Genomic DNA, 49,748 nt, shown 5'->3' with positions numbered 1-49,748 from the left:
CGCCACCTCATCCGCATCGTGTTCACCACCCTCAAGAACCCACCCAAGACCACCCAAGCAGCCCCCGGGACTTGCATCCCACTGGCCGCTTGACATAGGAGAAACGCATGACTTCCTGCAGCGACGGATGGAGTGACGCCGGCCTTCCGGCACTGGGCACGGCACCCAATGCGGATTTCTGGGTTGCCCTGGAACAGCCCGGCCCCTGGGGAGCCAAGGCGTTCACGGAGTCGCGACTGGATCCGGAGCTGGGCAGGCAGCTGGACACGGAGGTGACGCGGTCTGGTGGACGACTTGTCCTGGTCCGTGACCCGCTCTCCCATCCCGATGTGGAGGGCCCCCGAACGGTCTTCGTCGCGGGCGGTCCCGTCGGCGCACCCTGGCTCGGCCGTGCCGTCCTGGACAGTGCCCGCGATCTGCTGGAACTGCTGCAAGCCTGGCCGGACCTGCGCGCCGCAGCCACTCCCCCGTCGCCCCTGGAGCCCAGCGATCCGGTGCTGCTGGTGTGCACCAATGGCAAGCGGGATCGATGCTGTGCGGTCAAGGGGGCGCCGCTGGCCCGAACACTGGCGGAGCGTCATCCAGGTCGCGCCTGGGAGGCGACGCACCTGGGCGGGCACCGTTTTGCCACGACGGCGCTGGCACTCCCGTCGCGCCAGATGCTGGCCTTCGTCGACGAGGAACTCGCCGAGCGGGCACTGGACGGTCAGCTGCTGGCGCTGGACGAGCGGCACGACCGCGGCAGGTCAGACCTGCCGCAGTGGGCCAGAGTGGCTGATGCCTGGCTGCGCAGCCGCACCGGAGAGACCGACCCGGCGGCCATGGACTACCAGTCGGACGAGGCTGTCGTGCAGGCCAGCCATCGGGACGGCCGGAGCTGGCGACTGGTGGTGGAGAAGAAGTCCTCCGACGAGGTCCAGCTGCCCGAGAGCTGCGGCAAGCACGCCGTCCCGATCAGCTGGTGGCAGGTCTCCGAGGCCTGACGGAGACCCCGTCGCCTGCTGCCAGGTAACGGCGGGGGCCGAGTCCCGTCTCCAGGCCCGCGTCATGACCCGGGCCGCAGCGGTGAAGGTCAGAGCTTCTCGACCAGGCGCCAGACGGCGGCCGCGGACCGCGCGGCGACATCGTCGATGTTGCCCTTGAAGTCGCTGCCCGCCTGCGGGGTGCACAGGTCGCTGATCGAACGGACACACACGAAAGGCACCTTGGCCTGCCACGCAACCTGGGCGATGGCCGTCGACTCCATGTCGGCCGCCATGGCCTGGGGGAAACGCTTGCGCAGCATGTGCGCCAGGTCACCGGCGACGAAGGAGTTGCCGCTCACGATGTCGCCAATGTGCACGGTCCCATCGGTATGGTCATCGGCAACCAGCTCCAACAACCGCTCGTCGCCCGGGAAGGTGGCCGGCATCGACGGGATCTGGCCGTACTCATAACCGAAGGCGGTCGCATCGGCGTCGGCATAGCGGTAGGATCGGCCGACGATGATGTCGCCCACCCGCACGTCGGCTCCGAGCCCCCCGGCCGATCCCAAGGAGATCACGTAGTCGGGGCGCAGCTGCGAGATCGCCACGGCCGTGGCGGCCGCGGAGTTGACCAGGCCGATGCCGCAGGTGACCAGCGTGACCGTTGTGTCACCCTGCTCGGCACGCCAGACGCGTCCGGTCTCCACCTCGACGCTCTCCCGTCCGGCCAGCACGGGCGTGGTCTCCTCGGCCATGGCCGCCAGCAGCAAGACATGGGTCATGCCATCACCTGCTGCCACTCGTCACGCTTGGCCAGCATGGCGCGGGCGGCCTCCTGGGCACCCTCCAGGGTGTGGCTGGCTCCCCAGCCGCACTGAACCTCATTGGCGGCCGGAACCTCCGTCGCGGTCAGGACATCCTCCAGCGTGGCGGCGACGAGCTGCTCGATCTCCGAGATCTCGTGATCGCCGGAGGTGATCAGGTAGAAGCCGGTCTGGCAGCCCATCGGGGAGAAGTCCACGATGAAGTCCGCGTGATTGCGGAAGTTCTCGGCCATGGTGTGCTCCAGCGAGTGGATCACCGGCATCTCCAGGTGTTCCTTGTTCGGCTGGCAGAAGCGCACGTCGAACTTGGTCAGCACATCGCCCTGGGGCAGTTCCTTGCGGTCGGCCAGGCGGATGTAGGGCGCGGCGACCAGCGTGTGGTCCAGGTTGAAGCTCTCGACATTCATCTTCGGCATGTCCCAAGGCTACCGGCCGGCCAAGTCAGCAACTGGCGGCGCGGTCTCCCAGAGGTGGTCACTGGCGGGGCGCGTCACTGGGGCCCAGACCGCGCGTGGGTTTGAAAGCCTCGCGTGTGATCCAGGGCCTCGCGTGGGATCAAGGGCCCCTCAACCTCCCCGCGTGGGTTTGGAAGCCTCGCGTGTGCTCCTGCGCACGCGCGATGCCCAAAGCCACGCGGTCCCTCCGCGCGTGTGATCCAGGGCCTCGCGTGGGATCCGGGGCCCCTCAACCTCCCCGCGTGGGTTTGGAAGCCTCGCGTGTGCTCCTGCGCACGCGCGGTCACCAAAGCCACGCGACGCCCCGGCAAGACGCCCAAAGCCACGCGGGCGCCTGAAACCACGCGAGGTCTGTGTCCAGGCTGGGTTCCTCAAACCACGCGGCGCGCCCAAACCCACGCGGCCCCCTCCTCGCTCAGGGCACCGCCCCGGAACAGAAAATGCCCCGGGGACACTGAAGAAATCAGCATCCCCGGGGCAGCGCCCTGCAGTGGGATTCCCACCAGAGCAGACCCGGCCAGCACCACCCAGCCAGAGCCACCGATCAGGCAGCGCCACCGATCAGGCAGGCACCACGTTCACCAGCTTGGGAGCGCGGACGATGACGGTGCGCACGCCATTCTCGGTTGCCGCCACCACCTTCGGATGCTCCAAGGCCAGGGCCTTCAGCTCGTCCTCGGTGATGCTCGCTGGCACCTGCAGGGTGGCGCGCACCTTGCCCTTGATCTGCAGCACGCAGGTCACCTGGTCATCCACCAGCTTGGACTCGTCGGCCACCGGGAAGTCGGCGTAGGCCAGCGACTCGTCGTGTCCCAGACGCTTCCACAGCTCCTCGGCGATGTGCGGGGCCACCGGGGCCACCATCAGCACCAGGGCCTCGGCCGCCTCGCGGGGGACGGCGTCGAGCTTGGTCAGCGCATTGTTGAACTCGATCAGGCGGGCGATGCCGGTGTTGAAGCCCAGCGTCGCGTAATCCTTGCGGACGGCGTCGATGGTCTTGTGCATCGCCTTCTCGGTCTCGGCGTCGAGCGGCGCGTCCACCACGACGACATCACCGGTCTCCTCGTCGACGATGTTGCGCCACAGGCGCTGCAGGAAGCGCTGCGAACCAACCACGGCGCGGGTCTCCCACGGGCGACCCAGCTCCAGCGGACCCATGCTCATCTCGTAGACGCGCAGGGTGTCGGCGCCGTAGGCCTCGTACATCTCGTCGGGGCTGACGGCATTCTTGAGGCTCTTTCCCATCTTGCCGGCGCGACGCTCCACCTTCTCGCCCCGGTAGAAGTACTCGGTGGCCTTGCCCTCGCCGCGTTCCTCGATGTCCGCGGCCGGAACGTACACCCCACGCTCGTCGGTGTAGGCGTAGGCCTGGATCATGCCCTGCGCAAAGTACTTGCGGAAGGGCTCCTCCGAACTGACATGGCCCAGGTCGAACAGCACCTTGTGCCAGAAGCGGGCGTACAGCAGGTGCAGCACGGCGTGCTCGGCACCGCCAACGTACAGGTCCACACCGCCCGGATCCTTCGTCCCCTCGGCGGCTCCGGCCACGGCGGAGTGCTGCTTGCCCATCCAGTACTGCTCGACGGCCGGGTCCACGAAGGCCTGGTCATTGGCCGGGTCCAGGTAGCGCAGGTAGTACCAGCACGAGCCAGCCCACTGCGGCATGGTGTTGGTCTCGCGGCGGTACTGCTGGGGGCCGTCGCCGAGGTCCAGGGTGACGTTGACCCACTCGGCGGCACGCGCCAGCGGCGCCTCGGGGCGGGAGTCGCGGTCGTCGGGGTCGAAGGTGCGCGGCGAGTAGTCGTCCACCTCGGGCAGCTCCAGCGGCAGCATGCTCTCGGGCAGGGCGTGCGGCACGCCGTCAGTGTCGTAGACGATCGGGAAGGGCTCGCCCCAGTAGCGCTGGCGGCTGAACAGCCAGTCGCGCATGCGGTAGTTGACGGTGCCGACGCCCGCGCCATTGTCCTCCAGGAAGGCGATCATGGCGGCCTTCGACTCGGTGACCGTCATGCCGTTGAGGTCCAGGCCGTCCGTGGCCGAGTTGATCAGCACACCCTCGCCGGTGAAGGCCTTCCCGTCGGCGACGGTGCCCTCCCAGCCGGCCTGCGCCTTGCCGTCGCCGTCGACGGGGCTGATGACGTCGATGATGTCCAGATCGAAGGCCTGCGCGAATTCGAAGTCACGATCATCGCCCGACGGGACGGCCATGATGGCGCCGGTGCCGTAGCCCATCAGGACGTAGTCGGCGATGAAGACGGGCACCTTGGCGCCGTTGACGGGGTTGGTGGCCCAGGCGCCGGTGAAAACACCGGTCTTGGTCTTGTCGTCCATCTGTCGTTCGACGTCGGACTTGCGGCCAGCCTCGTACTGGTAGTCCTCGACGGCCTGCTTCGGCGACGCGGCGCCGCCGGTCCAGGCCTCGCGGGTGCCTTCCGGCCAGACAGCACCCTCACCCACGAGCGAGGCGACCAGCGGATGCTCGGGGGCCAGCACCATGAAGCTGGCGCCGAACAGGGTGTCCGGACGCGTGGTGAAGACCTCGATGTCCTCACCATTGGGGCCGGTGAAGTGCACTCGGGCACCGTGGCTCTTGCCAATCCAGTTGCGCTGCAGCGCCTTGATGTTCTCGGGCCACTCGACGCGGTCCAGATCCTCGGCCAGCCGGTCGGCGTAGGCCGTGATGCGCATCTTCCACTGTCGCAGGTTCGCCTTGAAGACGGGGAAGTTCCCCCGCTCCGAACGGCCTTCCGAGGTGACCTCCTCATTGGCCAGCACGGTGCCCAGACCGGGGGCCCAGTTCACGGGCGCCTCGTCGGCATAGGTCAGGCGGAAGCCATCCAGGTAGTCGCCCTGCTCCTTGGCGGACAGGTCCGCCCACTGGCGACCAGCGAAGTCACCGACCAGCTCGCGAGTGCCGGCCTCCAGCTCGTCGACCAGTTCACTGATGGGGCGGGCCTTGCCCAGACCACCATCGGCACGCACAGCCTCGGTGTCATACCAGGCATTGAAGATCTCGGTGAAGATCCACTGGGTCCACTTGTAGTAGTCCGGGTCGATCGTCTTGATGCTGCGACGGTCGTCGTGGTCCAGCCCCAGGCGGCGCAGCTGGCGCTTGTAGGTGACGATGTTCGCCTCGGTGGTGACCCGCGGGTGCGTGCCGGTCTCGATGGCGTACTGCTCGGCCGGCAGGCCAAAGGCGTCGTAGCCCATGGCGTGCAGCACATTCTTGCCCAGCATGCGGTTGAAGCGGCTGAACACGTCGGTGGCGATGTAACCCAGCGGGTGTCCCACGTGCAGCCCCGAACCCGACGGGTAGGGGAACATGTCGAGCACCAGCAGCTTCTCGCGACCCTCGGCCTTCTCGGGCTCGGCCCAGGGACCGGCCGGGTTCGGGGCATGGAAGGTGCCGTCCGCCTCCCAACGGTCCTGCCAGCTCGTTTCGATCTGGCCGGCCAGTTCGGCGGTGTAGCGGTGCTGCGGCTCGTTCATGGTGTCCTTCACGATCGTCGAAGTCGTCTCACGACGTACCCGACGAGGTTATCCCAGCCGCGAGAGGTGCGCCCGCCGGTCGGGCTTTCCATCGGCGAGGGCGGGCTCAACCGGCCGTGGCTGACTCGTCCAGCTCCAGAAGCAGGCGGCGCATCTGCCGAGGGTGCGTGAGCCGGATGACGGCGGGTCCTTCCGGGTCCGCCTCGTACTGGCGCATCCGGCGACGCTTGTTGTCGAAGCTGCGGAAGTACCACGCGATGATGGACTCCTTGGAGAAGGTCTGCCGCAGGGTCTCCACATTGCCATTGCACTGCGGCTCCCGGGTCACCACCCGACGGGCGGTCCGGCGTACCAGGCGCAGCAGGGTGATCCACCGTGGATAGTCGAGCGCGACAATCACCTGTGTGCGGGCCAGCACCAGGTCACGCCAGTGGCCATAGGCGGAGTCCAGGATCCAGTTCTCCCCCGACACCCGGTCCGCGGCCAGTTCGCGCTGTTCCGGGATCGGCCGCTGCTGCCAGCCCGGCAGCCAGCCGATCTCGTCGTCCACCAGGTGGACGGGGAGCCCCAACCGGGGCCCCAGCTGCTCTGCGGCAGTCGACTTGCCGCTGCCCGTCACCCCGTACAGCAGAACCCGATGGGCGTGGCGAAGGTCATCGGCGGTGGCTGCGGGCATGACAGGAGACTAGTGCCCCTGGCCGGAGCGCGGATGATCCCAGCAGCCAGCCGCTCTGGAACGGCCGGCGCAAGCGAGGGCCCGTCAGTTCTCCAAGGTGCAGGCGAGCTCTCCCAGCTCCGCCTTCAGCTGCAGCACCCGGGTGACGTGGTTGTCCAGCTTGCCGGCGAAGTCGGGATCGGAGGTGGCCCTGTCCACCACTCCCCCCACCATCTCGTCCAGGCTGGCCGGATCGGCGTCGATGACGATGTCCCCACCCGCCTCGATGAAGCGCACGCCGCGCTCCCCCGGCGGGACGTCCTTGACCGCCGCGGCAGCACCCAGGTCATCGCTGATGACCACCTTGCTCCAGCCGTGCTTTTCACGGAGCCCGTCTGTGATCACCTTGCTGCTGAAGACGGCCTGGTTGTCGGGGTCGATCTTCTCGTAGATGGTGGAGCTGATCATCACCGAGCTGGCGCCGGCGTCCATCGCGCCCAGGAAGGACTCCGCGTCGTCCAGGGTGGTGGTGGGGTCCTTGGCGACGCCGAAGTCCGTGTTGACCGTGGCCGTCCCCAGCCCCGGGTAGTGCTTGAGGCTCGACCCCACCTTGGCCTGGGCCAGACCCTTCACGACCGCGGAGGCATTGGTGGCGACGCTCTCCTGGTCATTGCCCAGATTGCGCTTCAGCTGCCCGATGGCTGCATTCTTCTGTTCCATGCCCTCGGGGACCACGTCGGCCACCGGGGCCAGGTTGTACGAAACGCCCGCGCTCTTCATCTGCTGGCCCCACCCCCGCCAAGCCTTGGTGAGCTCCGCGGGAGACATCTGGGCCTGCTCGGTGGCGGGTGGGATGGTTTCGAATCCGGGGCCGGCCAACCGCTGGACCTGCCCGCCCTCCTGGTCACTGGCCACCAGCACCGGGATCTGGCTGGGGCTGGCGGCCTGGATCTGCTCGGTGAGGGCCGCGGTCTCGTCATGGGGACGCAGGTCCCCGCCCAACAGGATCACCGATCCCACCTGGTGTTCCAGCAGGGCGGTTTCCACCTCGTCGACAGAACTGGACGTGGTGCCCACCATGAACAGCTGGCCGACCTTCTGCTCCAGATCCATCTCCTCGGCCATGGAACGACAGCTGGTTCCCTCCTTCACCGACGGCTTCGCCGCCGGGACACCCGTGGCGCCCTGCTCGGGCGACGATTCGCCAGACGAAGACGTTGCAGCCTGTGTGCCTCCGCTGGCCCCGGACTGGGCGGCGGGTGACTGCTCGCCGCCGGAGCCGCAGCCGGCCAGCAGGGCAAGGCAGGCGAGGGCAGCCAGGGAACTGGACCTGTTCATGCTCAGGCCTCCTTGCTGTCGTCGCGCTGTTCGAGGAGGCCCAGCAGGGCATTCTCCACGACTTCGGTGAGGGCCGGGTGGATCCAGTACTGGCTGCGGGCCATCTCCTCGATCCCCAGCCCGGTGCTCATGGCCTGGATCAGCGGCTGGATGAGCGTGGACGCCTGCGGGCCAATGATGTGGGCCCCCAGCAGGTGCTCGGCCTTCGGGTCGCTGAGCAGCTTCACGAAGTGGTCCTGGTCTTCCATCGCCCAGCCGTAGGCCACGTCGCCATACTTCTGCACCTTGGCCAGGTAGGGCCTTCCCTGCTCACGCAGCTCCTGCTCCGTGGCACCCACCGAGGCGATCTGGGGGTCGGTGAAGATGGCATGCGGCACGAAACGGTGGTCCGACGAGGCCAGTTCCCCCTGGCCCGTGATCTCGCACAGCAGGTTGTGCTGCACCACGCGGGCCTCGTGATTGGCAACGTGCTTGAGCTGGGAGGGCGAGCTGACGTCGCCGAGTGCCCAGATGTGCGGCTGGCTGGTGCGCTGGTGCTCGTCCACGACCACCAGGCCGTCCGCATCCACCTGCACTCCGGCCCGATCCAGGTCCAGCCCGTCGCCATTGGGGGTGCGGCCCAGCGCCACCAGCACCAGGTCTGCGTCGTAGCTGTACTCGATGCCATTGGGATCGGTGGCCACCACCACCACCTGGCCGTCCTGCCAGTCCAGGCGGGAGACCTGCTGGTTCAGCTTGAGGTTCACCCGACGCGAGATCACGTCGGTGAACCGCTCACTGATGGCCTCGTCCTCGCGGCGCAGCAGCACGCCGGACCGGTTGACCATGGTGACGTCGACGCCATAGGCGCTGAAGACGTGGGCGAACTCACTGGCGATGTAGCCGCCGCCCAGGATCACCATGGAACGGGGCAGTTCGGGCAGCCGCATCACCGTGTCAGAGGTGTGCACGCGGGTGGCCACCTCCGGGATGTGCATGCCGGGCACGTCGAGCAGCACGGCCCGGGAGCCAGCTGCCAGCACGAAGCGGTCCCCGCTGATGCGGACCGGCTCGTCCTCGCCCTGGAGGGCGATCTCCAGCACGTCCCGCTCGACGAAGCGGCCATTGCCGGTGAAGACCGTCACATTCTCGCTCTGTTCGCGCCAGGCCTTGCCACCCGCCGAGATCGGATCGATCCGGCCGAAGACACGATCCCGGATCTCCTCGTACCGAACGCCCTCGAGAGCGAGGTCCACACCGATCCTCGCGGCCTCCTGCGGGGAGACGGCATGATCCGCCGGCAGGACGAACATCTTGGTGGGGATGCACCCCACATTCAGACACGTGCCGCCATAGATGCCGCGTTCCACCATCGCCACACGAAGACCGTCGAACCGCTCGTCGACGAGCGTGTTGCCCGATCCGGAACCGATGATGACCAGGTCGAAATGCTCCATGGCCACAACGCTACCGGCGGGCCCTGACATTTCCGGTCAGCCGGGCCCGAACCATCAGCCCTCGGGCCCTGGTTGCCCCAGACAGTTGTCCCCCAGACAGGGGACACGAGCACGCTGCTTCCTGACCCGGATCTGAAAGCCCCACCCGAGCGTTCAACGTTAACTTGTGTTCACAGCGCCGGAGAGGGAGAGTGGTGTCAACGTCAAACATGACCAAGCGGTTCCGGGTCGGATGAATTCGGGGGGATTATCCGGCACGGGACCGCTGCTGTCTTCCGGGGCTCCGTCCCCGCTCTGGCTCGCAGTTGCCATATGACGAGCACGTCGGGTCTCAGGCCACCTCACCGTCGAGGTAGACCCACCGTCCGGCACGACGCACGAAGAAGCTGCGCTCCGTCAGCACCCCACGCGCTCCACCCTGCCTCCACCGAGCGGTGAACGAGACTTCACCCGCCTCATCATCCGGGCCGCCATCAACCACCTCGGTCACCACCAAGCCCTCCCACACCTGGGCGGCATCCGGCGTGGCATCGGCCGGCCGCTTGGCCGGATGCCAGGTACGCCACAGATGGTCGGCTGAACCCGGGTGCCGGTCCGCCAGCGCGAAGGCCGTGTACCGGGAGCGCATCAGGGCCTCGGCCGTGGCCGCCGGGTGGCCATCCAGCAGCGGGCCGCAGCACTCCCCCAGCACCTCACCCGAACCGCAGGGGCACTCGGACCGGTCCAGCCGGGTTCCCATCAGTGGCCGGTCGGACGCACGGCGCGGCGGGCCATCGGGACCGCCACCTGCACCGGGGCGACCTTTGCCAGCTGCCCCTGCAGCGCATTGAACAGTCCGTCGGTCACGCTCGGCGCGCGGCGGTCCAGGGCCTTGAAGGTGCTGGCAACCACCTGTGCGGGCGTACGACGCCGAGACAGCACCTTGTCATCACCGGCGGTGTCGAAGAAGGCCGTGTCCGTCGGGCCCGGGCAGATGGCCGTGACCCGCACCGGGGTGTCCCGGGTCTCCTGCCACAGCGCGTGGGTGAAACTCAGCACGAAGGCCTTGGTGGCGGCATAGACGGCCATCGTCGGGATCGGCTGGAAGGCCGCGGTACTGGCCACATTGATGATGGATCCCTTGCCGCGCTCCAGCATGCCCGGCAGGAAGAGTCGGCTCAGGTGCGCGACGGCCCCGCAGTTCAGGCTGATCTCGTCGTTGAGGCGGTCCACATCAGCCGTCGCCAGATCGCCGATCGTGCCGAAGCCCGCATTGTTCACCAGCACGTCCACCTGCACGCCGCGACGCTCCAGATCCGCCGCCAGGTCATTGCGGACGGACTCCTCGGACAGATCGGCCTGCAGCACCAGCGCGTCGACGGCATAGCGTTCACGCAGCTGGGCGGCAATCCTCTCCAGTTCCTCCACCCGACGGCTGACCAGGACGACGTCATGGCCCCGCTCGGCGAGGTGTTCGCAGAAAGCCTGACCCAGGCCCCCCGATGCTCCAGTCACGAGTGCATGCATGCGGCCAGCCTAGCCGGATCCGGTCACCACGAGTCCCCGTCGGGACGGCTCGAACGGGGCACCGCTGAAGGCCAGCGTTCAGGCCAGCGTCGACGTCAGCACCAGGGCCAGGACCAGCAGCACCACGCCAGCCACGAGGTTGGCCGCGGCCCAGCGTGGCCGGTGCTGCTGGACGGCGAGCGCCGCCCCGCCCAGACCGAGCAGCACGATGAGCACCATGAAGGCGAGCGGCCCCACCTCCCCCAGGGGTCTGGCCAGGGGCGCGACCACCGCACAGACCAGGGACATCAGGATGGTCAGCTGCGGCAGCCAGCGGCCGCCGCCGTGCGACGGGGACGTCTCGGGACCGGGTGCGGGCCGCGACATCAGATGCCCGCGTAGGAGTGCAGGCCGCTCACGAAGAGGTTGATGCCCACGAAGTTGAACCAGAAGCTGACCACACCGATGATCGCGATCACCGCGGCCCGGGTACCACGCCAGCCGGCCGTCGCCCGGGCATGCAGGTACATCGCGTAGATCACCCACGTCACCAGGCTCCATGTCTCCTTGGGGTCCCAACCCCAGAACCGACCCCAGGCGTACTCGGCCCAGATGGACCCGGCGGCAATCGTGAAGGTCCACACCGGGAAGGCGAAGGCATGCATCCGGTAGGCGAAGGTGTCCATCTGCTTGGCCGACGGCAGCTTGGCCAGGTAACCGGTGCGCTCCTTGCCGGACTGTTCGGCGCGGTGCTGGAAGAGGTAGATGATCGACGCCATGCCACCGACATTGAAGGCGGCACCCGCAATGGCAGCCGCGACGATGTGGATGATGAACCACACCGAGTGCAGCGCCGGCACCAGCGGGGCCACCGCGACGTGGAAGACGGTGGCGGCCAGTCCATTGCCAATGGCCAGCAGCAGCGTCATCGGCAGGCCGAGCCAGCGCATGTCGCGGGTCACCGCCAGCACCAGATAGGTGATGACGGCGAAGAGCAGGGCCGAGATCGTGAACTCGTACATGTTGCCCCAGGGAGCACGCTGCGCGGCAACGCCCCGCAGCACCACGCCCATGGCGTGTGCCAGGAAGGCGACGACGGTGAGGCCGAGACCCATCCGGCCGTACATGTCCACGCGAACCAAGGCCTTCTCGTGCTCGGGCGAGGGCTGCTCACCAGCGGCGAGGACGGGAAGCCCCCGCGCTGCCGCCCATTCCATGGAATGGGCCATGAAGGCGATCAGATAGACGACGGCAGCCGTCACGACGCCCAGTGCCGAGAGTTCCTCGATGCTCACTTCTTCTCCTTGGTGACATCATCCGCGGCGCCACTGGCAGCCACGGCAAGTTGGTCGACGTGCTCGTCGAGTCCCGTACGGGCATCGGCTCGGTCCAGTCCGGCAACCTCGAACTGGCGCGTGCCATCCTCGGACACCCGGCTGCGCACCCACAACCGTCGGGGACGCACGAACAGACTCAGGCTGATGCCCAGGATGGCGGCTGCCACCGAGCCGAAGGTCAGGGGCAGGCCGGGAGCGCGGCTGATCTGCACCTTGCTCCAGCGCGACCAGCCGTCGAAGACGACGCTGCCCTTGCCGTCGGGCAGGTCAAAGCCCTGCCCGGGTTCCAGCATGAAACGCACGATGTCGCCGTTCTCCTTGAACTGCGTCATGCCCGCGGTGTCCAGGGCGTAGATGTTCTCCGGCTTGCCGGTCTCCTGCTTCGGGGGGCCATACCAGGCATTGAGGAAGAGCTTGGGGTTGAAGGCGTCCGGGAAGATCGACTGCCCCATCATCCCCTCCTCGGGTGCCGTGGGCAGGAAGACGCCCTGCATGGCCAGCCGATCGGGGCGCGCGTCGGGGGCCTTGATGACACCCGACGAGGTGAAGTTGCCGTCCTGGGGCAGGAAGATGACGGGACCGGACCAGGCCGCCTTGCCCTCGCCGTCGGTGACGGTGACATGGGCCGCATAGCCGTGGCCGATCAGGTGGATCTTGTTGCCCTCGATCGTGACGGGGTGGTTGACGCGCACCGTCTCCTGCCGTGTCTGGTCCCCTTCGGTGACCTTGATCTTGGCCTGGAAGTCACGGGCCGCTCCGCGCTGCACCTGGCCGGTCTCGAACTTCACGATGAAACGCTCGAGGTCCATGGTGAACGGGGCCAGTGCGTCGGTGTCCACCCAGGCGCCGGCCCGGTATTCGTCGTACTGCGTGATCGAATTGCTGAAGCCCTGGCCTTCCACCATGATCGTGGACCCCTTGAAGCCCATCAGGTTGTTCCAGGCAACTCCCAGCAGCATGAAGACCAGACTGAGGTGGAAGAGCAGGTTGCCGAACTCACGCAGGTAGCCGCGTTCGGCGCTGATCCCCTGCGTGCCGTCCGGAAGCGTGGCGCGTTGGGTGCGGAAGTGGCGCTTGCGCAACCACGCGTCGGCACGGTCCAGGCCCTCGTCGACGCTTCCGGTGGCCGTCACGAGTCGATGCTCCGGGAGCCGGTCCAGACGCGACGGCATGCGCGGCGGCTGCCCCTTCACCGCACGCCAGTAGACGCCGATCCGGGGCACGATGCAGCCGATCAGGCTGACGAAGAGCAGCAGGTAGATGGCACTGAACCAGGGCGAGGTGTACACGTCGTACATACCCATCGGCTCATAGAAGCGGTCCAGCGCCGGATTGGCCTCGCGGAATTCGCTGACCTTCAAGGCGGACTGGCTGCGCTGCGGGATGAGCGAACCGGGGATGGCTCCGAGGGCGAGCAGGAAGAGCAGGGCCAGGGCTGTGCGCATGCTGGTCAGCTGGGTCCACACCCAGCGCAGCATCTCCACCGGCCGCAGTGCCTGCGGACGCTTCTCGCTCGTGCTCATCGATTCCTCTCGCAACTTCCCGGCACGGCAACCGTGCGCGGCATCCTCATCAGATCGGGGTGCCCCAGTTGACTGCCCACTGGCGCAGGACGCCCATGGCACTGTCCCACAGGCCGCTGACGAGCATCACGCCCACGAGCACCATGAGACCGCCACCGAGCCGCTGCACCAGGTTGTGGTGCTGCTTGACCCAGGTGATCGTGCCGGCCATTCGGGACATCGCCAGACCGGCCACGACGAACGGCAGCCCGAGACCCATCGCGTAGCAGAAGGCCAGGATCGCACCCCGCGTCTGGGACGCCTCGTTGAAGGACAGGCCGAGCACCACGCTCAGGGCCGGTCCGATGCAGGGGGTCCAGCCGACGCCGAAGACCATGCCCAGCAGGGGCGCGGCCAGCAGGCCCAGCCTCGGGAGCCGGTGCACCCGTAGATCTCGCTGACCGATCGGCACCAGCCCCATGAAGATGGCGCCGAGCAGGATGGTGAGCAGCCCAACGACAACATTGATGGCCCGCTGGTGCTGGATGAGCGATGCCCCGATGCCGCCGATCAGGGCGCCCGTCGCGACGAAGACCACGGCAAAACCCAGGACGAAGAGCACGGTTCCCAGCAACATCCGGCCGCGGCGGCTGCCCTCCTGCACCTCCGACGCGCTCAGACCGGTCGCGAAACTCAGGTAACCGGGCAGCAGTGGCAGCACGCACGGGGAGAAGAAACTGACGAGCCCCGCCAGAACCGCGACGGGAATCGCCAGCAGCATGCTGCCGCCCATCGCGTTCTCCACCCATCCGGTCTGCATCAGGGGCAGCCCCAATCCGCTCGGCTCCATCCGTGCCTACTTGCCGGCTGCGATGTCGTCGACAGTACCCACCAGCGTCGCGGTGGTGGTCTCGCCCAGCACGCGCGCCGCGATCAGGCCCGACGGGTCGATCACCAGGGTGCTGGGGATCGCCTTGGGCGGCAGGGCGCCGAACTTGAGCAGCAGTTCGCCCTTGGGATCGTGGATGTTGGGGAAGGTGATGCCGAAGCTGCGCACGAAGGCCTGCGCCTGCGCCACGTTCAGGTCACGCGTGTTGAGCCCGATGAACTGGGCCCTGCCCTTGGTCCGCTCGGCGGCCTTCACCAGGTGCGGCGCCTCGTGACGGCAGGGGGAACACCATGATCCCCACACATTGAGCACCACCACCTGGCCGGCGAAGTCGGCCAGCGAGAGCTGCTTGCCGTCGAGTGTCTTGCCGGACAGTTCCGGCACCGGCTTGCGGTCTGCCGGGGCGATGCGGGTGTAGGTGCCCGTTCCGGTGGCGAAGCCCTCCTCCTCGCTGGCTCCAGTGGAGTCATCGCTGCACGCGGCCAGTCCGAGCAGCGGCAGGCCGACGCCCAGCTGGAGCAGCCGTCGACGAGCCGGGTTGGGGCGTCCCCCAGATGTTGCCTGCGCCACGGTCACAGCGCCTTGCGGGCAGCGGCGGCCGCCTTGGGCAGTGCCTCGATGATCCGGTCCACCACATTCATGTCGTGCGCGGCCGAGAGGAACCAGCACTCATAGCCCGAGGGCGGCAGGTAGATGCCCTGGTCCAGCATGGAGTGGAAGAAGGCCGCGAAGGCCTCGCCGCTCTGTTCCTGGGCCTGCTCGTAGTTGGTCACCGGCCCCTCGGTGCCCAGGAAGACGCTGAACATGCTGTTCGCGGTGTTGATCGTGTGGGCAATCCCAAAGGTGGACAGCGCGGTGCCGACGGACTGCTGCAGCGCCGCGGAGACCTCATCGAGGTGGCTGTAGACCGCATCGGTGCACAGCTTCAGCGTGGTGGCACCCGCCACCGAAGCCACCGGGTTCCCGCTCAGGGTGCCGGCCTGGTAGACGCCGCCGACCGGCGACAGGTGCAGCATCAGCTCGGAACGCCCACCGAAGGCCGCCGTCGGGAAACCACCGCCCATCACCTTGCCGAAGGTCATCAGGTCAGGCTCCACGCCGTCCTTGCCGTACTGGCCACTGCGGGTGACCCGGAAGCCGGTCATCACCTCGTCGCTGACGAACAGGGCACCGTGCTCGTGGGCGATGCGCTTGAGGAAGGCGTTGAAGTGCTCGCCGTTCTCGACGCCCGGCTCGATCACGCCCATGTTGCCCGGCGCCGCCTCGGTGATGATGCAGGCGATCTGGTTGCCGTGCTCGGCGAAGATCTTCTCGACGGCCTTGCGGTCGTTGTACGGGGCCACCAGGGTGTCCTGGGCCACGACACCGGGGACGCCCGGGCTGGCGGGAATGGCGCGGCTGGCGGCATCGCCCAGGGTGGCGACGCCGGAGCCGGCGGCCACCAGCAGGGAATCGACATGGCCGTGGTAACAGCCGGCGAACTTGACGATCTTGTCGCGACCCGTGATGCCGCGGGCCAGGCGCAGCACGCTCATGGTGGCCTCGGTGCCGGAGTTCACCAGCCGCACCATCTCGATGGGGGTGCGTTCGACGATGAGGTCGGCCAACTCCACCTCGGCCTGGGTGGGAGCACCGAAGGAGGTGCCCCGGGCGGCGGTGGCCTGAACGGCATCCAGCACCTGCGGGTGGGCATGTCCGAGGATCATCGGGCCCCAGGAGCCCACCAGGTCAACGAGCTCGTTGCCGTCGGCATCGGTCACGAAGGCGCCCTTGGCACCGGTGATGAAGCGCGGGGTTCCACCAACCGCGCGGTAGGCGCGAACCGGGGAGTTCACCCCACCGGGAATGACCCTCTGGGCACGGTCGAAGAGCTCGTCGGAGGCAGGCACGGGTTGCATGTGGGCCAGCCTATGCGCCCGTCCGGCGGGATTCGAATCCCGTTCCGAGCGATGATCGGGATCGGTTGCCCTGGCGCCGTACCCTCAGCGGCGCTCGCGCTGTACCCTCAGCGGCACTGGCGCTGGGCCCATTCGAGGGCCCAGTAGGTGAGGGTGATGTCGGCGCCCGCGCGACGGATGGCCAGCAGGGTCTCGTCGATGGTGCGCTCACGGTCGAGCCAGCCGTTGGCGGCAGCCGCCTCGACCATCGAGTACTCGCCGGAGACGTTGTAGGCGGCCACTGGCACGTCCACGGAGTCGCGCACAACGCGCAGCACGTCCAGGTAGGGCAGAGCGGGCTTCACCATCACGATGTCGGCGCCCTGCTCGATGTCCGCGAAGACCTCACGCAATGACTCGCGCACATTGGCCGGGTCCTGCTGGTAGGTCTTGCGGTCCCCCTGCAGGGAACTGCCGACGGCCTCACGGAAGGGGCCGTAGAAGGCGCTGGCGTACTTGGCGCCGTAGGCCATGATGCCCACGTCCGAGTGGTCGGAGTCATCGAGTGCCTCGCGAATGGCGAGCACCTGGCCGTCCATCATACCGCTGGGCCCCACCATGTGGACACCGCACTCGGCATGGATCCGCGCCATCTCGGCGTACAGCAACACGGTCAGGTCATTGTTGACCACACCGTCGGGATTCAGGACGCCGCAGTGCCCATGGTCGGTGAACTCGTCCAGGCAGACATCGCTCATCACCAGCAGGCTGTCGCCCACCTCGGCGCGGACCGCCCGGATGGCGCGGTTCAGGATGCCCTCCTCGGCCAGCGCCTGGCTGCCGTTGGCGTCCTTGTCCTCCTCCTTCGGCACGCCGAAGAGCATGATCCCGGCCAGGCCCGCCTCGGCACACTCGACGGCCGTGCGCCTGATCCCGTCGAGGGTGTGCTGCACCACGCCGGGCATCGATCCGATCGGACGCGGCTCGCTGATCCCGTCGGCCACGAAGGCGGGCAGGATCAGCTGGCGCGCCTCCACGGAGTGCTCGCTCACCATGCCACGCATGGCCGGACTGGTACGCAGACGACGAGGGCGATTGATCATTGGACCAGTCTAGGCGTCCGCGACGGGTCAGGCGGACGTGGTGCTGCGACGACGGCGCCGCGTCTCACTGGGCTTGGTCACGGGACGCCCCTCGGCCAGCAGTTCGGCGCGACGCTTCAGGGCGAACTCGGCCAGGGCATCCACCAGTTCGATCGCACCCGGCTGGGGCGCCACGACGTCAACGCGCAGGCCGTGGTCGGCGCAACCCTGCGCGGTCTGCGGACCGATGGCCGCGATCACCGTGTGGTTGTGCGGCTTGCCAGCGATGCCCACCAGGTTGCGAACCGTCGACGAGGACGTGAAGACGGCCGCGTCGAACTTGCCGGTCTTGATCGCCTCACGGGTCTCGGCGGGTGGCGGAGCAGCCCGAACCGTGCGATAGGCCGTGATGTCGTCCACCTCCCAGCCCAGCTCGGTGAGGCCCTTGACCAGCACCTCGGTGGCGATGTCGGCGCGAGGCAGGAAGACCCGGTTGATCGGGTCCAGCACCTCGTCATAGGCGGGGAATTCGGCCGCCAGACCGGCGGCAGAGTGCTCCACCAGCGGCACCAGATCGGGCTTGATGCCCCAGGCCTTGAGCGCGTTCGCGGTGGCATTGCCCACTGCGGCGATCCGCAGGCCGCTGAAGGCACGCGCATCCAGGCCGTACTCTTCCAGACGCTCCCGCACGGCGCGGACGGCATTCACGGAGGTGAAGCAGACCCACTCGTAGCTGCCCTCGACCAGACCACGGATGGCCTTGTCCATCTGCTGCGGGGTGCGCGGCGGTTCGACGGAGATCGTCGGCACCTCGTCGGCGTGCGCTCCGTACATCTCCAGACGCGCCACCATCTCGCCCGCCTGGTCCTTGGTGCGCGGAACCAGCACCCGCCAGCCAAAGAGCGGCTTGCGCTCGAACCAGTCCAGTTCGTCGCGCGGACTCTCGGCCACGGCCGCTCCGACGATGACGTGCACCGAAGCCTCCGGATCCAGGGTGCGGGCCACTCGGGGGAGCTCGGAGAGCTTCACCTGGCGTGAGTGCTGCTGGGTGCTGCCGCCGGAGAAGGTGAGCAGCACCTGCTCGTCTGCGGTGCGGCCGGACTTGATGGCCTGCTCGTGGATCGAGCCCAGCTGCGAGGCATTGGCGTGCACCACCAGGGTGCCGTGGGCCGCCCACTGCTCCGGCATCTCGCTGGCCGGCTCGAGTCCCGGCCGACGCAAGGTACGGATGAGCTGAACCCCTCCCTCCAGGGAGATGCCCGCATACTCCGGCACCGCCGTCATCGACGAGATGCCCGGCACGATCTCGATGTCCAGACCCGCCTTGGCGCACTCCGCGGCCTCGCCCGAGACGCCGCCGTCCAGGAAGGGATCACCACTGACCAGACGCACCACGTCACGCCCACTCTCGGCGGCCTCGATGATGGCCTGCACGCGCGCCTCCACCGGTGCCGCGGGGGCATGTTCCGACGGGCCGAAGCTCAGCACGGGCGTGGCCGGGTCGATCTTGAGCACCGGATGGTTCAACATCTGGCGCAGGTCATCGTCGTTGACGAGCACCGCGCCCGCATCCTCCAGCGCCGAGATCGCGGCAACCGTCAGGAGATTGGGATCGCCGGGACCGGCGCCGACGAACAGCACCCGTCCGGGGATGGGGGCCAGGCCTGGCTCGCTCTCAGTGTTCACCGTGCTTCTTCACCTTCTGCTCATGGTCGAGCTGGATCTGCGGCAAGACCTCAGCGGCCAGCGCAGCGCCCAGCCCCTGGGCATCCGCGGCGGTTCCGGATCGCGTTGCCATGACGGTCAGCGGCCCCGTGCCAGCGGATGTGCTGGCCGAATCATTGGACGATTGTTGCCCAGCCACTGTACGAATGGTCAAATCGTCGCCGGTCACGACGCCGTGCGCTCCCACCGGGGCGAGGCAACCGGCCTCCAGCGTGGACAGGAAACTACGTTCGGCCGTGACGGCGGCGCGGGTGGCCGCGTGGTCCAACTCCGCCAGGGCGGTCAGCACCTCGTCGGATGCGTCGATGCGACACTCGACGCCGAGCGCCCCCTGTCCGGCGGCCGGGAGCATCACATCGGTGCCCAGCAGGCGTGCCGGAAGGTCCTGGATGCGGACATCCTGGCTCTGGGTGATGGGCGTGGTGACCTGCCTCGCCTCGAGCCGCCCCAGGCGCAGCAGGCCAGCGGCGGCCAGCAGGGTGGCATCCACGTCGCCGTGGCGCACCAGGTCCAGCCGGGTGTCCACATTGCCGCGGATCGGAACCACCTTGACGGTGATGCCGCGCTGGGCGGCCAGCGCCTCGACCTGTATGGCCCGCCGTGGCGAGCCAGTGCCCACCACGGTGCCGTCGCCCCACTGTTCGACGGGCAGTCCCACGAGCACGTCGCGGACGTCCTCCCGCGCGGGGATGGCTGCCACCACCAGTCCCGGAGCCTGTGCCACCGGCAGGTCCTTGAGGGAATGAACCGCCACGTCGATGCTGTGGTCCCGCAGACGATCCCGCACTGCCGTGGCGAAGATGCCGGTGCCACCGATCTCCGTCAGGCGCCGACGATCCACGTCGCCCAGGGTGTCGATGCCGATGACCTCACAGTCATGGCCGAGCGCGACGATCTGGGCAGCCACCCACTTGGCCTGGGCCACGGCCAGCGGCGAGCGGCGAGCTCCGATGCGGATCATGCGGTGGCCTCCTCCTGGTTGGGGTACAGCACGGTGGGGACGGTCGGCACGACGCCGTCCACCTGTTCGGAGACCGCACGTCGAGCTTCGGGCGGGCAGTCCTCGGGATCGCTGAGGGCAATCTCCCGCCCCTCCAGCGCGAACAGGGTGCGCAGCACTGCGGCATAGTCAACCGGATCGTCGCCACCCGAGAACTCGCGCACACGCACCGTCGGGGAGTGGATCAGCTTCTCCGCCACCCGGTTGAGCGCATTGTGGATCTGTGCCTCGGCCGCCTCGTCCAGCCCGGGCAGGCGACGACGCAGACGCTTCATCTCGCTGTCCACCACGCCGGTGGCCATCTGGCGCAGCGCCACGACGGTGGGAGTCACCGCCTGGGCGCGCTGCTTGGCGAGGAAGGCGGTCACTTCGGAGCCCACCAGAGCGCGGGCGGCCTCCACGTCGAGCTCGTCGTGCTCCTCTGACTGTTCCTTGAGGCTGGCCAGGTTCACCAGTCGAACACCCTTGCTCACCACGTCATCCGCCACATCCGGCGGCATGGCGAGGTCGATCACGACGCTCGGGACGGGGCCGTCGCCCAATGATTCGGCGCTGACCAGGCTGCCGGCGGCACCGGTGCAGGTGACCACGACGTCGTGTTCGGCCACGGCCTGGTCAAGGTCCTGCATGGGGATGGCTCGTCCACCCACCTCCGCCGCGAGGCGCTCGGCCTTGGCCAGGGTGCGGTTGGCACAGTCAACGCGGGCGCCCTGGCTGGCCAGGGTGCGGGCGGCGAGTCCGGCCATCGCGCCAGCTCCCACGACGAGGCAGGAGGATCCGGCCACCTCGAAGTCCCCTTCGAGCTGCTGCAGGGCCGCGGTGAGCACCGAACGGCCGGCCGCACCGATCGAGGTCTCCGACTGGACTCGCTTGCCGACGCGCAGCGCCGTCTGGAAGAGCTGGTTGATGGAAGCACCCGAGGTGCGGTCCTCCTGCGCGGACGAGAGCGCTTCACGGACCTGCCCGAGGATCTGGTTCTCACCCACGACGAGGGAGTCGAGCCCGGCGACGAGGCTGAAGCAGTGCTTGACGGCCGCCTCGTCGTAGTACACGCGGCACAGTTCCGGCAGCTCCTCGCGATCGACGCCGGCACGTTCGGCCAGTGGAACGGCCACGGCTTCGAGCCCCGCGTGGAAGCGATCGGTGTCCAGGTAGATCTCGGTGCGGTTGCACGTCGAGAGGACCAGCGCCTCTCCAACATGTGCCTGCCCCACCAGGGAAGTGGCCAGGGCACGACTGGTGTCCTTGTCCATCGACGCCCGCGCCAGCAGGTCAAGGCCTGCGGTGCGATGGTTGATGCTGACGGCTAGCAGTGTCACGGGACATACTCCTGCGCGGACTGGGCGGACTGGGCGGACTGGACGGGCTGGACGGGCTGAGCGGTGGCGGATTCGGAGGCCACGACTCTACGGGCCTCGTGGAAGGCGAGGATACGCAGCTCCTGTGAGAGGTCCACGGCGCGCACTGTCACATGCGCCGGGGCCACCACACCGGTGGGGGCGAAATTCAGGATGCTGGTGATCCCGGCATCCACGAGCCGATCGCAGGTGGCCTGGGCAGCATGAGCGGGTGTGGCCACGATGGCGATGCGTGGCTGGTATTGGGCCACGAGCTCTTCGAGCCGATCGACGTGCTGCACCACCCGCCGGCCGACCGTGCTCCCGACAACCGCCGGATCCACGTCGACGAGGGCGACGATCTTGAAGTCCTGCTGCAGGAGGCCGCCATGCGTCGCCAGCGCCCGCCCCAGATTTCCCACACCGATCATGATGACCGGCCAAACGGTGCCGCCACCGGTGGTCAGGCCGATCTCGCGTACCAGGAGTGGAACCTCGTAGCCCACGCCACGCGTGCCATAACTACCGAAGTAGGACAGGTCGCGGCGCAGCAGTGCGGGCTGGACACCCGCGGCCTCCGCCAGGTCCGTGGAGCTGACTCTCGTGACACCGGCCGCCTGGAAGTCATTCAGGACACGCAGATAGCCCGGCAGACGAGCAATCGTCGCCTCCGGGATCTGCTGCTCGTCGGGGCCGGTCATCACACTCCTGGTCTGCCGTGGGGCGGCGCGCCGGTGCGCGGTGCCACTGCACTTCCGCTTGGGACTGTAACCGCTGGTGATGTGGTTCACAAAGCCCTGTTGACAAGGAGTGGCACGACGCGTGGTCACAGAGGCGCGGGCCGGTCGAATGGGTGGCCGTCGATGGCGCGCGCCAGGCGTTCGGCGTCGACCTGCCAGTAGTCCACGATCTCGCCGCGCACGAAGACCACGGGTACGTGGTTCGTATAGGCAGACCGAAGGCCGTCATCGCAATCGACGTCGACCACGGCCACCTTCACCTGCCGAGGGGTGCACACCTGACGGACCACCGGCTCGGCCATCTCGCACAGGTGGCAGCCCGCCCTGGTCAGCAAGACGACCTCAGCCGTCCCGCCCCACTGGTCGACGGGAAAGGGTGGCTGACGGCCACTCCCTGCCGCCGACTCGGCCGCGGGTACGCCAACATCCGCAACTGCGGGTGCAGTTGCGGACCGGCTGGCCTCACGTTTGGGCCACAGACGCATGTCGCGCAGTCCTGAGCCATGCCACCCGGACCGATCGGGGCCAGGGCGCACGGCCATCGGCAATTACTTGCCGGCGCGGCGACGCTGGATGCGCGTCTTCTTGAGCAGCTTGCGGTGCTTCTTCTTGGCCATCCGCTTGCGACGCTTCTTGATGACAGAACCCACAGTGGAGCCTTTCCTCGAATGGGGCTGGAAGGTGATCCAGCCAAGACTTTTCATCCTCGCCCGACGAGGTCGGATACGAGGGCGACCCCCCAACTCTACCGTTTGGGCGCCCACGGGCGAAATTGCGATGTCGATCTGGGAAACTCCGTGCAAGAAGTTGAACCTTCCACGAGCCGGGGAATAACCTCGAGGTGTCGGTGGTTGTACCGACTGAGACAGATAGTTTCGGGTTGCTCCCGGAACACTGACTCACTGCAGGCTCGGCCCGAGGCCCTCACGGCTCGCGGCGGTCAGCGTGGATTCCTGCGTGACATTTCGTACCCGTTACCAATCCACAGGAGAATGACCATGAACAAGTTCATCGATGCCCTCGGCAAGCTCGTGCATGCCTACCCGAACGCCGTCCTCGGCGACGTGGCCCACCGTAACCCCGAGCTCTTCCTCAGCAGCCAGAGCATCATTGGCGGCCTGCGTCGCTACTGAGCCGCCTGCTGCAGCCCCGCCGGGGGCGTACCAGGACGCAACTGTGACCCACGCGTCACACTGAAGACAGAAGGGCCCACCGCACGGTGGGCCCTTCTGCACGTCCCGGTCGGGACACGGACTGACCGGTCCCGGCAATCCGGCTGACTTCTACCCAGCTCACTTCGGTTCTGGGTGGCCCATCTCCCGCGATCGGTCGTGACAGGCCTGCATTGCCTCAGCGAAGGCGGCCCGAACCGCCCGCTGGTCCAGCACCGCCAATGCCCGGGCCGTGGTCCCTCCTGGGGAGGTGACATTTTCTCGCAGGATGCTGGGGTGCGTCCCGGACTCGACCAGCATGGTGCCGGCCCCCAGGATGGTCTGGCTGGCCAGCGTCGTGGCCAGATCCCGGGGCAGGCCCAGCTGCACGCCTGCCTCGATCATGGCCTCCGCCACGGCAAAGACATAGGCCGGTCCGGAACCGGAGACCGCGGTGACAGCATCCTGTTGGTCCTCCGGCACGACGACCACCTGTCCGCAGGCGGACAGCACTTCCCGAACACGAGCGAGCTGTTCCTCGTCCACGAAGGGGCCTGGCGAGGCGGCACTCATCCCTTGCCCCACCAACGACGGGGTGTTGGGCATCACCCGCACCACAGCCGCACCATCGGGCAGGTGATGCTGCATGGTCTGCAGCGACACCCCGGCGGCCAGGCTGACCACCACGGCATGGGGCTCCAGCGCCGAGGCCACGCGGTGCAGCATGGCAGGAATGTCCTTCGGCTTGACGGCCACCACCACCACGTCGGCGCCCGCCAGGGCCTCGGCCAGCGGTGCCGCCGTGACGCCATGGCGTTCCACCAGCTCGGCGTCGCGCTCGGCACGCCGATTCACCACCACCAGGTCATGACCGCCTGCCCGGACAAGGCCCGAGAGCACGGCCTCGCCCATCTTTCCAACGCCCACCAGCGCGATGCGCATCTCAGCCCTTGAGGTTTGCGGCGACGACCTCAGCCACCTGGACCGCGTTCAGGGCGGCACCCTTGCGCAAGTTGTCATTGCTGAGGAAGAGGACCAGACCCTTGCCCTCGGGCGCCGACTGGTCGCGGCGGATTCGGCCCACATAGGACGGGTCCTTGCCGGCAGCATCCTGCGGCGTGGGCACGTCCATCAGCTCGACGCCCGGCGCCCGGCTCAGGATCTCCGCGGCCTGCTCGGGGGTGATGTCCTTCTCGAACTCCGCATGCACCACCAGTGAATGACCACTGAGCACGGGAACGCGCACGCAGGTGCCGGCCACCAGCAGCTCGGGCAGGTGCAGGATCTTGCGCGACTCATTGCGCAGCTTCTGCTCCTCGTCGGTCTCTCCAGTGCCGTCATCCACGAGTCCACCGGCGATCGGCAGCACGTTGTAGGCGATCGGCTTGACATAGGGAGCCGGATCACCGAAGTCGATGCACTGCCCGTCCAGGCGCAGCTCGTCGAGCTTGCCGGACTCCACGCCGACGCGGAACTGACGTTCGGCATTGACCACCGCATCGCCGCCGGAGCCGGAGATGGCCTGGTAGGTCGCAACGACCAGCCGCTGGAGGCCGGCCGCATCGTGCAGCGGCTTGAGGACCGGCATGGCGGCCATCGTGGTGCAGTTGGGATTGGCGATGATGCCCTTGGGCGGGTTCTTGGCGTCGTCGGGGTTCACCTCGCTGACCACCAGGGGAACCTCGGGATCCAGACGCCAGGCCGACGAGTTGTCGACGACGATGGCACCGGCGGCAGCCACCTTGGGTGCGATCCGCCTCGAGGTGGAGCCACCGTTGCTGAACAGGGCGATGTCCAACCCGGAGAAGTCGGCGGTCTCGGTGTCCTCAACCACCACATCCTTGCCCTTGAAGGGGATCGTCTTGCCAGCCGAACGAGCCGAGGCGAACAGCCTGAGCTCGTCGACGGGGAAATTGCGATCCTCGAGAAGGGTCAGCATGACGCTGCCCACCTGGCCAGTGGCTCCAAAAACTCCTACGCGCATGGGGCAACCCTACGGGCTGTCACGGTGGCGCAAGGGTTCGTCCCACCGGACGACTCAGAGCCAGGAGACTCGCCCCGCGAGGAAGGCGTACCCCACGAAACTGGCCACATCGAGCAGGAAGTGCGCCAGGACCAACGGCCAGAGGCGGCCCGTGCGGCGGAACCACAGCCCGAAGCCCAGGCCCATCACGAGGTTGCCGACGAAGCCCCCGAAGCCCTGGTAGAGGTGATAACTGCCCCGCACCAGCGCAGCGGTCACCAGCACCAGCCAGGGCCGCCACCGCGCCTGGTCCAGGCGGGTGAACAGGTAGCCGATCATCACCACCTCCTCCAGCACCGCGTTGCCAGCGGCCGATGCCACCAGCAGCGGCACCACCCACCAGTCGGTGCCCAGCCCCGCCGCCTGGACGGTGGTGTTGAGGCCCAGCTCCTTGGCACCGATGTAGAGCGCGAGCCCGGGAATGCCCACGGCGGCAAAGATGCCGAATCCCCAGGCCAGGTCTGACCGCCACCGGTCGAGCTGCAGCCCGGCCGCCCGGACCGCTCCCAGGCGGGGTTGCGCCACCGAGTGCAGCAGGTAGAGGGCCAGGCCGGCTGGCACGGCGAGGAAGGCGACGTCGGCCAGCTGGAAGAGGGCGTTGAGCCAGGCCCGATCTCGCGTCGCGGCCTGGTTCAGGCTGCTCGACTGCTGCCCCAGGGGTTCCGGCCGGGTCATCCGCTCGATGATGCGCAGGATCGAGTAGATGGCCGAGCGCCCCAGACAGACGCCCAGAAGGAGGAGCACCTCGAGCAGGAGAAGTTGGCGCAGCGGCCGCGGCAGTCCGCTGGCCCGTCCGGACGGGTCCGGCGCCCCCGTCGCCCGGCCGGAGGTTCGGTTCACCGACGCGTCACCAGCGCCCGCAGCAGCGGCATCACATTGGCGGGCCGCTCCGAGATTCGCTGGGCGAAGTAGGCGTACCAGTCCTCCCCCACCGGCAGGTGCACGCGCACGGCGTGGCCAGTGTCCGCCAGACGCCGGTGCTCCCAGGGGCGGACCCCGTGGTACATCTGGATCTCGTAGTCACTCGAGCGACGGTTGTGGACGAAGGCCAGGTCATCGGCGGCCTGCACCAGATCGGGATCGTGGGTGGCGACCATCGGATAGCCGCGCCCCGCCATCAGCAGGTTCAGACAGGAGAGGTAGTTCTCCGCGATGTCGTCGTGGTCGTCGTAGCTGATCGAGCGCGGCTCCGAATAGGCCCCCTTGCAGAGCCGGACGCGCGCCGGGATTCCCGACAGCCAGCGGCTGTCCGCCAGGCTGCGCCGCAACTGCGCCTGCACGGTCACACCCAGCTGCGGGTGGTCCTGATGCAGTTCGGTGAACGTGGCGAAGGTGTCGTCCGTGGTGGTGTGGTCGGCCAGGTCCAGGGTCACCCGGGCCCCGGCATTGTCAGCTGCGCGGCACACCTCGTCGAGCAGATCCGTGCTGATCTGGTGGCCGTCCCGGACAATCCCCTGTCCCAGGGTGGCGGGGGCAACGGTCAGCTCCACCTGCGGGCCCAGCCCCAGTTCGCCCACCCGAGCCAGCACGTCGGACTGGGCACGGGCAGCGCCGCGCGCGGTATCGACATCCGTGGCCGCGGGCAGGAGCAGCTCCACGGTGGACAACAGCCCCTTGTCCCGGTTGGCGGCCACCAGGTCCAGCGCCGCGTCGGTGGTCTCGGCCGCGACGAAGCGGCGGGCCACTTCCCGCGCCGCGGGGGTGCCCGTCACCAGTCGCCGGGTTCGCTCCGATTCCCCGGCCCTCTTGAGCAGCGCACTCCACGTTCCGAAGGGTCGGGTGTACTCCCGATCACTCATCGCCCACCCCGTCCTGCGCACCGGATCGGCGCATGCCATCGGTTTGCCCCAGATGGAAACGCAGATCGGCCAGGCACTTCGCCAGGATCTCCTCACGTTCGGCCCGTGAACCGGCCTTGCGCGTGTTGACCTCCAGCACCACGTGCCCCGCGAAGGCACGCCCGGCCAGACGGTGCAGCACCTCGAAGGCCTCCTGGTCACCCTCCCCCGGCAGCAGGTGCTCGTCCTTGAGGGACCCGCCGCCGTCGGTGATGTGGACATGCCGCAGCCGCGGCCCCCACTCCTCCACGTAGTCGAGGGAGCGCTTCTTGGCGGTGCTGGCATGGGAGAGGTCCAGCGTCAAGTGCTCATAGCCCATCTCCGTGGGATCCCAGCTGGGAACATAGGCCTGGAAGGGCGTTCCCGGGGTCCGCCACGGATACATGTTCTCGACGGCGAAGGTGACGCCGGTCTGCTGGTTCAGACGCCGGATCCCCTCCACGAAGGTCCGCGCATAGTTCGCCTGCCACCGGAAGGGCGGGTGGACCACCACCACATCGGCCCCCAGTCGCACCGCAGCCTCGGCAGAACGCTCCAGCTTCTCCCAGGGGTCGGTGCCCCACGTGGCCTGGGTCACCAGCAGCGTCGGGGCATGGATGGAGAGCACCGGCACCTGGTGGTAGTCACGCAGGGCCTCCACCCGGTCGATGTCCGCGGCGATCGGATCGATGCCCACCATCACCTCCACGCCGTCCCACCCGAGGGCGGCTGCCACCTCGAAACCGGAGGCGGTGGACTCGGGATAGACCGAGCTGGTGGACAGGCCGACCTTGGCCGGGCTGGTCCCCGCGGGGGGCTTGATACCTTCGCTGCTGGCTTCCACGAGTCCAAACTAGCCCCTGCCGCTGACAGTCGCCCGCAGTCCGGTCCCGGGACATTCGTCGCACTCGTCCCCGAGGCATTCGCACTCGGCCGGTAGGGTGCCGCCGTGAGCCCCGTCGATGTCGAGATCAAGCGCCCATTCCCCCGCACCTGGGTGGAGTTCTGGGACCCTGCCGACCCGCAGCAGCTGCTGCGCTGTGACCTGACGTGGCTGACGTCCAACTACACCTGCACCTTTGGCGCCGGGTGTCGGGGAATCCACTCGGCGCGGCCCGACGACGGCTGCTGCGTGCTGGGCGCCCACTTCAGCGAACCGGCCGACGAGGAGCGGGTGGCGGACCACGTCGCGCGCCTGACCCCCGAGACCTGGCAGAACCACGACCGCGCCAAGGACGACTGGGCCATCGACGACCCCGACCATGAGCCGGACGAGGACGACGAGGATGCCCTGCCCGGCCGCAAGACGCGGGTGCTGGATGGCGTCTGTGTCTTCGCCAACCGCCCCGATTTCCCCGGCGGGCAGGGATGCGCCCTCCACGGACTGGCCATGCGCGAGGGGATCAGCCACATCACCACCAAGCCCGACGTGTGCTGGCAGCTGCCGCTGCGCCGGACCTATCGGCACATGGAGCACGCGGACGGAAGTCCGTGGCTGGAGATCACCATCGGCGAGTACACCCGCGATGGCTGGGGTGCCGGCGGAGCCGACCTGGACTGGTACTGCACGTCGAATCCCGAGGCCCACGTGGGCAACCAGCCGCTCTACCTCTCGTCGCGCGACGAGCTGGTGGAGCTGATGGGCTTGCCCGCGTACGAGGAACTCTGTCGGCTTGCGGAGGAACACCTGTCGACGGGCCCCTCCCGGCACCCTGCCAGCCCGCCGGCCACGCGTGGGTGATGAACCCACCTCACCGGCTGTTGTGATCATTTGCGCTGGTCAGCGTCGTTTGAAGCCCCCGGTTTCGTGATCGAGGGCTGCGCCGTACAGAATGTGGTCATGCATGTCGACCATCTCGTGTTCGCAGCTGGACCCAACGGCCTCAAGGCGGAGGCGGAGCGGCTCGGTGAGCTGCTCGGAGCGGAGTTCAAGGATGGCGGGTTCCACCCGCGGTTCGGCACCCGCAATCACATCCTCCCGCTGGCCGACGATCGTTACCTGGAGGTCGTCGAGGTGCTGGAGCACCCCGCAGCCGACAAGGCGCTCTTCGGCCAGGCCGTGCGCGCTCGCACCGAAATGGGCGGCGGCTGGTTGGGCTGGGTGGTCTCCGTCGATGACCTGGCCCCCTACGAGAAGCGTCTGGACCGCTCCGCGGTGGAGGGTTCGCGCCACTTCCCCGATGGCCGCCTGCTGGAGTGGAAGCAGATCGGCATCAAGGGGCTGATGGCCGATCCCCAACTGCCCTACTTCCTCAAGTGGGAGTCGGAGCACTCGGTGCTGCCGGCCGCGCTGAATGGTGACATTGATGTGGTGGGCATGGACATCGCCGGCTCGCGTCCCCGGATCGAGGACTGGATGGGCATCGAGCTGGGCGACGAGTTCGACGGCGTGAAGCTCAACTTCACCGCCCCCAATGGCCAGCCGGGCATCGACGTGGTGACCTTCGACACCCCGAACAAGGGCATCGTGCGGATCTGACCCACCGAGACCCCTGATCGGCGCGGCCCAACGGGCCGCGCCGATTTTTTGTCGGAGCCCTCCCCTAGGGTCATGCACGTGGCAAAGACGAAGGAAGATGCGTGGGTCTGCACCGAGTGCGGCTGGACCTCGGTGCGCTGGGTGGGCAAGTGCGGCGAGTGCCAGGCCTGGGGCAGCGTGGCGGAACGAGGCGCGCCCAAACTTGCCGAGGTCACCTCGCAGGTGCCGGTCGCGAAGGCGGTTCCCATCGGCCAGGTTCCCTTGAACACCACCACGCGACGGTTGACCGGCATCGGCGAGCTGGACCGGGTCCTGGGTGGGGGTCTGGTGCCCGGTGTGGTGGCCCTGTTGGCCGGTGAGCCGGGGGTCGGCAAGTCGACCCTGCTGCTGGAGGTCGCGGCCAAGTGGGCAGCCAGCGGTGAGCGCACCCTGTACGTCACCGGTGAGGAGTCCGCGGCGCAGGTACGGCTGCGGGCGGGGCGGACGAATGCCTTGGCCGACGAGCTCTTCCTGGCGGCGGAGAATGACCTGGGCACCGTGCTGGGCCACATCGAGGAGGTGGAACCCAGCCTGCTGGTGCTCGACTCCGTGCAGACGGTCGGGACGGCCCAGGCCGATGGCGCACCGGGCGGAGTCAGCCAGGTGCGTGAGGTGACCGCTGCCCTGGTCCGGGTGGCCAAGCGCCGCGGGATGGCCGTGGTGATCGTCGGCCATGTCACCAAGGACGGCAACATCGCGGGTCCCCGTACCATGGAGCACCTGGTGGACGTGGTGCTGAACTTCGAGGGCGATCGCCACTCCGGCTTCCGCATGGTGCGCGCGGCCAAGAACAGGTTCGGCCCCGCAGACGAAGTGGGCTGTTTCGAGATGAGCGAGAAGGGCATCGTGGAGGTGCCGGACCCGTCGGGGCTGTTCACCACCCATCACGAGGAGCCGGTCCCTGGCACTTGCGTCACGGTGACCATGGAGGGTCGCCGACCGCTGCTGGCAGAGGTGCAGGCGCTGGTGGCGCCGTCTCCGAACGAGAAGAATCCCCGCCGCACCACCAATGGTGTGGAGAGCTCCCGGGTGGCGATGATCCTGGCGGTGCTGGAGACGAAGGCCCGCATCGGCCTGTCCTCCAAGGATGTCTACGTCGCCACCGTCGGCGGGGCCAAGGTGGCCGATCCCTGTGCTGACCTGGCGATCGCGGTGGCGGTGGCTTCCGGTCAGCTCGGGGTCAACTTCCCCAAGCGGGTGCTCGCGGTCGGCGAGGTGGGCCTGGCCGGTGATCTGCGCCGCACCCCGGGCCTGGAACGTCGCCTGCAGGAGGCCGGTCGGCTGGGATTCGAGCTGGCCATCGTCCCGGCCAGGTCGCGAGACACCACGCAGAAGGTGCCGAATCTGGGTGGCCTGAAGGTGGTGGAGGTGGCCAATGTGGTCGAGGCCCTGGCGGTGCTGGGGCTGAAGCGTCAGCCGCGGGGCTGACACTCGGGGGGGCCGACCAGCGCCAAACCCCAGCGCCCCGAGAACCCAAAGGCCCGGAGAAACCAAAGGCCCTGGGAACCCAAGCGCCCCTGGGAACCCAACCGGCCCGCCACTGTGGCGGTGGCGGGCCGATCGATGAGTCCTGCTGCGACCAGCAGGGGTTCTGGTGGGATCAGTTGGCACTGATCCGTTCGGTGTGCACGCGTTCCGGGGCGACGCCGGCGGTGGTGGTGACCTCTTCCAACGCCGTCACCATCCCGGGCGGGCCGCACACGTAGATGTCGGGCACCTGCTCCTCGTCGTCGATACTGCCCAGACCGTTGCGGAGAACGTCGACGGCGGAGCCCTCCACGTACTCGAACCGCTCATCCTGGGCGGTGACGTCGCCGTCGGGATGCCAGACAGCGACCGTGACGGACAGCTCCGGCATCTGGTCAACCAGTTCGCCGATCTCGTCAGCGCCAAAGAGGTCGGCGGCGGTGTTGACGCCCAGCACCAGTCGGGTCTCCTGTGGGTCGCCCCACTCGGCCATCCGACGCAGCATGCTGAGCAGCGGCGCCAGGCCGCAGCCACCGCCGATGAACCAGCGCGGCCGCATTCCGTTCTCCTCCAGCCCGAAGGTGCCTTGTGGCCCCACCAGCTCCAGCACGTCACCCTCGCGGGCCTGCTGGTCCAGATAGGTGGAGAACAGGCCACCCTCCCGGATGTGGATGAGGAACTCGAGCGTGCCGTCCCAGTTGGAGACATTGCTCATCGAATACGCCCGCAGGTCTGCCCGTCCCGGAACCCGCAGCTGCATGTACTGCCCCGCCTCGAACTCGGCGGCCGATCCGGTCACCTCGTCCTCCACCAGGGTCATCGTGAGCTTCACGATGTGCGCAGTGAGCCGCTCAATGCTGGTGATGACGGCCTCGCGCTCAGCGGGGGCCTGCTCGATCAGCCGCGACGAGTCAAAGGGCAGCACCACGTCCAGGTCGCTGGTGGGCTCGGCGCAGCACATCAGGGCCGACCCCTCCGGGGCGCTGGATCCCAGCGCGTCGTCCTCGAAGGGGCGCAGCGTGTACTCACCCGCGGTGACCTGCGCCACGCAGGTACCACAGGTTCCCTTCCCGCACAGCGAGGGCAGGATGATGTCGGCCTGTTTGGCGGCCTCCACCACGGACTGGCCTGCCTCGGCCGTCACGACGCGTTCGTCACCGTCGGTGGTGACCAACCGCACCTGGCAACTCATGCGCCCGCCATCGCCAGCTGGAGGTCCTCGGTGGGATCGCCCAGCGGCTTGAGCGCGAACTTCTCCACCAGAACGTCGACGACGGCCGGGGTGAGGAAGGCCGGCAGCGTCGGGCCCAGACGGATGTGCTTGATGTCCAGGGCCAGCAGGGTGAGCAGCACGGCGGCGGCCTTCTGCTCGAACCAACTGATGAACAGGCTCAGCGGCAGGTCATTGACGCCGCAGTCGAAGGCCTCGGCGAGGGCCAGGGCGATCTTGACGGCGGTGAAGGAGTCATTGCACTGGCCCACGTCGAGCAGGCGCGGCAGGCCGGCCACCGTGCCGTAATCCTTGCCGTTGACCCGGAACTTGTTGCAGCCCATGGTCAGCAGGATGGTGTCGTCGCCGGACTTCTCGGCGATCTCGGTGTAGTAGTTGCGCCCGGGCTTGGCTCCGTCGCAGCCACCGATCACCAGGAAGCGGCTGATGTCGCCGGCCTTGACGGCCTCGACGATGGCGTCCGCGTGGGACAGAACGGAGTCGTGACCGAAGCCGACGGTGATGGTGCGTTCGGGATCGGTAACGGTGAAACCGGGCAGGGCCTGCGCGGCCTTGACCACCAGCGCGAGGTCCTTGTGCTCCAGGTGACGCACACCGGGCCAGCCGACCGGCCCCATGGTGAAGATGCGGTTGCGATAGGCGGGCTGGGGTTCGATCAGGCAGTTCGACGTCATCACGATCGGACCGGGGAAGGCGGCGAACTCGTCGTGCTGGTTCTGCCAGGCACTGCCGAAGTTCCCGGCCAGGTGCGGGTACTTCTTCAGGCCCGGGTAGCCGTGCGCGGGCAGCATCTCACCGTGGGTGTAGACATTGATGCCCGTGTCCTGGGTGGCCTCGAGGATGCCGACGAGGTCGCCCAGGTCGTGACCGCTCACCAGGATCGCCTTGCCCTCGACGGGGGTCACGCGCACCTGGGTGGGGACGGGAGTGCCGAAGACGCCGGTGTTGGCGGCGTCCAGCATCTCCATCACCTTGAAGTTGAGCTGGCCGATCTCCAGCGCGTGGGCCAGCAGCGTGTCGAGGTCCGTGGCCGGGTCCCCCAGGAAGGCCAGCGCCTTCTCGATGCCCGCGTCGGTCTCGTCGGTGCGATAGCCCAGCACGTGCGCGTGGTGCGCATAGGCGCACAGTCCCTTGAGGCCGTAGAGGTTCAGGTTGCGCACACCGGTGACGTCGGCTCCCAGCACGTCGATGTTGGCGTCGACGCGCACTTCGGGAGCCTGGCGCAGCAGCGCGGCCATGCCGGTGGCGGGGACGAACTGGGCGGCACCGCTCAGCTCGACGGGCTCGTCTCCTGCCTCGACGCAGGCTGCCTCGTAGGCCTGCTTCATCTCGTCACGCAGTGCGGCTGCCTCGACGATCATCTTCTGGAAGCTGGTGGCGTTGAAGTTCACATTGGTGAGCGTCGTGAAGACCCAGTAGGAGGCCTTGTGGGCGTAGGACTCGTCGGCCCGCCCCAGCTCGCGCAGCTTGACGGCGTACTGGCCGATGCCCTCGCAGAGGGTCACCAGGATGTCCTGGAGGGTCGCTGTGCGGTCGTCCTTGCCGCAGTTGCCCTTGAGCGAGTGGCAGCCCAGCAGCAGGTTGTCACTCCGGTCGGTCTGTTCGCACTGGTAGCAGAACATGGTCACCCCAATCTGGTCGAAGGCCGCGAGCGCCATGAGTGGTGGGTGGGCGCTGGCGAGAACACACGAAGATATTTCATGGAATATCTCGTGTTAATACTCTCACGCTTTTTCTCCACACCGTCAAGGAAGGTGAGCCTTCACCACCACCACGGACACCGGCGCGCCACGTGCGGGCCAGCAGAGTGACTAGGATCGCGGCCATGGCCGTTCACTCCCCCCACGACGCCCAGGCCCGCACCCGCAGATTCCAGGCCTTGCTCGCCCCCGGCACACCACTGCGCGAGGGCCTCGAACGCATCCAACACGGCCGCACCGGCGCCCTCGTGGTGCTGGGGAACAGCCCGCGCGTCGAGCAGATCTCCACCGGTGGTTTCGCCCTTGACGTGCAGTACACCCCCACCGCACTGCGTGAGCTCGCCAAGATGGACGGCGGCATCGTCGTCTCCTCGGACTTCGAGCGCATCCTCGCGGCCGGGGTCCACTTCGTCCCCGACGGGAACCTGCCCACCGTCGAGACCGGCACCCGCCACCGCACCGCGGACCGCATCTCCCGCCAGACGGGCATGCCCGTCGTCACCGTCTCCGCGTCGATGTCCACCATTGCCCTGTTCATGGACGGCCAGCGGCACGCGATCGAGACCTCCGAACGCATCCTCTCGCGTGCCAACCAGGCCTTGGCCACGCTCACCCGCTACCGGGAGCGCCTACTGGAGACCACTCGCACCCTGTCAGCGCTGGAGGTGCATGACCAGGTGACGGTCAAGGACGTTGCCCTGGTGGCCCAGCGGGTGGAGATGATCCGACGCCTGGACCGTGAGATGCGCGTCTACGTGGCAGCGCTGGGCGTCGACGGCCGCCTGCTGGAGATGCAGCTGCACGAGCTCACCCACGGCGTCGACGACCTGGCCACACTGCTGGAACTGGACTACAGCCCGGAGGGTGAGCTGGAGCGAGGATTCCGCGTCGGCGCCCTGGAGTCCCTCACATCCGGTGAGTTGCTGGAGCCGCACACGGTGGCCACGACGATGGGCTTCACCGACGAGATGCACCTGGAGACCCATCTGGAACCCCGCGGCCACCGCCAGATTGCCCAGCTGGACCGGATTCCCAGCAGTCTGGGCCGGCGACTCGTCGAGCACTTCGGCAACCTGCAGAACCTGTTCAGCGCCCGCACTGCCGATCTGCTGGCCGTGGACGGTGTCGGTGAGGGCCGAGCCCGGCTGGTCCGCGACGGACTGGCCCGGCTGGCGGAATCCGCCTACAACGACCGCCTGGACTGACCCCTGACCGCCCTCGGGGCTCCAATCAGGCAACCACCCCACCGAGTGGTGGCATCAATTCCCCGGCCCGACAGGCCATCTCCGAGCGAATGGCCCCCAGGACTTCGCGGGCGCCCGGACGACGCAACTTTGCGGGCGCCAGCGAAGCGACATAGGTGAGCCGTGGCCGGACGAGTTCAGGCAGCACCGGCACCAGCTCCGGATGCCGCTGGGCGACGAATCGAGGCAGGAGCCCGAGCCCCGCGCCAGCCCGGGTGGCCTCCAGCTGACAGAAGACGCTGGTGGAGCCGATCGCCACCGAGTGGGGTGGAAGATCGGCCAGGTCCTCGACCTTCACGAGCCCTTCGATGTAGTAGACCAAGGGGTGTTCGGCCAGGTCGGCCATTCCGGACGGAACCCCACAGCGGGCCAGGTGCCCGGCCGTGGCGTAGAGGCCAAGGCAATAGTCCCCCAGCTCCACGATGCCGTCACGCCGTGCAGCAGAACGCGCCAGGCCGATCTCCACGTCGGCCGAATTTCCCTGGATCAGCGGGCGCGTGGCGGCGGTGATCTCCACGTGCAGTCCGGGGTGTTGGCGCCGGACGGCGGCGACGGCCGGCGCAATGAAGCACGCCGCGAAGGCCTCCGGCCCGGACACCCGGACCAAGCCCACCAGGGAGCCGTCCCCCGACGCCGTGGCCCGCGCCTGCACCAAGGAGCGTTCGATCTGCTCGGCCGCGGTGAGCAGCGATCGGCCGCGTTCGGTCAGATAGGTGCCGCGCGGCCCACTCGCCAGCACCGCGGCACCCACGTCGCGCTCCAGACCCTGCAATCGACGAGCCACGGTTGCGTGGTTCACGCCCAGCGCCTGGGCTGCGCCGCTCAGGGTTCCGGCCCTTGCCACTTCGAGGAGAATCACCAGGTCGTCGGCCCTCATGTCCGCATCCTGCTCCAGTTGTGCATTCCTGCACAACCCCGGTGCGAGACTGGCCATTGCCATCCCCCGCCTCGGAAACGACGATAGCCAGCATTCGCGACCAACAGCCAACGAAGGGGTTGAGCACATGCGTATCGCTTGGATCGGACTTGGGAACATGGGTGAGCCGATGGCCGGCCGACTCGTGGCCGCAGGACATGAGGTGACCGGCTTCGACCTCTCGGAGGACGCCCGCGGCCGCGCCGAGGCATTGGGGGTACGCACCGCCACCAGCGCTGCCGACGCCGTTGTCGACGCGGAGTTGGTCTTCACCATGCTGCCGAACGGACAGTTGGTCCGTCGCGTCCTGACCGACGGCGTCCTCGACACCGCGCCGTCCGACGCGATCTTCGTCGACAGCTCCACCACTGATGTCGCGGACGCCGTGGCCAATCACGAGCTCGTCACCGCCACCGGCCGTCGTTTCCTGGACGCGCCGGTTTCCGGAGGCGTCTCCGGCGCCGACGCCGGCACCCTCACCTTCATGCTGGGCAGCACCGAGGAGGAGGCCGCGGACATTGCCGACGTCATCGGCGTGATGGCCGGGACCATCTTCCACCTGGGCCGCCCGGGCCTCGGCCAGGCCGCCAAGATCGTGAACAACATGATGTTGGGCATCGCACTGGCCGGAACCTGCGAGGGTGCGGTCCTGGCCGAACGACTCGGACTCGACGCGAAGCAGTTCCAGGCACTGGCCAAGGTCTCCTCCGGCGACAGCTGGGCCCTGCGCACCTGGTACCCGATCCCGGGCGTCGTGGACACAGCTGCCTCGAACCGTGACTTCCAGGGAGGTTTCTCCGTGGACCTCATCAAGAAGGACCTGGGGCTTGCCCTGGCAGCTGGCGAGGCCACCGGAACGCCCCTGCCGCACGCCCAGGCCGTCGCCGAGTCCATGGCGGCATTGAGCGAAACCGGCCACGGGGTGCGCGACTGCTCCATCCTGGTCCGCACCATCGACGGTTCCCTGTCCGACGACACCTCGAACGCTTGATCCCGCAAGGCTCGGACGAATGGACCTGACATGACCCTCGGCCTGCTCGGCATCATCGTCTCTCTGGTGGTGCTCATCGCCCTCGCCTATCGCGGGGTGTCCGTGGTGATCGCCGCCCCCATCTGCGCCTTCTTCGCCATGGCCATGTCGGGAGCGCCGCTTCTCGCCGGCTACACGGAGATCTTCATGCCGGCCTTGGGCAATTTCGTGAAGAGCTACTTCCCGCTGTTCGCCACCGGAGCCATCTTCGGCGCCCTGATGACGGCAGCGGGTTATGCCAAGGCCATTGCCGAAATGCTGGCCCGCACCTTCGGCGCGCGCCACGCATTGGTGGCCACCGCCCTGACCTCCGGACTGCTGACCTACGGTGGAATCTCCACCTTCGTGGTGGTTTTCGTGATGTTCCCCCTGGCACTGGAGCTCTTCCGCGCGGCGGACATCCCGCGCCGACTGATGCCCGCGGCCATCGCCGTCGGCAGCCTGACCTTCACCATGACGGCACTGCCGGGCAGCCCGCAGATCCAGAACATCATCCCCGGCAACGCCTTCGAGACCACGGCCTTCGCCGCTCCCGGGCTCGGCCTGATCGGAGCCGCCCTGATGCTGGGCGGCTCGCTGGCCTGGCTCACCTTTCGCCGCAGGCAGTTGGCGAACCGGGGCGAGCACTTCGCCGGTATGAAGACCAGCGATGGTGACCAGCGCGTCGACGAGCACTCCGAGGTGAGCAGGGAATCCACGGAGGCGCTCCTGACCCCAGCCCACCCCGCACTGGCCTTCATCCCGCTGGCCGCGATGTTCCTGGTCAACCTGGCCTGCACACTGTGGATCCTGCCCGCACGAGACTGGTCCTTCCTGGAGAACGATCCCTACAAGGGTGCGACGCTGGGCAACCGGATCGCGGTCTGGTCAGCACTGGTGGCCATGCTCGCGGCGGTGCTCTCCGTGCTGTTGTTGAACATCAAGCACCTGGGGCTGTTGTGGGAGATCATGGGCAAGAGCGTCAGCAATGCCTTCATCCCGATCCTGTCCACCGCCTCCGAGGTGGGCTATGGCGCCGTCATCGCCAGCGCGGCCGCCTTCGCGATCATCCGCGACGGCATCATCAACGTGAGTGGCCATGCGCTGATCGCCTCGGCCGTCTCCACGTCCGTGGTCTGCGGCATCACGGGCTCGGCCTCCGGGGGCATGACCATTGCACTGAACGCGATGGGCGACGAGCTGAAGCGAATGGCACTTGAGCAGGGCGTCAGCCTGGAGGCCATGCACCGCATCACGGCCATGGCCTCTGGCGGACTGGACTCCATGCCGCACAACGGAGCGGTGATCACTCTGCTGCTGGTGTGTGGCCTCACCCACCGCGAGTCCTACCAGGACGTGTTCATGGTGACCCTGGTCATCCCGGTGCTCACGGTGATCACCCTGATCCCGATCGCCATCACCTTCGGTTCCTTCTGAGGCCGGCTCAGCCGCGCAGGGTGATCACCTGCGTGGCGCTGGCTCCCCCACCCACCTGCACCGTGGCGCGGTAGGTGCCCGGCTTCAGCGCGTCGGGCCGCAGCGTGCAGTCCTTGGCGGAGCGCTTGCCGGGCCAGGTGGCCGAGGTCTGCCACTGCGCGCCGGATGCGATCCGGGCGCCACCCTTGGGCGCCCATGCCGGGCAGTGTTCCGTGGTCCAGATCCGGTCACTGCCCGAGGTCACGACGAGGCTGATCGGCGTGCTCTGCGCATCCAGGATGCAGTCGGGGCCGGAATTCTTGACGCTGATGGCGAGCTTGGAAGCGGAACCAGTCTTCTGCACTCGCTCGCCGGAGACGGTCACCCCCAGTGCGTTCGCCGCGCAGGTGGTGACCGACGGGCTGGGGCTCGGCGTGGAACTCACACTGGGTGTCGGGGTGGAGCTCGCGCTGGCGCTGGCCTCCGGGCTGACGCTCGCCGAGCGGGAGGAGGCGGGGCTCTCGCTGCTTACCGGGCTGGAGCTCGCCGACGGACTGGGGCTGGCCGAGGGACTCATCCCCGCACTTGCCAGGGAGGTCGGGTTCTGGGGGGTGGCCTGAACCGGACCGTCGTCACCGCCACCGAAGAGCCCGGACAGGGCCCACCAGATGAGGGCCAGGGAGACCAGCGCCGCGCCCAGGACAATGGCGCGGCGCACCCAGTACGTGTTCTCGGATTCCGGGCCAGTGGGGCGAATCAGCGAGTTCATGTCTAGATGTTAGGAGCCGCCGCTTTCCTTTGCAGGCCCACACGCCGCCCCTGTCCACCCGTCGACCCGTCTGGCTAGGCTGGCGCGGTGGATTCGACGAGGGACGAGCGGCGCGAGGCCGTACGACGGGTCTGTGACTGGTTCCTGGAACACCGCCGTGACCTGCCCTGGCGGCGCACCACTCCGTGGGGGGTGATGGTCAGCGAGTTCATGCTGCAGCAGACGCCCGTGCAGCGCGTCCTTGGGCCATGGCAGGAGTGGATGACCCGCTGGCCGGAGCCCGACGACCTGGCCGCCGAACCGCCGGGCGCGGCGGTGGCCGCCTGGGGTCGGCTGGGCTACCCCCGACGCGCCCAGCGCCTGCACCGCGCGGCGACGGTGATCAGCGAACAGCACGGAGGCCGGGTGCCGGCCACCCAGGAGGAGCTGCGGGCGCTGCCAGGAGTGGGCCAGTACACGGCCGCCGCAATCTTCTCCTTCGCCTTCGGCGGGCGGGCCGTCGTGCTCGACACCAACATCCGTCGCGTCCTGCACCGCCTGGACAAGGGTGAGCAGTATCCACCGGTCTCCGCCACTGCCCGCGAATGGCGTGAGGCCGAGGACTGGCTGCCCGAGGATCCGGCCCAGGCGGCCCTGTGGGCGGCTGCCTCCATGGAACTCGGGGCGCTGGTCTGCACCGCCCGCAACCCCCGCTGCGACGACTGCCCCGTGCGCGATCTGTGCACCTGGCGCGCCCTGGGACACCCGGAGCACGACGGCCCACCCCGCCGCGGACAGGCCTGGCACGGGACGGACCGCCAGTGTCGCGGCGTGCTGCTCGACCTGGTACGGCAGAACCCGGATGGCGTCACCGTGGAGCTGGCGCTGGACGCCTGGGCCGACCGCGGGCAGGCCGAACGCAGCCTGGCCGGATTGCTGGCCGACGAGTTGGTCCGTCGGGATGGTGAGCTGCTCACCCTGTGATTCACCCCGTGATCACCGGCCCCTGCCCCCCGGGCCATCTCCCCGCATCCGCCGAGATCTGTCAGGCACCCCCTCCCGCCCCGGGGTCGCACCTGCTAGGTTGTTCGGCAGCACACGGGAGTCCGGAGCACCGGGCTGAGAGGAAGGCGCAGAACCTTCGACCGTCGAACCTGATCTGGGTCATGCCAGCGCAGGGAGGCCTCTAGCGGCAGCCGAGGGCCGGCTGTCACCCGTGCCCATTCGCTCTGGAGGGCACACAGCATGAGCACCATCACCGAAGACCTCACCCGCCCCGCCGCAGGCAATGGCTGGCGCGTCGTCGACATCGTCGTCGCAGCCGTCCTGGGCGTCGCCGTCGGCCTGGTCTTCTGGGCGTACAACAACACCATCGCCAATTTCTGGGGACCGATCGACGCGGTGCTGCCGGGCCTGGCCGGGCTGATCGCCGGCATCTGGTTCCTGGGAGGGCCTCTCGGCGGCCTGATCATCCGCAAGCCGGGCGCCGCCCTGCTCGTCGAGATGCTCGCCGCCACCGTCTCCGTCCTGCCCGGCAACAAGTGGGGCATCACCACGCTCTACTCCGGCTTCGCCCAAGGCTTGGGTGCCGAGCTGGTCTTCGCCGTCATGGCCTACCGCAAGTGGAATCCCCTCATCGCCGTGGTCGCGGGGATCGGCGGCGCCGTGGGCGCCTGGGTCAACGAGTACATCTTGGGCAACCACGCCATGAGCGCCACCTTCAACATCACCTACCTGATCTGCCTGGTGGTCTCCGGCGCCGTGCTGGCCGGGCTGCTGGCCTGGGCGCTGATGCGTGCGCTGGCCGGCGCTGGCGCCCTGGACCGCTTCGCCGCGGGCCGCGACCGGCGCTGACCGGGAGCAGAAGCGATGCTCGTCGCCCACGAATGGGGCTGGCGGCACGCCGGCCGCGAGGAGTGGGCGGTGCGCGGTGCCGACTTCACGATCCAGCAGGGTGAGCGAGTCCTCCTGCTGGGGCCTTCCGGCGCCGGGAAGTCCACGCTGCTGCACGCACTGGCAGGTGTTCTGGGCGGCGCCGAGGAAGGCACCGAGGCCGGTCAGCTGCTGGTGGACGGCCGCCATCCGACGCGGTGCCGCGGCCAGGTCGGGCTGGTTCTGCAGGACCCGGAATCGCAGGTGGTGCTGGCACGCGTGGGCGACGACGTCGCCTTCGGCGCCGAGAACCTGGGGGTTCCCCGGGACGAGATCTGGCGACGGGTCCGGGAGGCCCTGGACGCCGTTGGGCTGGATGTCAGCCTGGACCGGCCCACCACCGCCCTGTCCGGTGGCCAGAAGCAGCGCCTGGCGATCGCCGGAGCCCTCGCCATGCAGGCCAAGGTGCTCCTGATGGATGAGCCCACCGCCAACCTGGATCCCGAAGGCGCCCGGGAGGTCCGCGACGTGGTCGCTCGTCTGGTCCGAGAGCACGGCACCACCCTGGTGGTCGTCGAGCACCGAGTGGAGCTGTGGGCCAGCGTGGTGGACCGTGTGCTGGTGCTCTCCCCCGGCGGGGGGCTGCTGGCCGATGGCCCCCCTGACGAGGTCTTCCGGGATCACCGCGAAGCGTTGCTCAGCGCCGGCGTCTGGGTGCCGGGCACCGGCCTGCCGGAAGCTATCGCCACCGTCCCGCAGACGGCGGATGCCGCTTCGGCCGAGCCCGTGCTGCACACCGAAGAGCTCGTGATCGGCCACTCCCCCGACCATCCGGTGCAGCACGGCCTGGAGCTGTCCATCCCCGCAGCCCGGTCGACGATGGTCACGGGCGCCAATGGCGCTGGCAAATCCACCTTCGCCCTCACCCTGGCCGGACTGCTGCCTGCCCTGGACGGCCGGGTGGTGGCCCGTCGCGACCTGTGGCCGGCCGCCACCATCACCCGCGGCCGTTGGCGACGCCGGGCCCTGGACCCCGCGAACCCAGTGAACTGGCCGTCGCGCAGGCTGCTGACCAGGATCGGCACCGTCTTCCAGGAACCCGAGCACCAGTTCGTCACCAACTCGGTGCGTGCCGAGCTGGCGCTCGGACTGCAGACCCTGGCTGCCCACGATGACCACTGGACCGGGGCAAGGATCGACGAGCGGGTGGAGGAACTGCTTCACCTGCTGCACCTGCAGCGCGTCCGCGAGGCCAACCCGTTCACCCTCTCGGGAGGCGAGAAGCGTCGTCTCAGTGTCGGCACGGTGCTGGCCACAGGCCCGCGGGTGATCTTCCTGGACGAACCCACTTTTGGGCAGGACCGCAACACATGGCTGGACATGGTGCAGCTGGTTCGCTCCATGGTGGGCGAGGGCCGGTCCGTGGTCAGCATCACCCACGACGCAGACCTGGTACGGACCCTGGGTCAGCACCGGATCGAGCTCCAGGCCCTCCCGACGCCAGGAGCAGCCGCATGACCGCCGTCGCCGACCCGGCGCGCACACGACCCGCGGGCGCGTCCCCACCGGTCCGGCGGCGGACAACCCTCGACCGGATCAATCCCGCCACGCGGCTGGTGCTGGCCGTGCTGCTCAGCATCCCACTGATCATCACGCTCGACTGGCTCAGCGCCAGCGTGGCGCTGCTGTTGGAACTGGTGGTCTTCAGCGCCTGCGGCTTCTCCCCGCTGCGCATGGTGCGGCGCCTGCTGCCCCTGTTCGTCGTCGCCCCGCTGAGCGCCCTGAGCATGTTGCTCTACGGCCAGAGCGGGGGCCGCATCTGGTGGCAGTGGGGTCCGATCGTGGTCAGCGACAATTCAGCGATGCTGTCCGTAGCCCTGTTCATCCGCATCTTCGCGCTCGCCCTGCCCGCCGTGATGCTGTTCGCGGACATCGACGCGACGCGGATGGCCGACGGTCTGTCCCAGGTCCTGCGGCTCCCCTCCCGCTTCGTGCTGGGCAGCCTGGCCGGCTTCCGGATGTTGGCGCTGTTCATGGATGACTGGCGTTCACTCGGGCAGGCGCGGCGCGCCCGTGGTCTGGGAGATGCAGGGCGCCTGCGCCGTTGGGCGATGATGAGTTTCTCCCTGCTCGTGCTGGCCATCCGTCGGGGCTCCAGGCTGGCGACAGCCATGGAGGCGAAGGGTTTTGGCGGCCCCGTGCAGCGCACCTGGGCCCGCCCGTCGACGGTGGGTTGGGCTGATGTGGTGGCCGTGATGGTCAGCCTCCTGATCGGGATTGCCGCCGTCGGGGCTGCATGGCAGATGGGGACCCTGTGGACCGTGTGGCAGTGACGCACGACCGGCTGGCGAGGGATCTCGCCTCCGCCCGGAGTTCGCTGCGCAGGGTCCTCGTCGACGGAGGTTCCGGCGCCGGGAAGACGACCTTCGCCCGCAGCCTTCGCGATGGCTGGGAAGAGCTGTGCGGCGAGCAGGTCCAACTGGTCAGCCTGGACGACTGCTATCCCGGGTGGCACGGGCTCGCCGCCGGCTCGAGGGCCGTGCACGAGACGATGCTCCGTCCGGTCAGCCCTGGTTACCGGCGCTGGGACTGGGTGGCGAATCGCCCGGGGGAATGGGTGACTTTGGATCCCGACCTTCCCCTGGTGGTGGAGGGCTGCGGTGCCCTGACCCAGGAGTCCGCACCGTTGGCGGGACTGAGGCTCTGGTTGGCGCTGGACGAGCCCCACCGCAGGGCCAGGGCACTGGGCCGTGACGGCGAGAGCTATGCGCCCTGGTGGGAGATCTGGGCCCGGCAGGAGCGGATCCACTGGGATCGCAATCATCCTTGGGATCTGGCCGATTTCATCATCCCCGTCCAGGCGGCAGAACCTGACGAGGCGCTTAACCCAGCCTGAAGATGGGCTTGACGAACTTCAGTTGTTAAAGCTGCACCGCTTTAGCGCCCACTCAAGCCAGCAATTTCTTTACTGGTTACCAATTCACAACCTCCGCGAAAGTGAACCAACCAGTGCAAAGACCATGATCGCTCCTGAAGGCCACGTGCACGCTCCCCCCAAGCTGTCGTACCTTTCCTGTGCGGTCGCCGATCGGCCGCAACGCAGATGGGGATCTGCGACCTCGGGGGGGAACCTATTGAGTAGTCAGGACCCCCAACATGATCAAGTCCTTCCTTCGCTGGACCGTCGCCCTGGTGATGGCAGTCGGTCTCGCAGTGATGGCGCCGGGTCAGGCCCAGGCCGCCCCGAACGCCGCAAAGTGCCGCATCGTGAAGTCGAACACGGTCGGTGGCATGAACTGGACTCGCCTCAAGGTGAAGCGCGTCTGCACTGACAAGCTGAAGTCGGGCACGTCCGGAACCGCCTACCTCGCCAAGCGTTCCATCCAGGTGAACTTCAACAACCAGCGCACCACCACCAAGCAGGTGGAGAAGGCCACGGTGCACGAGCTGGCCCACCACGTCGAGTTCCGCACGAGCAATGCCCAGCGCGCCAAGCTGTACAAGCACCTGGGGCTCAAGAACCCCAAGGGCAACTACTTCGCCATCAATGACCGCTACTACTACAACGGTTCGATGGCCCGCTGGAAGCAGTCCCCCCGCGAGCGTCTGGCCGAGTCCGTGGTCAACTGCACCTACGGCACTCCGAACCACAAGGGCATGAAGCTCGTTCCCAAGAACAAGTGCAAGGTCTTCATGAAGGACTTCAAGCAGTCCCTGGCCGTGGCCCGCTGACCCACTGGAAGCAGCTCCTGACTCCTTCCAGGTCAGCCCCCTCGGTCCATCCCGGACGCGCAGAACCCCTAGTCTCGGGGACATGCAGCTGGACGCACTCTCCGCCATCCACCGCGCCAGGCAGTTGGTACAGGCCCGCTCCGGGCGAGTCATCGTGGGGATCGCCGGCGCCCCCGGGGCCGGCAAATCGCACCTGGCCGAGGAGATCCGTCGTGCCATTCCCGGCACCGTTGTGGTGGGGATGGACGGATTCCACCTGGCACACAGCGTGCTCCTTGAGCGTGGTCGAGCCGAGGCCAAGGGTGCCCCGGAGACCTTCGACGCCCACGGCTATGTCGCCCTCCTGGAACGCATCCGGGCGCACGGACCAGACCCCGTGTGGGCACCGGAATTCCGACGCGACGTGGAGGATGCCATCGCGGGCGCCGTGGAGGTGCCGGCCAGCGCGCGGCTCGTGGTGACCGAGGGCAACTACCTGTTGCTGCCGCAGGCGCCCTGGTCCCGGATCCCTGCACTGTGCGACGAGGTGTGGTTCGTGGCACCCGACGAGCAGGTGCGCGTGCAGCAACTCATCCGTCGCCACGTCGAGCATGGCCGCGATGAGGAGACTGCCCGGGCCCGTGCGCTGACCGGGACCGATGGCGTCAATGCGAAGCTGGTGCAGGCCACCGGCCACCGGGCCGACGCACAGGTCCGCCGCTGAGACGGTTGCTCACCACGCGGCGGGAGCTGCGGAATCGGTGGCAAGCCGCCCAGGACGGCCGATCCACCACAGCAGACCCGCCGCCCACAGGTGCACAGGCAAGGCCAACAGCCCCACGATGCGGCGAGCCGTCACCAGCGCTGCCGAGCGGCCAGTGTCAGCGAACCATGCTCCAGCGCCAAAGGACAGGTCCACCAGCAGGAAGAGCAGGGAGAGCACCGCGAGCCGACGAAGCCAATAGGCCGTAGTGGGATCGCCGTGGGCGATGGCCTCGCCGGCCAGCCCGGTGAGCACCAGCCAGGCCACGCCCACCCAGGCCATCGTCGTACCCAGTTCACCCAGCACCCGCGCCCAGGCCATCGGCTCCTCGCTGAAGTACAGCGCCTGGCGCAGCCCGGAACAGGCCAGAGCCAGACTGCAGGCCACCTGGGCCCACAGGAAGGTCGGACTCCGTCTCCCCATGTCCACGAGGGCAACCAGGGCCACCCCCCAACCAATCACGTCGGGCAGCAGGTCAAGGCCGTTGAGCTGGGGGTCGAGCACCACCAGGAGCAGCCCCCAGGCCAGCAGCCGCGTCGTCATGGCCATGAGCCTAGCGAGCGATCCGTCCGGCGGGGAGCTCGAAGCCATTCCGCATCTGGTACAGGTCAACTTCGTGCATCCGTTTGCCTCCGGTCCCCCAGCACCGTAGAACTGCGTCGTGAGCCAAGACCGCAATCTGATCAGCGTCCCAGGAACCGATCGCACCTTCCATCGCTACAAGATCCTGGCTGTGCTGCTGGTGCCGTTGTCCATGAGCCTGATCGCCATCAGCTCCATCAATGTGGCCCTGTCCAGCATCGGTGTGGGGCTCGGCGCCTCGTCGACGGACCTGCAATGGGTGCTGTCCGGCTATGCACTGGCCTTCGGCGTCTGCCTCGTCCCCGCAGGCCGGCTTGGCGATGTGATGGGGCGCGGAACGCTGCACATCATCGGCCTGGCCCTGTTCACGCTGGGTTCGCTGGCCTGCGGTCTGGCCACTGACCCGCTGGTGCTCAACCTCGCCCGTGTCATCCAGGGCGTCGGTGCGGGTCTGTTCAACCCCCAGACGATGGGGATGATCCAGCAGTACTTCAGCGGTCAGGGACGTGCCAAGGCGTTCAGCCTGTTCGGCATGGTCGTCTCCGTCTCCGTGGCCATCGGCCCCGTCTTTGCCGGCACCATCATCCGCCTGCTGGGGCCCGCTGCCGGCTGGCGCTGGTCCTTCCTGGCGATCGTGCCGATGGGCGTCGTCGGCATCGTGCTGGCGTTGTGGTGGCTCCCCTTCGAGACCGAAAGAGCGCGCCGGGCCGCCAGCCGGAATGCCGACGTGAAGATGCCGGAGCGCAAGAAGCTCGATCTGGATCCAGTAGGGGCCCTGCTGCTCACGGGTGCGATCCTGGGCATCATGATGCCCTTCACCCTCAAGGGCAATCCCAGCTTCTGGCTGTTGCTTCCCGCCGCACTGGTGCTGCTGTTGATCTGGGTGCGCTGGGAGGGCCGGTACAAGCGTCGCGGCGGAGAGCCAATGGTTGATCTGGCTCTCTTCCGCTACAGCTCCTTCACCCTCGGCACGATGACCTCCACCTTCCAGTTCCTGGGTTCCACCTCCATCTTCGTCACGGTGGCCATGTTCCTGCAGACCGGACTGCACGCCTCCGCCTTCGCCGCCGGTCTGATCGGCCTGCCCAATGCGCTGGCCTCAGCGTGGGCTGCCATGTGGTCCGGGCGACGGGCCCTGCGGATGGGGCGCCCGATCGTCATCGGCTCCCTGTTGCTGATGGTGGCCTCCCTGCTGGCCAGCATCGTCGTCGTGTGGGCCGTGGGTCGGTTCGGCCTCAGCTTCTGGTGGCTCCTGCTCACGCTCGGCACCCTTGGCCTGGGGATGGGAGCCATCGGCTCCGCAAACCAGACCCTCACGATGCAGAATGTCCCGATCCATGCGGGTGGCACGGCTGGTGGCGTCAAGTCCGCCGCGGAACGAACGGCCACCGCGATCGGAAATGCCATGATCACCGCGGTCTACTTCGGAGTGACGGCTGCCAAGGGGCCGACGGCGGGATTCATGGCGGCCTACCTCGTGATCTGCGCGATCCTGCTCACGGCGGCGGCCGTTGCCATCCGAGACCGCAAGATCAACGGCAACGGCACCAGCCTGCACTGAGCGGGGAGATGGCCCGCCAGGAGGTCACACCAGCGCGTACTTGGCCACCAGGGCCAACACCAGGACAGCCGCCACGACGCCGATCCACGGCCAGGTGCGGTTGGGCAGTCCGCGACGGGTCTGGCGCACCGCCCGCATCATCAGCTGCGCCGTCACCAGACCGGTCAGGAAGCCACCCAGGTGGGCCTGCCAGGCGATGCCCGGGAGTGTGAAGGAGATCACGGCATTGATCAGCAGCACGCCCCACATCGAGCGCGACGAGGCGCCAACGTGGCGGTACATCGGCAGCAGTGCCCCGAACAGTCCGAAGACCGCCCCCGAGGCGCCGACCACGCCCTTGTACCAGTTGATCCCCACCGGGTTGGCGACCGTCGGGGGCATCGCCAGAAGGATGTAGCCGACGCTGCCGCCCAGCGCGCTCAGCAGGTACAGGGCCGCGAACCGCGGGCGCCCCAGCGCCAGCTCCATCCACCGGCCCACCGACCACAGAGCGAACATGTTGAACAGGATGTGCATCGGGGTCAGGGCGTGGGCGAAGGCAGAGGTTATCAAGCGCCACGGCTGGGTCTGCCCCAAATGGGCGCTCAGCGCCACCTGCTCGTAGAAGCCGGGCAGGGTCAGCTCGGCCAGCCACACGGCGGCACACAGGGCGATGATGGTGTAGGTCACCACGGCCAGCTGGGGTCGGCGCGGGCGCTGCTGCTGGGGGGAGGCAGAAGGCCACTGGACGGTCACCCCGCCACCCTAGACAGGACATCCCAAGAGATTGCTGTGGGTCACGCACCCCACACCCCCGGCTAGGGTGTTGCGAACACCACCACCAAGGAGGCACGTGCCCGGTACAGCCAGCCCATTCGTCGCCCGTCACATCGATGACGCGACCCTGCGTCGCATGCTCCGGCACGCCTACGGCACCGAACTGGCGCCCCGGGGTGATGGCTTCGCGACGCCGCTGCAGCACGGCTGGGGCAATACGCTGTATCGCGCCGAGCTCGCCAATGGGCAGCGGGTGGTCGTCAAGGTGGCCCCGCCACCTGAGATGCCCGTGCTGACCCATGAGGTGGACATGATGCGCGCGGAAGTGGAGGCACTGCTGACCATTGCCGAGCACACCACCGTCCCGGTCCCCGGGATGCACCATCACGACGACAGCCACGAGCTCATCGATGCGGAATGGTTCTCCATGTCGTGGCTGGGCGAGACCACCTTGGCCGATGTGGCCGAAGACCTGCCCGCCGAGGATCTCGTCGGGCTCCAACGACGCGTCGGGGCGGCCAATCGTGAACTGAACAGCATCAGCGGTGACGGCTTCGGGCGCTTCCTCCAGCCCACACTCGATTCGTGGCAGGACGCGTTCAGCGGCATCTTCGAGGACGCCCTGGCCGATGGCCAACGCCTCGGGGTGGACCTCGGCATGCCCTACGAACGAGTCCACCACCTCTATCTGCAGCACAGCTCGATCCTGGACGTCGTCACCGAGCCCGTCTTCTGCGAATGGGATCTGTGGCCCAGTGACGTGGTGGTGGAGAATGGGGAGGTTGTCGGATTGATCGACCACGAGCGTGCCTTCTGGGGCGACCCCCTGATGGAGGCCATCTTTGCGGGATGCACGGATCCCACGCTGGGCCCCGCCGACGAGTTCCTCACTGGCTACGGTCGCGGCCCCTTGGATCCCGCTGAAAGGGACCGGCGGCTGGTCTACGACCTCTTCCTGCGGCTGGTGCGGGCCATCATTCCCACCAGCCGGGGCCTCCGGGATCCAGCCGTCCACGAACGGACCCGTCGGGAACTGGACGCGGGGGGGGGGGGGGGGGGGGGGGGGGGGGGGGGGGGGGGGGGGGGGGGGGGGGGGGGGGGGGGGGGCGGGGGGGGGGGGGGGGGGG

At 68.2% G+C, this 49,748-nt stretch carries 49 protein-coding genes and 1 riboswitch; of the genes, 17 read left to right on the top strand and 32 right to left on the bottom strand.

The features are described 5' to 3' along the window. Nucleotides 1-107: 107 nt before the first annotated feature. Nucleotides 108-983, top strand: a complete 876-nt coding sequence (locus tag ACTQ49_RS12295; RefSeq protein ID WP_441828130.1) for a sucrase ferredoxin — start codon at nt 108-110, stop codon at nt 981-983. 89 nt (nt 984-1,072) lie between these two features. Here ACTQ49_RS12295 and ACTQ49_RS12290 read toward each other — a convergent pair whose 3' ends face one another. The 21 genes from ACTQ49_RS12290 to ACTQ49_RS12190 all read right to left on the bottom strand — a co-directional run bounded on the left by ACTQ49_RS12290 (nt 1,073) and on the right by ACTQ49_RS12190 (nt 22,786). Continuing rightward, on the bottom strand, nt 1,073-1,747 hold the full coding sequence (locus ACTQ49_RS12290) for a 5'-methylthioadenosine/adenosylhomocysteine nucleosidase (protein ID WP_441828129.1): 675 nt from the start codon (nt 1,745-1,747) through the stop codon (nt 1,073-1,075). Further along, entirely contained in the window at nt 1,744-2,205 is a 462-nt protein-coding gene (locus tag ACTQ49_RS12285) for an S-ribosylhomocysteine lyase (RefSeq protein WP_441828128.1), read from the bottom strand. The genes ACTQ49_RS12290 and ACTQ49_RS12285 overlap by 4 nt, the downstream gene beginning before the upstream one ends. A 600-nt stretch (nt 2,206-2,805) precedes the next feature. Beyond that, the gene (leuS, locus tag ACTQ49_RS12280) at nt 2,806-5,733 is read right to left on the bottom strand and encodes a leucine--tRNA ligase (RefSeq protein WP_441828127.1); all 2,928 of its coding nucleotides are present in this window, start codon (nt 5,731-5,733) and stop codon (nt 2,806-2,808) included. A gap of 106 nt (nt 5,734-5,839) precedes the next feature. After that, entirely contained in the window at nt 5,840-6,409 is a 570-nt protein-coding gene (locus ACTQ49_RS12275; protein ID WP_441828126.1) for an adenylate kinase, read from the bottom strand. Nucleotides 6,410-6,493: 84 nt separating this feature from the next. After that, nucleotides 6,494-7,726 carry a glycoside hydrolase family 3 N-terminal domain-containing protein gene (locus tag ACTQ49_RS12270; protein ID WP_441828125.1) on the bottom strand — a complete coding sequence of 411 codons (1,233 nt, stop codon included), beginning with the start codon at nt 7,724-7,726 and terminating at the stop codon, nt 6,494-6,496. A 2-nt stretch (nt 7,727-7,728) separates the two neighbouring features. Beyond that, complete coding sequence (locus ACTQ49_RS12265; RefSeq protein WP_441828124.1) at nt 7,729-9,162, bottom strand: mycothione reductase; 1,434 nt, start codon at nt 9,160-9,162, stop codon at nt 7,729-7,731. A gap of 331 nt (nt 9,163-9,493) precedes the next feature. Next, nucleotides 9,494-9,901, bottom strand: a complete 408-nt coding sequence (locus ACTQ49_RS12260; protein WP_441828123.1) for a YchJ family protein — start codon at nt 9,899-9,901, stop codon at nt 9,494-9,496. Further along, complete coding sequence (locus ACTQ49_RS12255) at nt 9,901-10,668, bottom strand: SDR family NAD(P)-dependent oxidoreductase (protein ID WP_441828122.1); 768 nt, start codon at nt 10,666-10,668, stop codon at nt 9,901-9,903. The genes ACTQ49_RS12260 and ACTQ49_RS12255 overlap by 1 nt, the downstream gene beginning before the upstream one ends. Before the next feature lie 78 nt (nt 10,669-10,746). Next, nucleotides 10,747-11,034, bottom strand: a complete 288-nt coding sequence (locus ACTQ49_RS12250) for a hypothetical protein (RefSeq protein WP_441828121.1) — start codon at nt 11,032-11,034, stop codon at nt 10,747-10,749. Continuing rightward, nucleotides 11,034-11,942: a c-type cytochrome biogenesis protein CcsB gene (ccsB, locus tag ACTQ49_RS12245; RefSeq protein WP_441828120.1), complete on the bottom strand. Its 909-nt coding sequence runs from the start codon at nt 11,940-11,942 to the stop codon at nt 11,034-11,036. Before ccsB ends, ACTQ49_RS12250 begins: the two co-directional genes overlap by 1 nt. After that, nucleotides 11,939-13,507 carry a cytochrome c biogenesis protein ResB gene (gene resB, locus ACTQ49_RS12240; protein ID WP_441828119.1) on the bottom strand — a complete coding sequence of 523 codons (1,569 nt, stop codon included), beginning with the start codon at nt 13,505-13,507 and terminating at the stop codon, nt 11,939-11,941. The genes ccsB and resB overlap by 4 nt, the downstream gene beginning before the upstream one ends. A 49-nt stretch (nt 13,508-13,556) precedes the next feature. Continuing rightward, a complete protein-coding gene (locus tag ACTQ49_RS12235; RefSeq protein ID WP_441828133.1) occupies nt 13,557-14,267 on the bottom strand; it encodes a cytochrome c biogenesis CcdA family protein in 711 nt (236 codons plus the stop codon). A 75-nt stretch (nt 14,268-14,342) separates the two neighbouring features. Beyond that, nucleotides 14,343-14,897, bottom strand: coding sequence for a TlpA family protein disulfide reductase (locus ACTQ49_RS12230; RefSeq protein WP_441828132.1), 555 nt, complete (start codon nt 14,895-14,897; stop codon nt 14,343-14,345). A 50-nt stretch (nt 14,898-14,947) separates the two neighbouring features. Then, nucleotides 14,948-16,273, bottom strand: a complete 1,326-nt coding sequence (gene hemL, locus ACTQ49_RS12225) for a glutamate-1-semialdehyde 2,1-aminomutase (RefSeq protein ID WP_441828118.1) — start codon at nt 16,271-16,273, stop codon at nt 14,948-14,950. A gap of 107 nt (nt 16,274-16,380) precedes the next feature. Then, a complete protein-coding gene (hemB, locus tag ACTQ49_RS12220; RefSeq protein ID WP_441828117.1) occupies nt 16,381-17,355 on the bottom strand; it encodes a porphobilinogen synthase in 975 nt (324 codons plus the stop codon). Between the two features lie 27 nt (nt 17,356-17,382). After that, entirely contained in the window at nt 17,383-19,020 is a 1,638-nt protein-coding gene (locus tag ACTQ49_RS12215; RefSeq protein ID WP_441828116.1) for a uroporphyrinogen-III synthase, read from the bottom strand. Beyond that, nucleotides 19,010-20,020 carry a hydroxymethylbilane synthase gene (gene hemC / locus ACTQ49_RS12210; RefSeq protein WP_441828115.1) on the bottom strand — a complete coding sequence of 337 codons (1,011 nt, stop codon included), beginning with the start codon at nt 20,018-20,020 and terminating at the stop codon, nt 19,010-19,012. The genes ACTQ49_RS12215 and hemC overlap by 11 nt, the downstream gene beginning before the upstream one ends. Continuing rightward, the gene (locus ACTQ49_RS12205; protein ID WP_441828114.1) at nt 20,017-21,378 is read right to left on the bottom strand and encodes a glutamyl-tRNA reductase; all 1,362 of its coding nucleotides are present in this window, start codon (nt 21,376-21,378) and stop codon (nt 20,017-20,019) included. Before ACTQ49_RS12205 ends, hemC begins: the two co-directional genes overlap by 4 nt. Continuing rightward, nucleotides 21,375-22,097 (bottom strand): redox-sensing transcriptional repressor Rex, encoded by a 723-nt coding sequence (locus ACTQ49_RS12200; protein WP_441828113.1) that lies wholly within the window; start codon nt 22,095-22,097, stop codon nt 21,375-21,377. Before ACTQ49_RS12200 ends, ACTQ49_RS12205 begins: the two co-directional genes overlap by 4 nt. 125 nt (nt 22,098-22,222) lie before the next feature. Then, entirely contained in the window at nt 22,223-22,621 is a 399-nt protein-coding gene (locus ACTQ49_RS12195) for a glutaredoxin family protein (protein WP_441828112.1), read from the bottom strand. 63 nt (nt 22,622-22,684) lie between these two features. After that, complete coding sequence (locus tag ACTQ49_RS12190; protein WP_002550589.1) at nt 22,685-22,786, bottom strand: 30S ribosomal protein bS22; 102 nt, start codon at nt 22,784-22,786, stop codon at nt 22,685-22,687. Nucleotides 22,787-23,134: 348 nt separating this feature from the next. Between ACTQ49_RS12190 and ACTQ49_RS12185 the strand changes: the two genes are divergently transcribed. After that, nucleotides 23,135-23,269: a hypothetical protein gene (locus ACTQ49_RS12185; protein WP_441828111.1), complete on the top strand. Its 135-nt coding sequence runs from the start codon at nt 23,135-23,137 to the stop codon at nt 23,267-23,269. A gap of 159 nt (nt 23,270-23,428) precedes the next feature. Here ACTQ49_RS12185 and proC read toward each other — a convergent pair whose 3' ends face one another. Genes proC through ACTQ49_RS12160 form a run of 5 tightly spaced genes read right to left on the bottom strand, consistent with a single transcriptional unit; the run spans nt 23,429 to nt 27,971 of the window. After that, nucleotides 23,429-24,229, bottom strand: a complete 801-nt coding sequence (gene proC / locus ACTQ49_RS12180) for a pyrroline-5-carboxylate reductase (protein ID WP_441828110.1) — start codon at nt 24,227-24,229, stop codon at nt 23,429-23,431. 1 nt (nt 24,230) lies between these two features. Continuing rightward, nucleotides 24,231-25,271 carry an aspartate-semialdehyde dehydrogenase gene (locus tag ACTQ49_RS12175; protein ID WP_441828109.1) on the bottom strand — a complete coding sequence of 347 codons (1,041 nt, stop codon included), beginning with the start codon at nt 25,269-25,271 and terminating at the stop codon, nt 24,231-24,233. A 54-nt stretch (nt 25,272-25,325) separates the two neighbouring features. Beyond that, complete coding sequence (locus tag ACTQ49_RS12170; RefSeq protein WP_441828131.1) at nt 25,326-26,090, bottom strand: CPBP family intramembrane glutamic endopeptidase; 765 nt, start codon at nt 26,088-26,090, stop codon at nt 25,326-25,328. Between the two features lie 56 nt (nt 26,091-26,146). Then, on the bottom strand, nt 26,147-27,109 hold the full coding sequence (locus ACTQ49_RS12165) for a proline dehydrogenase family protein (RefSeq protein WP_441828108.1): 963 nt from the start codon (nt 27,107-27,109) through the stop codon (nt 26,147-26,149). Beyond that, nucleotides 27,102-27,971, bottom strand: a complete 870-nt coding sequence (locus ACTQ49_RS12160) for a sugar phosphate isomerase/epimerase family protein (protein WP_441828107.1) — start codon at nt 27,969-27,971, stop codon at nt 27,102-27,104. The genes ACTQ49_RS12165 and ACTQ49_RS12160 overlap by 8 nt, the downstream gene beginning before the upstream one ends. 105 nt (nt 27,972-28,076) lie before the next feature. Between ACTQ49_RS12160 and ACTQ49_RS12155 the strand changes: the two genes are divergently transcribed. From ACTQ49_RS12155 to radA, 3 genes are all read left to right on the top strand, one after another. After that, nucleotides 28,077-28,868, top strand: a complete 792-nt coding sequence (locus tag ACTQ49_RS12155; protein WP_441828106.1) for a hypothetical protein — start codon at nt 28,077-28,079, stop codon at nt 28,866-28,868. A gap of 99 nt (nt 28,869-28,967) precedes the next feature. Then, the gene (locus tag ACTQ49_RS12150; RefSeq protein ID WP_441828105.1) at nt 28,968-29,606 is read left to right on the top strand and encodes a VOC family protein; all 639 of its coding nucleotides are present in this window, start codon (nt 28,968-28,970) and stop codon (nt 29,604-29,606) included. A gap of 72 nt (nt 29,607-29,678) precedes the next feature. Next, a complete protein-coding gene (gene radA, locus ACTQ49_RS12145) occupies nt 29,679-31,073 on the top strand; it encodes a DNA repair protein RadA (RefSeq protein WP_441828104.1) in 1,395 nt (464 codons plus the stop codon). A gap of 172 nt (nt 31,074-31,245) precedes the next feature. Here radA and ACTQ49_RS12140 read toward each other — a convergent pair whose 3' ends face one another. Then, nucleotides 31,246-32,304, bottom strand: a complete 1,059-nt coding sequence (locus ACTQ49_RS12140; RefSeq protein WP_441828103.1) for an FAD-binding oxidoreductase — start codon at nt 32,302-32,304, stop codon at nt 31,246-31,248. After that, nucleotides 32,301-34,001: a hydroxylamine reductase gene (gene hcp, locus ACTQ49_RS12135; protein WP_441828102.1), complete on the bottom strand. Its 1,701-nt coding sequence runs from the start codon at nt 33,999-34,001 to the stop codon at nt 32,301-32,303. The genes ACTQ49_RS12140 and hcp overlap by 4 nt, the downstream gene beginning before the upstream one ends. Nucleotides 34,002-34,168: 167 nt before the next feature. Between hcp and disA the strand changes: the two genes are divergently transcribed. Further along, entirely contained in the window at nt 34,169-35,248 is a 1,080-nt protein-coding gene (gene disA, locus ACTQ49_RS12130) for a DNA integrity scanning diadenylate cyclase DisA (protein ID WP_441828101.1), read from the top strand. Nucleotides 35,249-35,273: 25 nt separating this feature from the next. Here the strand turns inward: disA and ACTQ49_RS12125 are convergent, their stop codons facing one another. Next, nucleotides 35,274-36,164, bottom strand: a complete 891-nt coding sequence (locus ACTQ49_RS12125; RefSeq protein WP_441828100.1) for a LysR family transcriptional regulator — start codon at nt 36,162-36,164, stop codon at nt 35,274-35,276. Here ACTQ49_RS12125 and mmsB point away from each other — a divergent pair. After that, nucleotides 36,163-37,194, top strand: a complete 1,032-nt coding sequence (mmsB, locus tag ACTQ49_RS12120) for a 3-hydroxyisobutyrate dehydrogenase (RefSeq protein WP_441828099.1) — start codon at nt 36,163-36,165, stop codon at nt 37,192-37,194. The genes ACTQ49_RS12125 and mmsB overlap by 2 nt on opposite strands. 30 nt (nt 37,195-37,224) lie before the next feature. Next, on the top strand, nt 37,225-38,649 hold the full coding sequence (locus tag ACTQ49_RS12115; protein WP_441828098.1) for a GntP family permease: 1,425 nt from the start codon (nt 37,225-37,227) through the stop codon (nt 38,647-38,649). 7 nt (nt 38,650-38,656) lie between these two features. Here the strand turns inward: ACTQ49_RS12115 and ACTQ49_RS12110 are convergent, their stop codons facing one another. Next, nucleotides 38,657-39,397 (bottom strand): hypothetical protein, encoded by a 741-nt coding sequence (locus ACTQ49_RS12110; RefSeq protein ID WP_441828097.1) that lies wholly within the window; start codon nt 39,395-39,397, stop codon nt 38,657-38,659. An 87-nt stretch (nt 39,398-39,484) separates the two neighbouring features. On the opposite strand from ACTQ49_RS12110, the gene ACTQ49_RS12105 reads away from it, so the two are divergent. The 7 genes from ACTQ49_RS12105 to ACTQ49_RS12075 all read left to right on the top strand — a co-directional run bounded on the left by ACTQ49_RS12105 (nt 39,485) and on the right by ACTQ49_RS12075 (nt 45,683). Further along, entirely contained in the window at nt 39,485-40,360 is an 876-nt protein-coding gene (locus ACTQ49_RS12105; RefSeq protein ID WP_441828096.1) for an A/G-specific adenine glycosylase, read from the top strand. A gap of 104 nt (nt 40,361-40,464) precedes the next feature. Then, a riboswitch (TPP riboswitch) is annotated at nt 40,465-40,574 on the top strand. 47 nt (nt 40,575-40,621) lie between these two features. Then, nucleotides 40,622-41,230: an ECF transporter S component gene (locus ACTQ49_RS12100; protein ID WP_441828095.1), complete on the top strand. Its 609-nt coding sequence runs from the start codon at nt 40,622-40,624 to the stop codon at nt 41,228-41,230. 15 nt (nt 41,231-41,245) lie between these two features. Beyond that, the gene (locus ACTQ49_RS12095) at nt 41,246-42,766 is read left to right on the top strand and encodes an ABC transporter ATP-binding protein (RefSeq protein ID WP_441828094.1); all 1,521 of its coding nucleotides are present in this window, start codon (nt 41,246-41,248) and stop codon (nt 42,764-42,766) included. Beyond that, nucleotides 42,763-43,581, top strand: coding sequence for an energy-coupling factor transporter transmembrane component T family protein (locus ACTQ49_RS12090; protein WP_441828093.1), 819 nt, complete (start codon nt 42,763-42,765; stop codon nt 43,579-43,581). Before ACTQ49_RS12095 ends, ACTQ49_RS12090 begins: the two co-directional genes overlap by 4 nt. Beyond that, on the top strand, nt 43,578-44,144 hold the full coding sequence (locus ACTQ49_RS12085; protein WP_441828092.1) for a cobalt ABC transporter: 567 nt from the start codon (nt 43,578-43,580) through the stop codon (nt 44,142-44,144). The genes ACTQ49_RS12090 and ACTQ49_RS12085 overlap by 4 nt, the downstream gene beginning before the upstream one ends. Nucleotides 44,145-44,404: 260 nt before the next feature. After that, nucleotides 44,405-44,980, top strand: a complete 576-nt coding sequence (locus tag ACTQ49_RS12080) for a hypothetical protein (protein ID WP_441828091.1) — start codon at nt 44,405-44,407, stop codon at nt 44,978-44,980. Nucleotides 44,981-45,062: 82 nt separating this feature from the next. Beyond that, complete coding sequence (locus ACTQ49_RS12075) at nt 45,063-45,683, top strand: nucleoside/nucleotide kinase family protein (protein WP_441828090.1); 621 nt, start codon at nt 45,063-45,065, stop codon at nt 45,681-45,683. Between the two features lie 9 nt (nt 45,684-45,692). Here ACTQ49_RS12075 and ACTQ49_RS12070 read toward each other — a convergent pair whose 3' ends face one another. Further along, entirely contained in the window at nt 45,693-46,265 is a 573-nt protein-coding gene (locus ACTQ49_RS12070; RefSeq protein WP_441828089.1) for a hypothetical protein, read from the bottom strand. A 118-nt stretch (nt 46,266-46,383) separates the two neighbouring features. On the opposite strand from ACTQ49_RS12070, the gene ACTQ49_RS12065 reads away from it, so the two are divergent. Next, the gene (locus ACTQ49_RS12065; RefSeq protein ID WP_441828088.1) at nt 46,384-47,865 is read left to right on the top strand and encodes an MFS transporter; all 1,482 of its coding nucleotides are present in this window, start codon (nt 46,384-46,386) and stop codon (nt 47,863-47,865) included. A gap of 24 nt (nt 47,866-47,889) precedes the next feature. On the opposite strand, the gene ACTQ49_RS12060 is transcribed toward ACTQ49_RS12065, so the two are convergent. Beyond that, entirely contained in the window at nt 47,890-48,600 is a 711-nt protein-coding gene (locus ACTQ49_RS12060; RefSeq protein WP_441828087.1) for a rhomboid family intramembrane serine protease, read from the bottom strand. Nucleotides 48,601-48,697: 97 nt separating this feature from the next. On the opposite strand from ACTQ49_RS12060, the gene ACTQ49_RS12055 reads away from it, so the two are divergent. After that, the coding region (locus tag ACTQ49_RS12055) for a phosphotransferase family protein (RefSeq protein ID WP_441828086.1) at nt 48,698-49,748 on the top strand (1,051 nt) is incomplete at its 3' end.

It is taken from the genome of Luteococcus sp. Sow4_B9, assembly GCF_052116585.1.
Classification (GTDB): Bacteria; Actinomycetota; Actinomycetes; order Propionibacteriales; family Propionibacteriaceae; genus Luteococcus.
Note: the sequence above shows the minus strand (reverse complement) of the source record. Positions and strands in the feature narration are given on the sequence as shown.

Excerpts from the sequence above, each read along its gene's own strand:
- ACTQ49_RS12095 (WP_441828094.1), top strand. The coding sequence starts at position 41,246 with ATGCTCGTCGCCCACGAATGGGGCTGGCGGCACGCCGGCCGCGAGGAG.
- ACTQ49_RS12195 (WP_441828112.1), bottom strand. The coding sequence starts at position 22,621 with ATGCGTCTGTGGCCCAAACGTGAGGCCAGCCGGTCCGCAACTGCACCC.
- hcp (WP_441828102.1), bottom strand. The coding sequence starts at position 34,001 with ATGGCGCTCGCGGCCTTCGACCAGATTGGGGTGACCATGTTCTGCTAC.
- ACTQ49_RS12185 (WP_441828111.1), top strand. The coding sequence starts at position 23,135 with ATGAACAAGTTCATCGATGCCCTCGGCAAGCTCGTGCATGCCTACCCG.
- mmsB (WP_441828099.1), top strand. The coding sequence starts at position 36,163 with ATGTCCGCATCCTGCTCCAGTTGTGCATTCCTGCACAACCCCGGTGCG.
- radA (WP_441828104.1), top strand. The coding sequence starts at position 29,679 with ATGCACGTGGCAAAGACGAAGGAAGATGCGTGGGTCTGCACCGAGTGC.
- ACTQ49_RS12265 (WP_441828124.1), bottom strand. The coding sequence starts at position 9,162 with ATGGAGCATTTCGACCTGGTCATCATCGGTTCCGGATCGGGCAACACG.
- ACTQ49_RS12070 (WP_441828089.1), bottom strand. The coding sequence starts at position 46,265 with ATGACGACGCGGCTGCTGGCCTGGGGGCTGCTCCTGGTGGTGCTCGAC.
- ACTQ49_RS12090 (WP_441828093.1), top strand. The coding sequence starts at position 42,763 with ATGACCGCCGTCGCCGACCCGGCGCGCACACGACCCGCGGGCGCGTCC.
- leuS (WP_441828127.1), bottom strand. The coding sequence starts at position 5,733 with ATGAACGAGCCGCAGCACCGCTACACCGCCGAACTGGCCGGCCAGATC.
- ACTQ49_RS12075 (WP_441828090.1), top strand. The coding sequence starts at position 45,063 with ATGCAGCTGGACGCACTCTCCGCCATCCACCGCGCCAGGCAGTTGGTA.
- disA (WP_441828101.1), top strand. The coding sequence starts at position 34,169 with ATGGCCGTTCACTCCCCCCACGACGCCCAGGCCCGCACCCGCAGATTC.
- ACTQ49_RS12260 (WP_441828123.1), bottom strand. The coding sequence starts at position 9,901 with ATGGGAACCCGGCTGGACCGGTCCGAGTGCCCCTGCGGTTCGGGTGAG.
- ACTQ49_RS12110 (WP_441828097.1), bottom strand. The coding sequence starts at position 39,397 with ATGAACTCGCTGATTCGCCCCACTGGCCCGGAATCCGAGAACACGTAC.
- proC (WP_441828110.1), bottom strand. The coding sequence starts at position 24,229 with ATGCGCATCGCGCTGGTGGGCGTTGGAAAGATGGGCGAGGCCGTGCTC.
- ACTQ49_RS12290 (WP_441828129.1), bottom strand. The coding sequence starts at position 1,747 with ATGACCCATGTCTTGCTGCTGGCGGCCATGGCCGAGGAGACCACGCCC.
- resB (WP_441828119.1), bottom strand. The coding sequence starts at position 13,507 with ATGAGCACGAGCGAGAAGCGTCCGCAGGCACTGCGGCCGGTGGAGATG.
- hemC (WP_441828115.1), bottom strand. The coding sequence starts at position 20,020 with ATGATCCGCATCGGAGCTCGCCGCTCGCCGCTGGCCGTGGCCCAGGCC.
- ACTQ49_RS12140 (WP_441828103.1), bottom strand. The coding sequence starts at position 32,304 with ATGAGTTGCCAGGTGCGGTTGGTCACCACCGACGGTGACGAACGCGTC.
- ACTQ49_RS12200 (WP_441828113.1), bottom strand. The coding sequence starts at position 22,097 with ATGACCGGCCCCGACGAGCAGCAGATCCCGGAGGCGACGATTGCTCGT.
- ACTQ49_RS12255 (WP_441828122.1), bottom strand. The coding sequence starts at position 10,668 with ATGCATGCACTCGTGACTGGAGCATCGGGGGGCCTGGGTCAGGCTTTC.
- ACTQ49_RS12250 (WP_441828121.1), bottom strand. The coding sequence starts at position 11,034 with ATGTCGCGGCCCGCACCCGGTCCCGAGACGTCCCCGTCGCACGGCGGC.
- hemB (WP_441828117.1), bottom strand. The coding sequence starts at position 17,355 with ATGATCAATCGCCCTCGTCGTCTGCGTACCAGTCCGGCCATGCGTGGC.
- ACTQ49_RS12235 (WP_441828133.1), bottom strand. The coding sequence starts at position 14,267 with ATGCTGCTGGCGATTCCCGTCGCGGTTCTGGCGGGGCTCGTCAGTTTC.
- ACTQ49_RS12285 (WP_441828128.1), bottom strand. The coding sequence starts at position 2,205 with ATGCCGAAGATGAATGTCGAGAGCTTCAACCTGGACCACACGCTGGTC.
- ACTQ49_RS12150 (WP_441828105.1), top strand. The coding sequence starts at position 28,968 with ATGCATGTCGACCATCTCGTGTTCGCAGCTGGACCCAACGGCCTCAAG.
- ACTQ49_RS12175 (WP_441828109.1), bottom strand. The coding sequence starts at position 25,271 with ATGCGCGTAGGAGTTTTTGGAGCCACTGGCCAGGTGGGCAGCGTCATG.
- ACTQ49_RS12165 (WP_441828108.1), bottom strand. The coding sequence starts at position 27,109 with ATGAGTGATCGGGAGTACACCCGACCCTTCGGAACGTGGAGTGCGCTG.
- ACTQ49_RS12275 (WP_441828126.1), bottom strand. The coding sequence starts at position 6,409 with ATGCCCGCAGCCACCGCCGATGACCTTCGCCACGCCCATCGGGTTCTG.
- ACTQ49_RS12295 (WP_441828130.1), top strand. The coding sequence starts at position 108 with ATGACTTCCTGCAGCGACGGATGGAGTGACGCCGGCCTTCCGGCACTG.
- ACTQ49_RS12270 (WP_441828125.1), bottom strand. The coding sequence starts at position 7,726 with ATGAACAGGTCCAGTTCCCTGGCTGCCCTCGCCTGCCTTGCCCTGCTG.
- ACTQ49_RS12100 (WP_441828095.1), top strand. The coding sequence starts at position 40,622 with ATGAGCACCATCACCGAAGACCTCACCCGCCCCGCCGCAGGCAATGGC.
- ACTQ49_RS12115 (WP_441828098.1), top strand. The coding sequence starts at position 37,225 with ATGACCCTCGGCCTGCTCGGCATCATCGTCTCTCTGGTGGTGCTCATC.
- ACTQ49_RS12125 (WP_441828100.1), bottom strand. The coding sequence starts at position 36,164 with ATGAGGGCCGACGACCTGGTGATTCTCCTCGAAGTGGCAAGGGCCGGA.
- ACTQ49_RS12080 (WP_441828091.1), top strand. The coding sequence starts at position 44,405 with ATGATCAAGTCCTTCCTTCGCTGGACCGTCGCCCTGGTGATGGCAGTC.
- hemL (WP_441828118.1), bottom strand. The coding sequence starts at position 16,273 with ATGCAACCCGTGCCTGCCTCCGACGAGCTCTTCGACCGTGCCCAGAGG.